43 protein-coding genes and 1 pseudogene are annotated in these 48,409 nt (G+C 65.1%); 20 read left to right on the top strand and 24 right to left on the bottom strand.

The window, feature by feature from the left end; genetic code table 11:
* The 3 genes and pseudogenes from RBB42_RS21175 to hsdR all read left to right on the top strand — a co-directional run.
* Window positions 1-1,047, top strand: a 1,047-nt coding sequence (locus tag RBB42_RS21175) for a restriction endonuclease subunit S (RefSeq protein ID WP_306043568.1), incomplete at its 5' end; no start/stop codon positions are given.
* Window positions 1,048-1,129: 82 nt separating this feature from the next.
* A complete protein-coding gene (locus RBB42_RS21180; protein WP_305970078.1) occupies window positions 1,130-1,453 on the top strand; it encodes a hypothetical protein in 324 nt (107 codons plus the stop codon).
* Between the two features lie 13 nt (window positions 1,454-1,466).
* Window positions 1,467-3,788: pseudogene (hsdR, locus tag RBB42_RS28155) on the top strand (EcoAI/FtnUII family type I restriction enzme subunit R).
* A gap of 132 nt (window positions 3,789-3,920) precedes the next feature.
* On the opposite strand, the gene nadC reads toward hsdR, so the two are convergent.
* The 5 genes from nadC to RBB42_RS21215 form a co-directional block, all read right to left on the bottom strand.
* Window positions 3,921-4,784 carry a carboxylating nicotinate-nucleotide diphosphorylase gene (nadC, locus tag RBB42_RS21195; RefSeq protein WP_305970081.1) on the bottom strand — a complete coding sequence of 288 codons (864 nt, stop codon included), beginning with the start codon at window positions 4,782-4,784 and terminating at the stop codon, window positions 3,921-3,923.
* 1 nt (window position 4,785) lies between these two features.
* Entirely contained in the window at window positions 4,786-6,321 is a 1,536-nt protein-coding gene (locus tag RBB42_RS21200) for an L-aspartate oxidase (protein ID WP_305970082.1), read from the bottom strand.
* Window positions 6,318-7,289 carry a quinolinate synthase NadA gene (nadA, locus tag RBB42_RS21205; protein WP_305970083.1) on the bottom strand — a complete coding sequence of 324 codons (972 nt, stop codon included), beginning with the start codon at window positions 7,287-7,289 and terminating at the stop codon, window positions 6,318-6,320. Before nadA ends, RBB42_RS21200 begins: the two co-directional genes overlap by 4 nt.
* A gap of 65 nt (window positions 7,290-7,354) precedes the next feature.
* On the bottom strand, window positions 7,355-8,266 hold the full coding sequence (locus RBB42_RS21210; RefSeq protein ID WP_305970084.1) for an NUDIX hydrolase: 912 nt from the start codon (window positions 8,264-8,266) through the stop codon (window positions 7,355-7,357).
* 95 nt (window positions 8,267-8,361) lie between these two features.
* Complete coding sequence (locus RBB42_RS21215; protein ID WP_305970085.1) at window positions 8,362-9,006, bottom strand: GntR family transcriptional regulator; 645 nt, start codon at window positions 9,004-9,006, stop codon at window positions 8,362-8,364.
* Between the two features lie 63 nt (window positions 9,007-9,069).
* Between RBB42_RS21215 and RBB42_RS21220 the strand changes: the two genes are divergently transcribed.
* From RBB42_RS21220 to RBB42_RS21230, 3 genes are all read left to right on the top strand, one after another.
* Window positions 9,070-10,128: an AbrB family transcriptional regulator gene (locus RBB42_RS21220; RefSeq protein ID WP_305970086.1), complete on the top strand. Its 1,059-nt coding sequence runs from the start codon at window positions 9,070-9,072 to the stop codon at window positions 10,126-10,128.
* A complete protein-coding gene (locus tag RBB42_RS21225; RefSeq protein WP_305970087.1) occupies window positions 10,125-11,933 on the top strand; it encodes a gamma-glutamyltransferase family protein in 1,809 nt (602 codons plus the stop codon). The genes RBB42_RS21220 and RBB42_RS21225 overlap by 4 nt, the downstream gene beginning before the upstream one ends.
* A gap of 132 nt (window positions 11,934-12,065) precedes the next feature.
* Complete coding sequence (locus tag RBB42_RS21230; protein WP_305970088.1) at window positions 12,066-13,274, top strand: peptidoglycan-binding domain-containing protein; 1,209 nt, start codon at window positions 12,066-12,068, stop codon at window positions 13,272-13,274.
* Window positions 13,275-13,278: 4 nt separating this feature from the next.
* Here RBB42_RS21230 and RBB42_RS21235 read toward each other — a convergent pair whose 3' ends face one another.
* Window positions 13,279-13,851: a hypothetical protein gene (locus RBB42_RS21235; RefSeq protein WP_305970089.1), complete on the bottom strand. Its 573-nt coding sequence runs from the start codon at window positions 13,849-13,851 to the stop codon at window positions 13,279-13,281.
* 114 nt (window positions 13,852-13,965) lie between these two features.
* Window positions 13,966-14,574 (bottom strand): glutathione S-transferase family protein, encoded by a 609-nt coding sequence (locus RBB42_RS21240; protein ID WP_305970090.1) that lies wholly within the window; start codon window positions 14,572-14,574, stop codon window positions 13,966-13,968.
* Window positions 14,575-14,699: 125 nt separating this feature from the next.
* Here RBB42_RS21240 and RBB42_RS21245 point away from each other — a divergent pair, with 125 nt between their 5' ends.
* Window positions 14,700-15,398, top strand: a complete 699-nt coding sequence (locus tag RBB42_RS21245; RefSeq protein ID WP_305970091.1) for a glutathione S-transferase N-terminal domain-containing protein — start codon at window positions 14,700-14,702, stop codon at window positions 15,396-15,398.
* Here RBB42_RS21245 and RBB42_RS21250 read toward each other — a convergent pair.
* Entirely contained in the window at window positions 15,395-15,931 is a 537-nt protein-coding gene (locus tag RBB42_RS21250; protein WP_306043826.1) for a peroxiredoxin, read from the bottom strand. The two genes, RBB42_RS21245 and RBB42_RS21250, sit on opposite strands and share 4 nt — an antisense overlap.
* A gap of 89 nt (window positions 15,932-16,020) precedes the next feature.
* Between RBB42_RS21250 and citF the strand changes: the two genes are divergently transcribed.
* A complete protein-coding gene (gene citF, locus RBB42_RS21255) occupies window positions 16,021-17,511 on the top strand; it encodes a citrate lyase subunit alpha (RefSeq protein ID WP_305970093.1) in 1,491 nt (496 codons plus the stop codon).
* Between the two features lie 140 nt (window positions 17,512-17,651).
* Window positions 17,652-18,869, top strand: a complete 1,218-nt coding sequence (locus RBB42_RS21260; RefSeq protein WP_305970094.1) for an efflux RND transporter periplasmic adaptor subunit — start codon at window positions 17,652-17,654, stop codon at window positions 18,867-18,869.
* A 24-nt stretch (window positions 18,870-18,893) separates the two neighbouring features.
* Here RBB42_RS21260 and RBB42_RS21265 read toward each other — a convergent pair whose 3' ends face one another.
* The 4 genes from RBB42_RS21265 to RBB42_RS21280 form a co-directional block, all read right to left on the bottom strand.
* Window positions 18,894-21,128 (bottom strand): hybrid sensor histidine kinase/response regulator, encoded by a 2,235-nt coding sequence (locus RBB42_RS21265; RefSeq protein ID WP_305970095.1) that lies wholly within the window; start codon window positions 21,126-21,128, stop codon window positions 18,894-18,896.
* Window positions 21,113-22,297: an FIST N-terminal domain-containing protein gene (locus RBB42_RS21270; RefSeq protein WP_305970096.1), complete on the bottom strand. Its 1,185-nt coding sequence runs from the start codon at window positions 22,295-22,297 to the stop codon at window positions 21,113-21,115. The genes RBB42_RS21265 and RBB42_RS21270 overlap by 16 nt, the downstream gene beginning before the upstream one ends.
* Window positions 22,298-22,338: 41 nt before the next feature.
* Window positions 22,339-23,052 carry a response regulator gene (locus RBB42_RS21275; RefSeq protein WP_371931717.1) on the bottom strand — a complete coding sequence of 238 codons (714 nt, stop codon included), beginning with the start codon at window positions 23,050-23,052 and terminating at the stop codon, window positions 22,339-22,341.
* Window positions 23,053-23,184: 132 nt separating this feature from the next.
* A complete protein-coding gene (locus RBB42_RS21280) occupies window positions 23,185-24,618 on the bottom strand; it encodes a YfcC family protein (protein WP_305970098.1) in 1,434 nt (477 codons plus the stop codon).
* 171 nt (window positions 24,619-24,789) lie between these two features.
* On the opposite strand from RBB42_RS21280, the gene RBB42_RS21285 reads away from it, so the two are divergent.
* Window positions 24,790-25,446, top strand: a complete 657-nt coding sequence (locus RBB42_RS21285; protein WP_305970099.1) for a GntR family transcriptional regulator — start codon at window positions 24,790-24,792, stop codon at window positions 25,444-25,446.
* 40 nt (window positions 25,447-25,486) lie between these two features.
* On the opposite strand, the gene RBB42_RS21290 is transcribed toward RBB42_RS21285, so the two are convergent.
* The 3 genes from RBB42_RS21290 to RBB42_RS21300 all read right to left on the bottom strand — a co-directional run bounded on the left by RBB42_RS21290 (window position 25,487) and on the right by RBB42_RS21300 (window position 28,979).
* Window positions 25,487-26,272 carry a TIGR00266 family protein gene (locus tag RBB42_RS21290; RefSeq protein ID WP_305970100.1) on the bottom strand — a complete coding sequence of 262 codons (786 nt, stop codon included), beginning with the start codon at window positions 26,270-26,272 and terminating at the stop codon, window positions 25,487-25,489.
* A 105-nt stretch (window positions 26,273-26,377) separates the two neighbouring features.
* Entirely contained in the window at window positions 26,378-27,076 is a 699-nt protein-coding gene (locus RBB42_RS21295; protein ID WP_305970101.1) for a 5-formyltetrahydrofolate cyclo-ligase, read from the bottom strand.
* A gap of 136 nt (window positions 27,077-27,212) precedes the next feature.
* Window positions 27,213-28,979: a PQQ-dependent methanol/ethanol family dehydrogenase gene (locus RBB42_RS21300; protein WP_305970102.1), complete on the bottom strand. Its 1,767-nt coding sequence runs from the start codon at window positions 28,977-28,979 to the stop codon at window positions 27,213-27,215.
* A 144-nt stretch (window positions 28,980-29,123) separates the two neighbouring features.
* Here RBB42_RS21300 and RBB42_RS21305 point away from each other — a divergent pair, with 144 nt between their 5' ends.
* Complete coding sequence (locus RBB42_RS21305; RefSeq protein ID WP_305970103.1) at window positions 29,124-29,297, top strand: hypothetical protein; 174 nt, start codon at window positions 29,124-29,126, stop codon at window positions 29,295-29,297.
* A 182-nt stretch (window positions 29,298-29,479) separates the two neighbouring features.
* On the opposite strand, the gene RBB42_RS21310 is transcribed toward RBB42_RS21305, so the two are convergent.
* From RBB42_RS21310 to RBB42_RS21320, 3 genes are all read right to left on the bottom strand, one after another.
* Complete coding sequence (locus RBB42_RS21310; protein ID WP_305970104.1) at window positions 29,480-30,016, bottom strand: tetratricopeptide repeat protein; 537 nt, start codon at window positions 30,014-30,016, stop codon at window positions 29,480-29,482.
* Window positions 30,017-30,107: 91 nt separating this feature from the next.
* Window positions 30,108-31,094, bottom strand: a complete 987-nt coding sequence (locus RBB42_RS21315) for a YVTN family beta-propeller repeat protein (protein ID WP_371931718.1) — start codon at window positions 31,092-31,094, stop codon at window positions 30,108-30,110.
* 8 nt (window positions 31,095-31,102) lie between these two features.
* Window positions 31,103-32,263 (bottom strand): ABC transporter substrate-binding protein, encoded by a 1,161-nt coding sequence (locus RBB42_RS21320; protein WP_305970105.1) that lies wholly within the window; start codon window positions 32,261-32,263, stop codon window positions 31,103-31,105.
* A 158-nt stretch (window positions 32,264-32,421) separates the two neighbouring features.
* On the opposite strand from RBB42_RS21320, the gene pedF reads away from it, so the two are divergent.
* From pedF to RBB42_RS21350, 6 genes are all read left to right on the top strand, one after another.
* The gene (gene pedF / locus RBB42_RS21325) at window positions 32,422-33,105 is read left to right on the top strand and encodes a cytochrome c-550 PedF (protein ID WP_305970106.1); all 684 of its coding nucleotides are present in this window, start codon (window positions 32,422-32,424) and stop codon (window positions 33,103-33,105) included.
* A gap of 1 nt (window position 33,106) precedes the next feature.
* The gene (locus tag RBB42_RS21330) at window positions 33,107-34,012 is read left to right on the top strand and encodes a substrate-binding periplasmic protein (RefSeq protein ID WP_305970107.1); all 906 of its coding nucleotides are present in this window, start codon (window positions 33,107-33,109) and stop codon (window positions 34,010-34,012) included.
* Between the two features lie 67 nt (window positions 34,013-34,079).
* Window positions 34,080-34,607, top strand: a complete 528-nt coding sequence (locus tag RBB42_RS21335) for an SRPBCC family protein (protein WP_305970108.1) — start codon at window positions 34,080-34,082, stop codon at window positions 34,605-34,607.
* 52 nt (window positions 34,608-34,659) lie between these two features.
* Window positions 34,660-35,145 carry a (2Fe-2S)-binding protein gene (locus RBB42_RS21340; protein ID WP_305970109.1) on the top strand — a complete coding sequence of 162 codons (486 nt, stop codon included), beginning with the start codon at window positions 34,660-34,662 and terminating at the stop codon, window positions 35,143-35,145.
* 85 nt (window positions 35,146-35,230) lie between these two features.
* Entirely contained in the window at window positions 35,231-37,600 is a 2,370-nt protein-coding gene (locus RBB42_RS21345; protein WP_305970110.1) for a xanthine dehydrogenase family protein molybdopterin-binding subunit, read from the top strand.
* 55 nt (window positions 37,601-37,655) lie between these two features.
* Complete coding sequence (locus RBB42_RS21350) at window positions 37,656-38,447, top strand: FAD binding domain-containing protein (protein WP_305970111.1); 792 nt, start codon at window positions 37,656-37,658, stop codon at window positions 38,445-38,447.
* Between the two features lie 122 nt (window positions 38,448-38,569).
* Here RBB42_RS21350 and RBB42_RS21355 read toward each other — a convergent pair whose 3' ends face one another.
* Complete coding sequence (locus RBB42_RS21355) at window positions 38,570-39,457, bottom strand: FAD:protein FMN transferase (RefSeq protein WP_305970112.1); 888 nt, start codon at window positions 39,455-39,457, stop codon at window positions 38,570-38,572.
* Window positions 39,454-41,523 carry a 4Fe-4S binding protein gene (locus RBB42_RS21360; RefSeq protein ID WP_305970113.1) on the bottom strand — a complete coding sequence of 690 codons (2,070 nt, stop codon included), beginning with the start codon at window positions 41,521-41,523 and terminating at the stop codon, window positions 39,454-39,456. The genes RBB42_RS21355 and RBB42_RS21360 overlap by 4 nt, the downstream gene beginning before the upstream one ends.
* A 160-nt stretch (window positions 41,524-41,683) precedes the next feature.
* Here RBB42_RS21360 and RBB42_RS21365 point away from each other — a divergent pair, with 160 nt between their 5' ends.
* Together RBB42_RS21365 and RBB42_RS21370 are read left to right on the top strand one after the other, a co-directional pair.
* A complete protein-coding gene (locus RBB42_RS21365; RefSeq protein ID WP_305970114.1) occupies window positions 41,684-42,469 on the top strand; it encodes a quinoprotein dehydrogenase-associated SoxYZ-like carrier in 786 nt (261 codons plus the stop codon).
* Complete coding sequence (locus tag RBB42_RS21370) at window positions 42,469-43,410, top strand: quinoprotein relay system zinc metallohydrolase 1 (RefSeq protein ID WP_305970115.1); 942 nt, start codon at window positions 42,469-42,471, stop codon at window positions 43,408-43,410. The genes RBB42_RS21365 and RBB42_RS21370 overlap by 1 nt, the downstream gene beginning before the upstream one ends.
* A gap of 39 nt (window positions 43,411-43,449) precedes the next feature.
* On the opposite strand, the gene RBB42_RS21375 is transcribed toward RBB42_RS21370, so the two are convergent.
* Window positions 43,450-44,028: a rhodanese-like domain-containing protein gene (locus RBB42_RS21375; protein WP_305970116.1), complete on the bottom strand. Its 579-nt coding sequence runs from the start codon at window positions 44,026-44,028 to the stop codon at window positions 43,450-43,452.
* A gap of 122 nt (window positions 44,029-44,150) precedes the next feature.
* On the opposite strand from RBB42_RS21375, the gene RBB42_RS21380 reads away from it, so the two are divergent.
* Window positions 44,151-45,548 carry a phosphomannomutase gene (locus tag RBB42_RS21380; RefSeq protein WP_305970117.1) on the top strand — a complete coding sequence of 466 codons (1,398 nt, stop codon included), beginning with the start codon at window positions 44,151-44,153 and terminating at the stop codon, window positions 45,546-45,548.
* A gap of 69 nt (window positions 45,549-45,617) precedes the next feature.
* On the opposite strand, the gene kdsA is transcribed toward RBB42_RS21380, so the two are convergent.
* From kdsA to RBB42_RS21395, 3 genes are read right to left on the bottom strand one after another with little or no spacing between them, the layout of a single operon-like run.
* Window positions 45,618-46,439 (bottom strand): 3-deoxy-8-phosphooctulonate synthase, encoded by an 822-nt coding sequence (kdsA, locus tag RBB42_RS21385; protein ID WP_305970118.1) that lies wholly within the window; start codon window positions 46,437-46,439, stop codon window positions 45,618-45,620.
* Window positions 46,436-47,224 carry a 3-deoxy-manno-octulosonate cytidylyltransferase gene (locus RBB42_RS21390; protein WP_305970119.1) on the bottom strand — a complete coding sequence of 263 codons (789 nt, stop codon included), beginning with the start codon at window positions 47,222-47,224 and terminating at the stop codon, window positions 46,436-46,438. The genes kdsA and RBB42_RS21390 overlap by 4 nt, the downstream gene beginning before the upstream one ends.
* Entirely contained in the window at window positions 47,221-48,171 is a 951-nt protein-coding gene (locus tag RBB42_RS21395; RefSeq protein ID WP_305970120.1) for a KpsF/GutQ family sugar-phosphate isomerase, read from the bottom strand. Before RBB42_RS21395 ends, RBB42_RS21390 begins: the two co-directional genes overlap by 4 nt.
* Window positions 48,172-48,409 lie beyond the last annotated feature (238 nt).

The following is a 48,409-nucleotide window of genomic DNA, read 5'->3' on the forward strand; positions in this document are numbered from 1 at the left end:
ATCCACATCAGTGTAAGGGGGTCATTTTTGGACGCCGATCACCCCTCTACGGGGTCAAAATTGCACGCCGGTTCACAGACTCTGGAACCTCAGGGCGATAAAAGTACGACCTTTCAGTTCAACGACAAGCACGTTTTGTACGGAAGGCTGCGGCCCTACCTCAACAAGGTAATGCTTCCCGATTTTGAGGGACATTGTTCGTCCGAAATATTTCCTTTGCTTCCGAGCCAATCGCTCGACAGGGGCTTTCTGTTTTACTGGCTGACCAGTGACCGCACAGTCGAAAAAATCAACGAGACCTCCACGGGCGCGCGGATGCCGCGCGCCAATGTCAAAGAGATGCTCGCGTTCGAAATCCCCCTCCCGCCGTTGGAGGAGCAACGGCAGATTGTGGCGGTGCTGGACGAGGCCTTTGCCTCTCTGTCCCGCGCCCGCGCCCACACCGAAGCCAACCTCCAAAACGCGCAGGAGTTGTTTGAGAGCCACCTTTTCGAATTGTTTGAGCACCCTGATCCCGCGTGGGACATGGCACCGCTCGCCAAATATTGTTCGCGCATTACGGTTGGGCATGTCGGGCCGATGGCCAAGCGTTATGTCGATAGCGGAATGCCGTTCTTGCGCTCGCAAAACATCCGTCCTTTTCGTGTGGACCTTACTGACGTGAAGTACATTGATGAGGACTTTGCCTCTGAGTTGACGAAATCTGAACTGCGTCCGGGCGATGTTGCCATCGTGCGCACAGGTTATCCCGGTACATGCGCCGTTATCCCTGAGGATTTGGAGGTCGCAAATTGTGCTGATCTGGTGATCGCGACGCCAGGACCCAAGTTGCTCCCCGATTTCATGGCTTTGTTGCTGAACTCGGACTTTGGAAAAAAGCTTGTGGCGGGTGCCGCTGTCGGTTCCGCTCAAAAGCACTTTAACGTTGGTTCGGCAAAAAAGGCGATATTCCCGATACCGCCTGTTGAAGTTCAAGGTGTCCTCATCGACGAGGCCCAAAACTTTTCGGATGCTTCAGAAAGCTTAGCCACAAACTACCAATCCTAACTCCGCGACCTCGACGACCTCCGCCAATCCCTTTTGCAGAAAGCCTTTTCCGGCGAATTGACATGAAGAAAGAAGATTTCTGGTGACACGAAAGAAAATTACCAAAAAGCGAGCCGCGCTGTTGGCGGATCTAGAGCAGATCGTTGGAAGCAGTTGTTACAATGGGAACATTCAGAACTGGGGACCAAATGGGGTACAGTATCGGGACGGACGGAGTTTCCGATACCCGTTGGCAATGCTCAACGAAGACGGAGAACAGATCAAACTTCGTTCCACTGCCACCAATGTGACACCCGAAGTCCTCTGGTCAGGTCACTACAAATTCGGAGCCAACCGGCTCCACATCATTCAAGCTCTCGATGAGGTGCTGGCCCACCTTGAGGAAGCCTATGGTCTAAAAATCTAGTTATCCGCATCCCATGCCATTCAACGACGAAACCGAAGCCGAAACCCGGACCACCCGTATCCTGCCAATTCTGCAAGCGGCGGGATGGGGAACCGTTCCCGGCTCTCGCCTGCGAGAGGAAATGATTTGTCCCGGGCGCATCCAGTCCGGGGGCACGCGGGGCAAGGGCCTCTCTGCCGATTACGTCCTGACCTACAAGGGTCAGAAGTTCGGCGTGATCGAGGCCAAGCGCGCGGGCAAGTCCCACCGCGACGGGGTTGGTCAGGCCAAGGATTACGCCACCCGGCTGGGCTGTCGCTTTGCCTGGGCCACCAAAGGGATCGGCTGGTATCACATCGACATGAAGGGTCAGGAGGGCGACACCGCCCCGCCGTTCCCCACGCCCGGCCAGCTTTGGGATATGACCTTCGGCGAGGCGAGCCTCTGGCGCGACCGTTTCGGCGCGGTGCCCTTCGAGGATGGCGGCGGCAAGTGGGAGTTGCGCTACTACCAGCACAACGCTATCAACGCGGCGCTGGAGGCCATCGCCAAGGGCGACCGCCGCATCCTGCTGACGCTGGCCACTGGCACGGGCAAGACCGCCATCGCCTTTCAGACCGCCTGGAAGCTATTCCATGCCAAGTGGAACCTGTCCGGCGAACCCACGCGCCGCCCACGCATCCTGCTCCTTGCAGACCGCAACATCCTCGCCGATCAGGCCTTCAACTCGTTTTCCGCCTTCCCCAGCGATGCGGTGACGCGGATCGACCCGGCGACGATCCGCAAGAACAAGGGCGCGGTGCCGAAGAACGCGAGCCTGTTCGTCACCATATTCCAGACCTTCATGACCGGCGAAGGTGAACCGGTCTACAGGCAATACGACCCGGGGTTTTTCGACTTCATCGTGATCGACGAATGCCACCGGGGCGGGGCCAAGGACGAAAGCGAATGGCGGCAGGTGCTGGAGTATTTCGAACCGGCCTATCAGCTTGGCCTGACCGCCACGCCCAAACGCAAGCACAACGCGGATACCTACGCCTATTTCGGCGAGCCGGTTTATACCTACGCCCTGCGCGACGGGATCGAGGATGGATTCCTGACGCCCTTCAAGGTGCGCCAGATGGCCAGCACGATAGATGAATACGTCTGGGATGGCTCCGACGAGTTGATCGAAGGCGAGATCGAAGAAGGTGAAGAATTTTCTGAAAGCGACTTCAACACGCGGGTGATCATCAAAGAACGTGAGTTGAGCCGGGTTCAGGAGTTCATGAGCCAGATCGACCAGCGGGAAAAGACGCTGGTGTTTTGCGCAACGCAGGACCACGCGGCGTTAGTGCGGGATCTGATCAACCAGGTGAAGGTGAGCAACCACCCGGACTATTGTCACCGGGTCACGGCGGAGGATGATGCAGTCGGCGAGGCGTAGTTGCGGACGTTTCAAGACAACGAAAAGACCATCCCCACGATCCTGACGACGTCTCAGAAACTCTCAACGGGCGTGGATGCCCGGAACATTCGCAACATCGTTCTGATGCGGCCCGTGAAGTCGATGATCGAGTTCAAGCAGATCATCGGGCGCGGAACGCGGACCTATGAAGGGAAGGATTTCTTCACCATCTGGGACTTCGTGAAAGCACATCTGAACTTTCAAGATCCTGAGTGGGATGGTGAGCCTGACGATCCAGAACCCCCAAACCCGCGCCCGCCGTCCGGGCCAAGCGACCCCGCAGACCCTTCACCGAAGCCCGACGACACGTCCGAAGACGACGAGAAACCCGCGAAGATCAGGATCAGCCTTTCAGACGGGTCAGTGCGCGACATACGGTATCTGTCGACCACGACGTATTGGAGCGCAGACGGACGGCCTATGACGGCGCAGCAGTTCCTTGAACAGCTCTTCGGAGATCTTTCCGGGCTGATCAAGGACGAGGACGAGTTGCGCCAGAAGTGGAGCAACCCCAAGACGCGTGTTGCCTTGGTCCAGCAGCTTTCGGAACGAGGTTATGACGCCGAGAAGCTGAAAGAGATCAGGCGCATGGTCAGCGACGAGAACAGCGAACTCTTCGATGTATTGGCTTACATCCTGTATCAAGCGGAACAGAAAACGCGCGAAGAGCGTGTAGAAGCTGCAAAGCCGGATGTCGAAGGCCAAGAGAACGGTGATCTGCGAGAGTTGCTGGCAAGTGTTCTTTCGGCCTACGAAGAGCGGGGGTTCGAAGAACTCCGGATGGACAAACTCGGCGAATATCTGACGGCGCGGTTCGGCGGTGTTTCTGAAGCCAAGAGCAAGATCGGTGATTTGGGTATCATCCGAGCGGCATTCCTGAAGGTCCAAGAGGCGTCATACCGCCACTGACGGGGGGATATGGGGGTATTTTTGGGGGTAGGCGGATTTTTTCCTCAATTATTTCCGTTTAATATCAGATTTTAATGCCCCAAATTTCCGTCCCTTCACGACCTTCCCCGGGACCTAGGTGCGGAACTGGTCCTAGCCCTCTGCGACAGAGACGAAGTCGAGCCCGATGTCCAGTGTCGGCGCGCTGTGCGTGATCCAGCCGAGCGAGATCAGGTCGACGCCGCTGGCTGCGACCGCGGCGGCGGTGTCGGGCGTGATGCCCCCCGAGGCTTCGGTGATTGCACGGCCCGCGACCATGTTCACCGCCTTGTGCAGCGTGTCAGGGTCCATGTTATCCAGCAGAACAGCGTCGGCGCCGATCTCCAGCACCTCGCTCAGCTGGTCCAGCGTGTCGACTTCGATCTCGACCTTGACCATGTGGCCGGTCGCGGCGCGCGCGGCTTCCAGCGCCGGGCGGATGCCGCCCGCGATGGCGATGTGGTTGTCCTTGATCAGCACCGCATCGGCCAGCGAATAGCGGTGGTTCATGCCGCCGCCCGCACGGACGGCATATTTTTCCAGCGCGCGCAGGCCCGGCGTGGTCTTGCGGGTGCAGACGATATGCGCGCGCGTCCCCGAGACGGCCTGCACTAGACCGGCGGTGACACTTGCGATCCCCGACAAATGCCCCAGGAAGTTGAGCGCCGTGCGTTCGGCGGTCAGAAGACTGCGGGACGGCCCCTCGAATGTCGCGATGCGGGTACCGGGGGTGACGGGTGCGCCGTCCTGAAGGTGGCGGGTGACCTTGATTGCCGGGTCGACCAGCGCACAGGCCAGTTCGGCGCAGTCCAACCCGGCGATCACGCCGGGTTTGCGGGCGACGGCGGTTACGATGGAACGATGTTCGGCCGGGATCACAACAGCCGAGGTGATGTCACCGGCAAGGCCAAGATCCTCTTCCAGCGCGGTACGCAGGGCGGGTTCGATCACCGGGCGGGGCAGGGGGACAAGTGTCATGTCAGGCACTCCGGGGCAGGGATAGGGCCGCCTGCTGTTCCGCGACGGCCATGATGTCATCAAGCGTCATCCGGCGCGACGTGCTGCCGGGCAGGGGCGTGGGAAAATCGGTGCGCGCATGGGCACCGCGCGATTCCTGGCGCAACAGTGCAAAGACCGCGATGGCCAGGCCGACGATGGCCGGGTCGGCGGTCGGCTGGGGTCCGCGTGCAAGCGGCAAGAGATCGGTCAGTGCATCCCGCAATCCGTTTTCGTCGCGGAGCAGGCCCAGCCTGTTCGAGACGATCCCGCGGACTGCGGTGGTTTCCGCCACGGTGGGCAGTGACATGGATGGCAAGGGCGCCACGCGCGCGCCTCGGGCGTGGCGGCCCGCAATGTCGCGGGCGGCGCGCCGCGCCATGACGACCGCCTCCAGCAGAGAGTTGCTGGCCAGTCGGTTCGCTCCGTGCAGGCCCGTGGCGGCGCATTCGCCGACAGCCCAGAGGCCCTCGACACTGGTCCGGGCATGGTGATCCGTAAGGATGCCGCCCATGTGGTAATGCGCGGCGGGGCGCACCGGGATGGGCTGTTGCGCAGGGTCGATTCCCGCCGCACGGCAAAGCCGGGCGATCCCGGGGAACCGCTTGGCAAATCCCGTGCCCAGTGCCGGCCGCGCATCCAGGAAAACGCGCCCGCCGCGCGCGATCTGTGCCGCGATGGCACGGGCCACCACGTCGCGCGGCGCAAGCTCAGCCCCCGGCGTGTCGGCCATGAAGCGCTTGCCGCCCTCGTTGATCAGCACCGCACCTTCGCCCCGGACGGCCTCGGAGATCAGGCCCAGCGGCGTGCCCCGTGCATCCAGTGCCGTGGGGTGGAACTGTACAAACTCCATGTCCGACAGTTTCGCGCCGGCGCGGGCGGCCAGCATCACGCCCTGGCCGTAATTGCCCACCGGGTTCGTGCTGGCATCGTAGAGTCCGCCCAACCCGCCGGTTGCCATCACCACTTGCGAGGTCGACAGCAGGCGGCCGTCACTCAGCAGGACGCCACATATACACTGGTCGCGCTGGACCAGTCGCACCACCTCGGTGCCGGTCAGGACGGTGATCGAGGGGCAGCGTTGGACAGCGTCGGCCAGGGTGCTGGTGATCCCAGCGCCGGTGCCGTCGCCGTCGACGTGCAGGATCCGCTTGCGTGAATGCGCCGCCTCCAGTCCGCGGGCGAAATCGCCCTCCGGCGTCCGGTCGAAGCGGACTCCATGCGACTCGAGCATGGCGATCGCCTCGGGCGCGCCGCTCAGGATGGTCTCGGCCACTTGCGGATCACAAAGCCCCGCCCCGGCGGCCAGTGTATCGGCCAGGTGCAGCGCCACGCTGTCATCGGCGCCAAGGCAGGCCGCGATGCCGCCCTGCGCCCATTGGCTGGAGCTTTCCTGCCCCAGACCGGCGCGTGTGATCAGCACCACGGGACGCGGTGCGAGTTCGAGCGCGCAGATCATCCCGGCGATGCCGCCGCCGACGACCGTGACCCGGTCGTCGTCCTGGCCAGGCCGGATCATTTTACGGCAAGCATCCGTTCGACCGCGCGGCGTGCATCCGCGGCGATGGCAGCGTTCACCGTGACCTCGTGATGGTTCTGTTCCAGCGCCTCGCGGATGTTGCCCAGGCTGATCCGCTTCATGTGCGGGCACAGGTTGCAGGGGCGCACGAATTCCACATCCGGGTGATCGACCGCCACGTTGTCGCTCATCGAACATTCGGTCAGCAGAACAACGCGGCCCGGCTTCTTCTCACCGACGTAGCTGGACATGACGGCGGTCGAGCCGGAGAAATCGGCTTCTGCCACCACCTCGGGCGGGCATTCCGGGTGCGCCAGGATGGTCACGCCGGGATAGGCCTCGCGCATGCCGCGCACGTCATCGGCGGTGAACAACTCGTGCACCTCGCAATGGCCGTTCCAGGCGATGATCTCGACATCCGTTTCGCGGGCCACGTTCTTGGCCAGGTATTCGTCCGGGATCATCAGGACCTTGGGCACGCCCAGCGATTCGACCACCTGCTTGGCATTGCCGGAGGTGCAGCAGATGTCCGAGGCGGCCTTTACCGCGGCGGAGGTGTTCACATAGGTGATGACCGGCACGCCGGGATGCGCCTGCCGCAGCAGGGCGATGTCCTCTGGCGTGATCGAATCCGCCAGCGAACAGCCGGCGCCCATGTCCGGGATCAGCACGGTCTTTTCCGGGTTCAAGAGCTTGGCCGTCTCGGCCATGAAATGCACGCCCGCGAGGACGATCACGTCGGCCTCGACCTCGATCGCCTTGCGCGCCAGCGCCAGGCTGTCGCCGACGATATCGGCAACGCCGTGAAAGATTTCCGGCGTCTGGTAGTTATGCGCCAGGATCACCGCGTTCTTTTCCCGCTTCAGGTCCAGAATGGCGGCAATATCGTCCTCGTAGCGGATCCAATCCGGTTCCGGAACGATCTTGCTGACCCGGTCATAAAGTTCGGGAAGGCGAAGGTAGGTCATGGCGGCTCCTTATACTCTGGATGAGTACATCTGGAGCCGCTTGATATTCTCAATCCGAGTTTATGTCAATGCCGTGACACGGGCAGTCTTGGACCGGCCAATGCCTGGGCCTGCAGGACCGTCGGCCGATACCGGTACAGCTTGGCCGGACGGCCCCCGGTACCACTGGACATCTCGCCGGTTTCCTCGACCAGTTCCTGCTGGTCGATCTGGCGGCGAAAGTTCGGCTTGTGCAGGCGCAGGCCTGACAGCGCCTCGACCGTGCGTTGCAGGTGCAGCAGGGTGAAACTGTCCGGCATCAGCTCAAAGACCACCGGGTGATACTTGATTTTGGCCCTGAGCCGCGCGATCCCGGTCGCCAGGATGCGCCGGTGATCCCCGGTCATGGGCCGCCCGAACCCCTCGATCGCGGGGCGCGAGGGGCTTTCGGCCAGTCCGGCCTCGTACATCAGTTCATAGCGTTGCAGCGCCAAGTCCTCGTTCCAGGGCAAGCCATTCTGCCCGAACAGGAAATCGACACGCTCGCGGCGCAGGGCATCCGACCCCACCCAGTTGTCCAGGCGGTCCGCGATGTTGTTCAGAACAGCCGGTCGGCGGTCCCGGTGATCTTCCCAGGGGAAATATTCGTACCAGCCGTGCCACTGGGGCTGGCCGGTGCCGGGCGTGACCTGTTCCCGAACAAGGCCTAGGTATCCAATCGAGATCCGCCGCGCCGCGCCGGCCTCGGAAGGGGCCTCCCGGTCGCGATCGGCAAAGGTATAGAGCTGTTCGAGGTAGCCGACCGGGTGGCCCGTCTGGCTTTCGATCCAGTCGCGCAGCCCGCTTTGCAGGCTGCGGTGCTGGGACTCGAAGGGGCCAGAGGGCAGTGCCTCGCCCGCGCGCAGGGTCATCACGCGCGGTTCGTTGTCCGTCACCGCCACGAGGACGGCGATCAGGTCGGCATTTGCCAGCCCCGCGCGCAGTTGGACGCCTGTCATGCTCTTGTCTTCCTGCCAGAATGAATGCCCAAGTACCTGTCAGAAGTCCCGTCGCGAGACAAGCCGCGGGGCCGCCAATCCGGGCGTGGCGCCGTTCAACCCCGGCGCAGCTGGCGCAGCCGGGCGCGGTGCGCGGCGGCGATATGGGCCCGCATCGCCTGTTCCGCGGCATCCTGGTCCCGGGCCTGCAGACCTTCGAGGATTGCCGCGTGTTCACGCAGGGCGTCCTCGGCGCGTTCCTCTTCGCGCAGAGTCGTGGGGCCTAGGATCAGCAGCGTGGTGTGGATCGAGGCGACCGCTTTCTTCAGGAAACGGTTGCGTGCGGCGTCCAGAAGGGCGGCGTGGAATTGCCGGTTGAGCACATAGGGATCGCCCTCTCCGGCGGCCATCGCGGCGTGAATGTCGGCCAGCTCCGCCAGTTCCACCTCTGACGCGGCGCGGGCTGCAAAGCGCGCCGCGGTGCCTTCCAGCACCGTGCGCATGTCGTAAAGCTCCGAGATTTCCGCGTGATCCAGGCTGCGGATCGCGGCGCCGACGCGGGGCACATGGGTCACGACACCGTCGCTTTCCAATTGGCGGATCGCTTCGCGCACGGGGGTCCGGGAAAAGCCGAGCCGCTTGGCAAGCTCGACCTCCATCAGCCGGTCGCCTGGCATCAGGTGGCCGGCGCGCACCTCGTCGAGAATCCGGCGATAGGCCTCTTGTCCCTGGGACAGCTCAAGCGGTTTCTCGTCGGTCATGCGGCGCTCCTTGCGGATATTGAGTACATCTGTATACACAAGGATGCAAGACAGGAGTGCATCATGCCCGACCGTCCCCGTACCGCCACCCTCCGCCGGATCGAGACCGCGCTGACCGCCGCAGCCGGTGTCGCGCTGTTCACGCTGCTGGGTTTGCCGCTCCCGTTTCTCTTTGGCCCGCTGGCGGCCTGCCTGTTTGCGGCACTGGCGCAGCGGCCATTGAAGGGGTTCGGGCAGGTCTCGACAGGATTTCGCACGATCCTTGGCGTTGCGGTCGGCGCCTCGTTGACGCCGGACGTGGTGGCAGCATTGCCCAGCATGGCGGCTTCGCTGGCATTCATCCCGCTCTACATCCTTGTCATCGGACTGATCGGCGTTCCCTATTTCCACCGGGTCCACGGGTTCGACCGTGTCACCGCATGGTACGCGGCCATGCCCGGGGGCCTGCAGGACATGATCATCTTTGGCACCGAGGCCGGCGGCGATCCCCGGGCGCTGTCTCTGATCCATGCCACGCGGGTGATGATCATCGTCACCGTGGCGCCGATGATCCTGACCTTCGGCTTTGGTTCTGCGCTGACCAATGACATCGGTGCGCCCGCCGCCGAGATCCCGCTGCACGAACTGGCCCTGATGGCCGGTGCCGCGCTGATCGGCTGGAAGGGGGGCGAGCGGATCGGTCTGTTCGGGGCCTCGATCCTGGGGCCGATGATCGTCACCGCCGTGCTCAGCCTCACGGGGTTTATCCATGCGCGCCCTCCGGCAGAGGCGATCCTGGCGGCGCAGTTCTTTATCGGGGTGGGGATCGGCGTGGGCTACGTCGGGATCACACTTGGCGAATTGCGGCGTGTGGTCCTGGCGGGCGTGCTGTTCGTGCTGATCCTTGCCGTGTTGGCGGCGATCTTTTCGGAAGTGGTTGTCTTGCTGGGGCTTGCGCCGCCGGTCGAGGGATTCCTCGCCTTCGCACCGGGCGGTCAGGCAGAGATGACGGTGCTGGCCATCGTGGCGGGGGCTGACCTCGGCTTTGTCATCGTGCATCATCTGACCCGCGTCTTCCTCGTGATCACAGGGGCGCCGCTGGCCGCCCGGTTCCTCATGAAACCCCGAAAGGATCGCCCATGAGTTTCACAACCCGCCCCGAATTGCAGGGCACCTTCGGTGTCTGCGCGTCGACCCACTGGATCGCCACGGCGGTCGGGATGCGCATGCTGGAGGCGGGTGGAAACGCCTTTGACGCCGGGGTGGCGATGGGCTTTGCCCTCAACGTGGTCGAGCCGCACCTGAACGGTCCCCTGGGCGACATGCCCGCGCTGGTCTGGCCTGCGGGCGACGAGGCGCCGCAGGTGATCTGCGGGCAGGGCACGGCACCGGCCGGGGCGACGCTGGACCATTACCGCGATCAGGGGCTGGATCTGATCCCCGGTTCGGGCCTGTTGGCGACGGTGATCCCGGGCGCTTTCGACGCCTGGATGGTCATGCTGCGCGACCACGGCACGATGACCCTGCGCGAGGTGCTGGAACCGGCGATCCACTACGCCGAAGAGGGGCACCCGGTGCTGGCCGGCGTGTCGGCCATGATTGCCCAGACCGCCGATCTGTTCCGAAACCACTGGCCAACCTCTGCCGCGACATGGCTGCCGGACGGAGAAGCGCCCGCGCCGGGCGGCCTGTTCCGCAACCCGGAGCTTGCCGCGTTCTGGCGGCGCCTGCTGGACGAAGCCGAGACCGCAGAGGGCCGCGAAGCCCAGATCGAGGCGGCGCGCAAAGCGTTTTACGAGGGGTTCGTCGCCGAGGCCATCGACGACTATCTGCGAGAGGCTTGCGTGATCGACGGCACCGGAACCGCCCGCAAGGGGGTGCTGACCGGGCAGGACATGGCGGGCTGGCGCGCCACGACGGAACCGGCCATTTCCGTCGATTATCACGGCTGGCAGGTCTGGAAGGCCGGGCCCTGGTCGCAAGGGCCGTCGCTGTTGCAATCCCTGCGCCTGCTCGACGCGCTGGGATTCGGCAAGGAAGACCCGTATTCCGACGCCGCCGTGCACCGCATCACCGAGGTGCTGAAACTCTCGATGGCCGACCGCGAGGCCTATTACGGCGATCCAGACCACAGCGCAGTTCCGCTGGAAACGCTGCTCTCTGCCGACTATGCGCGCACCCGCGCCGGGCTCATCGGGAGCATGGCCAGCCACGACCAGCGTCCCGGGATGATCGATGGATTGGAGACACAGGCACAGGCCTTCATGGCCCGCGCGGCCCGGATGCGCGCGACCGATGCCGGGCCAGGGGGTGGAGAGCCCACCTTCTCACATCTCGCCCCGGAGACACCCAAACAGCCGGACGAGGGCGATACCGTGCACATCGACGTCATCGACCGCTGGGGCAACATGGTCTCGGCCACGCCTTCGGGCGGCTGGCTGCAGTCGAACCCGGTCGTGCCGGGGCTGGGCGTGCCACTGAACAGCCGGGCGCAGATGTTCTGGCTGGAAGAGGGACTGCCAACCTCGCTGGCGCCGGGGCGCCGTCCGCGCACCACGCTGACGCCCTCAATGGCGATGCGGCCCGACGGCACGCGGTTGGCCTTTGGCACGCCCGGAGGCGACCAGCAGGACCAGTGGCAGCTGGTCTTTCTGCTGCGCCTTGTGCATCAAGGGATGAACCTGCAGGAAGCGATCGACGGTCCGCTGTTCCACAGCCAGCACCCGCAGGCGAGCTTTTATCCGCGCGGCTGCACGCCCGGGGGCCTGATGATCGAACCGGATTTCCCTCGGGCCACGCTGGACGCGCTGCGCGCGCGGGGGCATCTGGCGACAGAGGCCGCGCCATGGTCCATCGGGCGTCTGACCGTGACCAGCCGCAGCCCCGCAGGGCTGCTGAAGGCGGCGGCCACGCCACGGCTGATGCAGGCCTACGCGGCGGGCCGGTGATCCCGCCCGACCTCAGGCCAGCCGCGGCAGGGCGTGCGCTCGGGCGTCGACGGATGAGATCCGCTTCGCTAGGCTCACGTCAGGTCCGGGGTTTCCGGATCGACTCGCGGGATTGGCAAGAGGACAAGGGCAATGAGAACAGCGGGACTGGCACTGGCGGGATTCCTCGTGGCGGCCCCGGCCTGGGCCGAGTTCACCACCGGCGATGCACTGGTGATCGGGAACGCGCGCTATGGCGAGACCGCGACTGCCTTTGGCCCTGACAGGGTGCTGGCGGTGGCCAGGGCCTTGCGCCTGCGCGGTCAGGAGGTCGAACAGTTGGCCAATGGTGGGTCTGACGCGATGCAACAGGCGCTGGATGGTTTCGTTGCCGCGATCGACGAGGGAGAGACGCCGCTGATCGTGGTGCTGTCAGGGCAGTTTGTCCCGGGCGAAAGCGGCCCGGCCTTGCGTCCGGCGGGCCGCGAAGTGACAGGGGCTCCGGGCCTGTCGCTTGCGGCCGTGTTGGAGGTGCTGGCCCAGAGCCCGCGCCGGGCCTTCCTTGTATTGGGTGAGACCGGTGAGGGAACTGGCCTGGACGCGCTGGAGATCCCCGAGGGTGTGACAGTGATCCGTGGCCCGGCCAACAAGGTGGCAGAGTTCGCCGCGCGCGAGATGGCGCAACCGGCCCTGCCGTTGGAAAAATCCGCCGACGGGTATGGGTTGGCGCTGTCCGGATATGTGAGCGATGATCTGGCGGTCCTCACCCATACCGAGGTGCGGCCCCCGTCCGAGGCGGAACAGGCCGCTGCCCGCGACCGTATCGTCCTGCTGGACGAGGCGGCGTGGCAACGCGCCGTCAAGAGCGGGGCGTTCCAGGCCTACCTGGACAGCTATCCGCACGGCATGCACGCCGAGGAGGCGCTGCAAAGGCGCGACGGCGAACCTGCGGTCAGCCCGGCCGAGGCCGAGGTGGCATTAGCGCTGGACACGGGCACCCGCCGCGAGATTCAGCGAAACCTGAACCGGCTGGGGTATCGTACACGCGGGGTCGACGGGGTTTTCGGCCCCGGCACACGCGGTGCGATCACCGCCTGGCAGAAAAAGGTCGGCGCTGCTCCGACCGGCTACCTTGATGCGGCGCAGGTTGCGCGGTTGGCAAAGGATGCGGCGACACGAGGCCCCGTCGTTTCACGACCGCAGCGCCTGAGCGCTGCCGTCTCGGCGCAGGAAACTGCAACCTGGAACATGGCACGGGGTGAACAGGGGCTGCTTGCCTACCTTGGCCGGTATCCGAACGGTGCCTATTCGGCGCGAGCGCGGGTCAAGCTGAGCAACATGCAGCGCGGGTCGGGCCAGTAAGCGGTCAGCGCGTCCTGGACGCCTCGCGCGCACGCCTCGCGGCCAGCATCTCTTTCAGGACTTCCGGGCGCGGGCGCCAGTCATAGCGATCATCCGCACGGGTCTTTTGCCAATGCAGTGCGCCGCCATTGCGCCAGGGGTCCAGCACGACGCCATCATAGATCGTGCCGCCGCGCGGGCTGACAACCGCCGTGTGGTGAATGATCCGGAAAGGCGAGCGCGGAGAAATCGCACGCAGCACCGACAGCGTCCGGAAATTTTCCTGGCTGAGGCGGCGGTGCATGTCCTCGGCCCAGTGGTTGCACAGGCCGCGTTCGCGTTCGCCGTTGTGGACCTTGGCATTGTGGATCAGCGGCGGGTCGGTGATGCCGTAGTCCTGCCTCAGCTGACGGGAATAGGTATAGGCGATCCGCGCGGCGCGGTCGGCCTCACGCGCATCGACATCGGGACCAAGTGAACGGATTTCCGCTGCCAGCGCGTCGATGTCGTCCTGTCCGAACTCGGGACTGACCGTCGTGCACCCGCCGATGGCGAGCATGGCCAGAGCCATCAACATCATTGCAAAACGCTTTGTCATGGTCGCGCACCCAAAGTTCCCAGCAGTCCTGCCCGAGGCCATAGCCCCGGCGCACCGGATGTGCCAGACCCCGGGCGGCTTTTGCGCCCGGGTGATGCGGCGCGGGCGCCGACACTAGAGGGCAAAGGCCTTTTGCGCCGCGGGCCGCGCCAACAGCCGGTCGACGTAGGCCTTGAGGTTGGGCATCCCCGAGAAATCGACGCCGAATTTCTCGCACATGATGCAGGCATGGCCGGTGATCGTGTCGGCGGCGGTGAAATCCCCGGCCAGGTAATCGCGATCCGCCATGTGCGCATCCACGGTCTGCACCATGCGGGTCATCAGCTTCAGCGCGCGCTTGGCGTGTTCCTCGGACCGTCGCTCGGGCTTGAGGAGGATGGTTTCGACGACGTAGTTGTTCATCGGCCCCATGATCATGCCTTCGCCGTAGTGCAGCCATTGCAGGTACTGCGGAAAGGCCGGGGATTCGACCGCCGGAACCAGTTTGCCCTGTCCATAGCGCGCGACCAGGTACTCTGCGATGGCGGGCGATTCAAAGATCCGCACGTCGCCGTCCTGCAGCACGGGGATGCGGCCATTGGGGCTGATTTCCAGGAACTCGGGCGCGCGCATGGCCGGATCGCCCAGCTTCTCGAACCGGTGCAGTTCGAAATCGAGGCCCAGTTCGTACATCAGCCAGGCGGTGCGCACGGCGCGGGTGTCGGGGGCGAAATAGAGTTTCATCAGGGTCTCCGGTTGGCGGGGCGCGTGCGTCCCCATTGGCGATATCCGGGCCGGACGGTCGTCTTGCCGGGTTGCGCGTTATTGGGTAGCGGTTGGAACAGGACAGTCAACCGGCAGGACAGCCCATGATCGACGCCCATTTCTGGCCCACGCCCAACGGGTGGAAAATCTCCATCGCGCTCGAGGAGATGGGGCTCGATTATCGCGTGGTGCCGGTCAATATCCTGCGCGGCGAACAGTTCGACCCGGAGTTCCTGAAGATCAGCCCGAACAACCGGATGCCCGCCATCGTGGACCATGCGCCCAAAGGCGGTGGTGCTCCGATCTCGGTCTTCGAGGGGGCCGCGATCCTGATCTACCTGGCCGAGAAAACCGGTCAGTTCCTGCCCCGCGATCTGCGTGGGCGGACCGAGGTGCTGGAATGGCTGATGTGGCAGGCCGCCGGGGTCGGGCCGATGTTCGGGCAGGCGGGCCATTTCAAGTTCTACACACCCGAGCCGAACCCCTATGGACTGGAACGCTATACGACCGAGGTGCTGCGCCTTTACGGCGTGCTCGACCGGCGGCTGGAGGGGCGCGAGTATATCTGCGGGGCTTGTTCGATCGCCGACTTCGCCACTTGGCCCTGGGTCGTCACCTACCGCAAGCAGGAGATCGACCTGGACCAGTTTCCCAATGTGCGCCGCTGGTACGAGTTGATGAAAACCCGCCCGGGCCTGCGCCGCGGCTATGACGTGGGCAAGGAACTGGGCAAGCCGCAGGGCAACTGGGACGAGGAGGCGCGCAGGCACCTGATGCCGCGCAGCACGCAGGACCGGGGCTAGCGTGTGGGCCCGGAGCGCAGATGTGCCAGCATGGTCTCGGCATTCGAAACCTTGACCGGGACACCGGGCGGGTTGTCTCTCAGCCCCGGTTCGGAAAACAGCGCGGTGATCTCACCGTCCTCGACAAGCATCGCGTAGCGCCAGCTGCGCAGGCCCATGCCTTGCGCCGACCTGTCGACCAGCATTCCCATCTGGCGGGTGAAATTGCCGTTGCCATCGGGCAGCATCATGACCTTTTCGACCCGCTGCGCCCGTGCCCATTGGTGCATGACAAAGGCATCGTTGACCGACAGGCAGATCACGCGGTCGATCCCTTCGGCTCGGATGTCGTCATGCAGCCGCTCGTAGCCGGGCAGGTGGGTTTCGGAACAGGCAGGCGTAAAGGCCCCGGGCACTGCGAACAGAACGACGCGCTGACGGTCGAACAGTTCAGCGCTGGTCACGTCCTTCCATTCGTAGGGGGTGTCGCCGTCCAGGGAGTCGTTGCGCTGGCGGGTGTGAAAGACGATTTCGGGGACGCGCTGCGGTGTCATGTCCGGGCTCCTGTTGCAGGTCGGTGCGGCCTGTCCCAGAGTATCCGCCCGGGGCGAACGGTAAAGCGCCCAAGTTGACGAGAGAGACGATGCCCGACCAGCCGCCCGATCTTCCCGGCTATGGCGCCTTGCGCCGCTACAAGCCCGCCGGTGTCGCGCGCGGCCCTCGCCTGACCAAGCTGCTGCCTGATCTGGACGCGGCGATATCCGCCTGTGAGCTGCGCGACGGGGCCACGGTGTCCTTCCACCACCACCTGCGCAATGGCGATCACGTTCTGAACATGGTGCTGGCGGCGCTGGCCCGGCGGGGATTGAAGGACCTGCATGTGGCGGCCAGTTCGATCTTTCCCGTCCATGCGCCTCTGGTCGATCACATCCGGAACGGCACCGTCTCGGGCATCTCCGCCGCCTTCATCTCGGGCCCTGTGGCTGAGGCGATCTCGACCGGCGTTCTGCCCCAACCGGCGGTCCTGATGACCCACGGTGGCCGGGCGCGGGCGCTGGATGCCGGGGAAATCGTGATCGACGCTGCCTTTGTCGCCGCACCATCGGCGGACGAGATGGGGAATGTCTCGGGCAGCACGGGGCCGACTGCCTGCGGGACACTGGGCTATCCGATGACGGATGTGGCCGTCGCCCGCCGGACCGTGGCGGTCACCGATACGCTGGTGCCCTACCCGGCGCCTGCCATCGACATTCCGCAGGGACAGGTGGATCACGTCGTGCAGGTGCCGCGCATCGGTGATCCGTCTGGCATCGCCTCTGGCACCACGCGCCCGGCAGAAGACGCGGTCAGCCTGGCGATTGCAGATAGCGCCGCGCGGACCATCGCCGCCAGCGGGTTGCTGAGCGACGGGTTTTCCTTCCAGACCGGGGCGGGCGGCGCGTCTCTGGCGACTGCTGCCGCCGTTGGGCGGCAGATGGCAGAAATGGGCGTCACGGGCAGTTTCTGTTCCGGCGGGATCACCGGTTTCCATGTCGAGATGCTGCGCGCGGGGCTTTTCCGCGGGTTGATGGACGTGCAGTGTTTCGACCTGGAGGCCGTGCGATCCTACAGGGACGATCCCCGGCACCAGTCCATGTCGGCGGCCACCTATGCGGCCCCGCATATCGGCGGCGCGGTGGTCGACCGGGTCGATGCGGTGGTGCTGGGCGCGGCCGAGATCGACCTGGAGTTCAACGTCAACGTGACCACGCGGGCGGGTGGAGTTCTGATCGGCGGGTCGGGCGGGCACGCGGACACGGCGGCAGGCGCGCGCTTGTCCATCGTGACCACGCGGCTGACCGCTGCCGGTTTTGCCAAGATTGTGCCGAAGGTGGGCACGCTGACCACGCCGGGCCAGACCATCGACGTTCTGGTGACGGAGGCGGGGCTGGCGGTGAACCCGGCGCGGCCAGAGTTGGCGGAGAGGCTGCACAAGGCTGGCTTGGCCGTGCGCCCGATTCAGGACCTCGCGCGCGAGGCCGCCGCCAAGGCGCGTCAGCCGGTGTCGCCCCGCGCGCAGGGACGTGTTGTCGCCGTCAGCGAATACCGCGATGGCAGCGTGACTGACCTGGTCCGCCAAATTGGCAGGGACTGACACTTTGCCGTGACAAGGCGCTGGTATTCCGTTCCAAAACCGCGACAATCGCCGCGGATGCGCTATGGTTTTCGCGGATCCGGGTCGCCGTTCTCAGGACAGGACGGACCGCGGCGTTCAACAGGGAAAGAGGTTTCAGGATGACAAAAGACATCCAGTTCAAGCGGTCCTGGCGTGCAATTGCCGGCGCCGGTGTGCTGGCGCTGATGCTGCCGGCCGGTGGGTTTGCCCAGGACGCCGCGCCGGTGCAGGTCGACACGATGCGGCTGGAGTCGGGCCAGCCTGTCACCACGGACACCTTTTTTGGCACCGTGCAGGCCAGCGACATGCTGGGCCTGTCCTACGAGGCAGGCGGTTGTGTGATTGAGGTTTCGGACAAGGCCAAGCGCGCACGCGTCGCCACTGCCGGGCAGGTGCTGGTGCGTCTGGATGACAAGCGGTCGCTGCTGGCACTGCGCACGGCCGAGTCGCGGGTTGCCGAACTGGCCGCCACCATCGAGGAGCGTGAACTGGACATCCAGTCCGCCATTGCCGACGACAAGCGCCGCCAGCAGGAACTGGACCTGACCACCGCCGAATATGAGCGCAACAGCACCATGCTGGGCCGGGGCCTGATCAACGAGACAACGATGGAAGGCGTCGAGCGCCGCTTCATGGAGGCGCAGTTTGCCGCCGACCGCGCGCAAGAGGCCATCGCCACCGCCCGCGCCGCCAAGCGCCGCGCCGAAATCGCGCATGAGATCGGGCAGCTGGACCTGCAGACCGCGCAGCTCAACCACGAACAGCTGGTGCTGACCGCGCCCATCGACGGCGTGCTCGTGGGGTTTGAAACCAACGTGGGCGACTGCGTCTCGGCCGGGGAGCGCGCCGCGCAGATCTATGCGCCCAGCGAGAAATCGGTGGATGTCTTCATCCTGATCAGCCGCCTGTCCGAAAGTGGCCCGACCGGGATTTCCGACGGCTCGGGCGTGCGCATCACCCGCGTGAACGGCCAGGTCTGCGCCGGGACGATCACCCGTTTCGACACCGAGGCGGACCTGGAAAATCAATTCGTGAAGGCCACCATCGAGGTCGACGAGACCTGCGCCCCCGACCTGTTCCTGAACGAGGCGGTGGAGGTCGAAGCGATGCTGGATGCCGGTGACGAAACCTTTGAGATCCCCACCAACGCGCTGACCAGTGGCGACACGGTCTTTCTGGTAGACGAAGAGGGCGCCACGCTGCAGGAGGTCGCGGTCGAGATCCTCAAGACCGGCCCGCGTGAGACCATCGCGCGTATTCCCGGCGCTGCGGGGCGGCTGATCGTCAGCGATGCCCTTGCCGGTCTGGGCGAAGGTCAGGCGGTGGCGCTGCGCTGATCGCCTTGCGGTGATCCTGCCCGGTCAGGGCGGGGTCAGCGTGCCCCGCATGGTTGCGGAGTAAAGGAAATCCTCGAGATCCTCGGTGTCGATCGGCTTGGTCATCAGCACGGTCTGCGCCGCGTCGCACATCTGGCGCAGTTCGGTCGAGCGGTTGGCCGACATGAGGCGCGCGGGCAGGCCCGGATCGCGCGCCCGCAACTGCCGGACCAGCGCCAGCCCGTCCTGCCCCTCGCCAAGGTGGTAGTCCGCCAACAGGGCGTCCGGCAGGATGCCGATGTCATGCAGCAGTGCGCGCGCCTCCTCGACGCTGCCCGCATCCAGCACGCTGCCGCCCCAGCGTTCGATCAACAGGCCCAGCGCGTGGCGCAGTTCCTCGTCATTTTCCACCAGCAGCACGATCAATCCGCTGTCGCGCAGGCGTTGCCGAGCTGCCGGGCTCTTGCGGGGTACGGGCATCTCGTTCGGGCCGTTCACCCTTTGCGCGCTGAAGAAGAACCGCGTGCCGCGCCCAAGTTCAGAGGTCACACCAAGCGGATGGCGCAACTGCGCGCAGGCGCGTTCCACGATCGCCAGGCCAAGGCCCAGCCCCTCGTTCACGCTGCTCTTGCTGTCCAGACGCTCGAACTCGCGAAAGATCCGTTCCTGGTCGTCCTCGGCGATGCCGGGTCCGGTGTCCCAGACCTCGAAGCGGACCGTGTTGCCCTGCCGCCGCGCACCAACAAGCACACGGCCCTTTTCGGTATAGCGCACCGCGTTCGCGATCAGGTTCTGCAGGATGCGGCGCAGAAAGCCGGGATCGCTGGCCACGCTGCCAGAGGCGGGCACCACGCGCAGATCCAGCCCCTTGAGCGCGGCAAGGGGGGCGAACTCATCATGCAGTCGCTGCAAGAGCTGGTTCACCGAGACGGCGGTGATGTCCAGGCTGGCGGCGCCGGAATCCAGCTTGGAGATGTCCAGCAGGGCGTCGATGATCTTTTCGACGCTGTCCATCGCGCTCAGCGCCTTCGTCGCGTGTTCCTGCGCGGTGTCATCGCCACCACGCTCCGCGATCCCCGAGATGTAAAGCTTTGCCGCCGACAGAGGTTGCAGCAGGTCATGGCTGGCCGCCGCGACAAAGCGGGACTTGGACGCATTGGCCCGTTCCGCCGTGACCAGCGCGTCCTCCAGTTCCAGCGTGCGTTCCATCACCCGCCGTTCCAGCAGTTCGTTGGCCTCTTCCAGCGCCCGTGCCGCCTGGCGTTCGACCGAGACGTCGGTGAATGAGATCACGAAACCGCGGTCGGGCATTTCCTGCGCGAAGACGTCCAGCGTGATCCTGCTCTCGGCGCGGATCTCGAACCGCAAGGGTTGGCGGCCGCGGTCCTGGTGCGCCCATGCGCGCAGTTCCTCGGCGGTCATCACGTCGGCGTCAAAGCGGGTTTCTAGCTGTTCGATCAGCCGGTCGAAATCCACGCCAAGCCGCAGCGTGGCGATGGGCAGGGACAGCATTTCGCCGATCTTGTCGTTCCAGCCCACCAGCCGTGCGTCGCGGTCAAAGATGCAGACCCCCTGGTTGAGGTGGTCCAGGGTCGCCCGCAGCATGCGGGCCTGGCTGTCCAGCAGCTTGCCGCGTTCCTGCCGTTCCAGCCGCATGATGTCTGTCACGTCGGTCTGCAGAACCACGGTGCCGCCGTCCGGTGTGCGGTGTTCGCTGACCTGCAGCCAGCGATCCCAGATCAGGCGCACGTTGAAGATCGCGTGCCGGTCCTTGTGACGTTTCAGCCGCTGTTCGGCCCATTGCGCGGGGCTGACGATGTCGGGCAGTTGCAGGAACCGGCTTTCGCTGACCGCCTCGACATAATCGGCAAAGGGCAGACCTTCGGCCAGCCGCGGTTGCACGTCGTGCAGCGGCAGGCTGAACCGGCTGTTCCACATCACCAGCTTGTCGGCGCTGTCGAACAGGGCAAAACCCTCCTGCACCGCCTCGATCGCGTTGGCGAGATTCTTGCGGGCGTGTTCGGCCTCGTGCTTGGCGCGGGCCAGCGCGGCGTTGGACTGGTTCAGCAGGTCCAGCGTGTATTCCAGGTCGCGGGTGCGCTGGCGCACCTGGTCCTCCAGCATGGCGGCGCGTTCGAACTGGGCATAGGCGGCGCCGGATTGATCGGTGTCCTGTTCGACCCGGCGCATCAGCGCCTCGCTGATCTTGAGCAGCTTTTCGTTCTGGCGTTCCAGCGGGTCGTCGGGATTGATCAGGAAATGCGTCACGTCTCCCTGCATGGACCCTCCGGTGCATAGATCGCGACTCCGGTCATGGTCTGGTTGACATGCATCCCGTTGACCTGCTCGCCGTAGGTGGAAAACCCGGTGACCCTGTGCCGCGACAGCACATCGTCAAGGGGCCGTTTCAACTGCCGTTTTTCTGCCTCTATCCGGCGCAGAACGCAATCGCAGGCCAGGATTGCCTCGGGCTTTTGGGTCCGTGACAGTTCGCTCAGCTGCTGGTCCAGGTGATCGACGATATGGGCCGCATCGGCCAGGGTCAGCACAAGGCCCTCGTCGATGGCGGAAAAGAATTCCAGCGCGCCGCTCTCGGTCACGCGCTTGATGGCGCGGACATGGTGACTGCCGCCCAGGCGCACGACCATCGGGCTGTCGGCAAAGGTGAAGGTGTCGATCTGGTGCGGGTCCTTGCCCAGCAGTCGCCCAAGCTCCAGTGCTGCCGGTTCGGCGTTGATTTCGTGCACCAGCCGGCGTGACGGATCCGCGCGTGTCACCACCATGCGCAGGTCGGTGGGGGTGAAATGGTTGACGCTGAACACGCGCAACCGACAGGTGCTGCGCACCAGGGCCATGACAGCCGCCTTTTCGTGGCAGACGCCGTTCAGGGCGACGAAGGTATGTTCGAACCGCACGCCGTCCCCGGCAGATCCGCCGAAAAGCTGCGTCGGCCCCAGCCCGGCGGTCAGGGACGAGGCCAGCCGGTCTTCCTGCATCGACAGCCCGTCGACCATGAGAAAAGCGAATTCCTCGGTCATCTCGGGGGCGCGGGCACCCAGGTCGGCGCGGGCGCGGATGGTGCGCTGGGTCATCTCGTGGCTGGGCAGGTTTTCCAGGTCCTCGTACAGCAGGACCTCGGCCTCGAAACAGCGCTGGGGCAGGGCCATTGCCACCACCTGGTTCTCGACATAGCCAGCGCCCATCGCGATCTCTCCGGCGGTGGTGCAGGCCATGACCGGGGCATCGCCCAGTCTGGACTGCAGGCCTGTTACCAGCGTCTGGAATGGTGTCGCGGGGCTGCAAAAGATCATCACGACGGCAAAGGGGCCGTTGCCCAGCCCGTCGGCAAGCTGGTCGATCAGGTCGGGTGCGTCGCAATCGGCGCGGGCTGTCCGCAGAACGGCGTCTTTGTCGACACCCCCCTCGGACGGAGAGGCTGCTCCGTCCATCGGTTCTCCTCCCCAAATGTTCTGTCTTTATTCCGGACAGATTACGGAGTGTCCGGCTGTCTTGGCAAGAGGTTCGAAAAGCTGGCCTCGCCCGCGATCAGCACGGCCTGGGTGCGGCTCTGGACACCCAGCTTGCGCATGATGGCGGTGACATGCGCCTTGACGGTGGTTTCCGCGATCGACAGGTCATAGGCGATCTGCTTGTTCAGCTTGCCTTCGCAGATCAGTTGCAGGATGCGCGCCTGCTGGTTGGTCAGCGTCGACAGTCGCGACACCGCGTCGTCCCCGGACTCTGCCGGCTGCCCGGCATCGCCCACGTCGACGAACCCCTCGGGGACAAAAACCTCGTCCCGGGCCAGCGCGTCGAAGGCCTGGCGAAAGACTCCGCGCTGGCTGTGCTTGGGCACGAACCCCTTGGCGCCCGCGCGCATCACCGATGTCACCATCCGGTTGTCCGCCATCGACGAGACGACGACCACGGGGATCCCCCCGGCGGCGGTCTTGAGGCGGATCAGCCCGTCCAGCCCGTTCACGTCCGGCAGGTTGAGGTCCAACACGATGACATCCGGTTCCGCGCCTTCGCCCAGGGCGTCCAGCGCATCCTCAAGCAGGCTGGCAGTTTCGATCTCCTCGATCCCGGCCACGGTCTTGAGCGTCATGGCCAGCGCGTCGCAGAACAGCGGATGATCGTCCACGATCAGCGCAGAGGCGAAATGCCGTTGATGATCCGTATCGGGCAACGTTCTCCTCCCCATTGAACGCCGGTCTCTTGGTATACCTTACGATCCTAGCAAAGCGCCAGAGCCTCGGCACCTGTGCTAAGGTCTTAGGAGGATGTGCAGACGGCATGACCAGGGTCACGCCGTCAGATGGTCCTGCGTGCCGGTTCAACCGGTCCAGTTGGTCGCTTGGGCAAAGATCAGGAAGGCGATCGCAATGCCGATCCAGGTCACGAAGAGCGGCAGGAAGAACCGGATCCAGCGATCCCAGCCCACACCGGCCAGCGCGAGTGTCGCCATGAAATAGCCGGAAGTCGGGTAGAAGATGTTCGATAGTCCGTCACCCAACTGGTAGGCCAGCACCGCGTTCTGCCGTGTCACCCCGATCAGGTCCGAAAGCGGCGCCATGATCGGCATGGTCACAAGCGCCTGGCCGCTGCCCGACGGAATGACAAAGTTGAAACCGAGCTGCGACAGGAACATGCCCACCGCCGAAAGCGTGTCGGGAAAGCTGCCGACAAGGCCGCCAAGCCCGTGCACCAGCGTGTCCATCACCTGCCCCTGCTCGAACATCACCGCGACCGCCCGCGCCAGCCCGACGATGATCGCGCCCATCAGCACGTCGCGAAAGCCCTCGTTGAAGGCATCGCAGATGCGCGAGGTGTTCAGCCCGGCGACAAGGCCGACGGCCACGCCCATCAGGACAAACAGGCCCGCCATTTCCAGCATGAACCAGCCACGGGTCAGCACGCCCCAGACGAGGATCGCGAAAAAGCCCAGCGTGACCAGCCCGGCCAAGGACTGGCGCGGGGTAAAGCGCATCGGCTCGGACGAGAAATCGTGCTGGTAGGCGCCGCGCTTCGTCTCTTCGCGGGAATCCCCGGCCATCAGGCTGTCGTCGGGGTTGGCGCGGACACGGCGGGCGTAGCGGATCGTGTGCAGCATGGCCACGACCAGAAGAACGACAAAGAGCGTCGCGCGCAGGCCGGCACCGGAATACAGCGGGAGTTCGGCAATGGTCTGGCCCAGTCCGGTATTGATCGGGTTCAGGACACCGGCGGTGAAACCGGCTGTCGTTGCCAAAAGTGCGGTGGCGGCAGCGGTGATCGAATCGTACCCCAGTGCGATCATCAGCGGCAGGATCACCGGCACATAGACCAGGGCCAGTTCCTGTGTCCCGATCAACGAGGCCACGATTGCAAAGACCGTCATCAGCACGGGAAACATCAGCAGGCTGCGCGAGGAAAATCGCCGTGCGAGCTTGTCCACCGCCACGTCGATCAGGCCGGTCCGGCGCACCACCATGAACGTGCCGCCGATGATGAAGGTAAAGAAGACGACGGTGGCGGCATCCACCAGCCCGTTCGGGACAGCCAGCATGAACTGTTCCAGTCCCACGGGCGTGGCCGGAACCTCGCGATAGCTGGTCGGGTCGATGGCGCTGCGACCATTGGCAAGCGTCACCCGGTCATACAGACCAGCCGGAATGACATGGGTCAGCGCGGCGGCAATGGCCGTGAAGACGAAAAGGATGACGTAGATGTGCGGCATCCGGATACCGGGCGCCTCTGTCTCGTCCACTTCGGTGTTCTCGGCGGTCATTGTCTGGTCCTCCCTCGATCCTGCGGCGCGCCATGGCGCAAGGATCGCCTGATGTTGCAATAACTGACATGTTAGTTAAAATATTTTGTGTAATGCCATAAACGCTTTCAGAAGGGTCTGTTTGCAAATTTTTGAAAGCGGCGCCAAATATAAGGGAAAGCGGAGGAAAACATGACGGAGGCAGGCGGTGAAGCGCAGAGCAGACGTGCCTTTGGCGCCCTCATCGATGCGCTGAGACGTGGAGAGCTGCCGTCGAGCAGCTTTCATTCGATGCAGCAACTGGTGAGCGTTCTGGGGTTTCCGATCTCGTCGATTCGCGAAGCGGTCAAGCGGGCAGAGGCACAGGGTCTGGTCGAGATCCTGCCCAAACGCGGCATCCAGGTGATGTCGGCGGACCTCAACTCCACGCGCAACTGCATGGACATGCGCGCGACGCTGGACAAGGAAGGCGCGCGCCGCCTGCTGGCGCGCGAAAAGGGGCGTGACTGGTCTGGGCTGCGCGCGGCGCATGAGGCGCTTCTGGCGCGGGCACGGGCCGGGATCGGCGCCGCAGAGGCGGTAGACGCCATCGACGTCGACCTCAGCCTGCACGACGCGCTTGCCGAGGAACTCGACAATCCTCTGCTGCGGCAGTGCTACGCAGAGAACCGCACGCGCATCGCCATCATCCAGAACACGCGCCCCTTTCTCGCCGACCGCGTCGCCTCGGCGATGGAAGAGCACCTGGCCATCATTTCAGCGATCGAGGCCGGGGACGAAGCGGCGGCGATGAAGGCCATCGACCTCCATTTCGTGCAGACCCTGCGCTGGTGGGGCATCTACGGCTGAGCTGTCCCGCTTTTTGCGGCGGCGGTGCCGTAGGTGCGGATCACCTGTCGCCGAACATGTCGCCCAGCCCGCCCAGAACAGAGCCTTCGCCCTTGTTGCCGCCGGGACCCGCGGCGCGCAGAACGCGGTCCGCCAGTCGCGAGAAGGGCAGGCTTTGCAGGAACACGGTTCCCGGGCCGCGCAGGGTGGCCAGAAAGATCCCCTCGCCGCCGAAGACCATGCTCTTCAGGTTCCCGGCCCGTTCGATGTCATAGTGGACGCCGCTGGTCATCGCCGCCAGACAGCCGGTATCGACGCGCAGAACCTCGCCGGCCTGCAATTCGCGCCGGATGACGGTTCCGCCCACATGGATAAAGGCCATGCCGTCGCCGTTCAGACGCTGCAGGATGAAACCTTCGCCGCCGAAGAACCCGGCGCCCAGCCGACGCTGAAAGGCGATGTCGGTCGTCGTTCCGAAGGCTGCGCAGAGAAAGGCGTCCTTCTGGCAGATCAGCTCTCCGCCCATTTCGGCCATGTTCACCGGGATGATTTTGCCCGGGTAGGGCGCGGCAAAGGCGACGCGTTTCTTGCCCTGACCGGTGTTGGTGAAATGGGTCATGAAGATGGATTCGCCGGTCAGGACGCGCTTGCCGACGTTCAGAAGCGAATCCATGAACCCGGCGGACGGGCGGGCGCCATCGCCAAGACGGGTTTCAAAACCGATCCCGTCATCCATGTAGTTCATGGCCCCGGCCTCGGCGATCACGACCTCCGCAGGATCCAGCTCGACCTCGACGATCTGCATGTCATCGCCGAAAATCTCGTAGTCAACTTCATGGCACCGCATTTCAAACTGCCTTTCGAATATGGCCAAAGGGAATGGGCCGAAGGCTAGACCGGTCAGGCTGGCGAAGTCCAGAAGCCGCGCGACGGTTGCATCCGTTCGACCCGGTCAGGCGGAACGCTCGGCCGCTATGCCGTCTTCGGTCAGGATCAGGTTCAGCGGAATGTCGTGGGCTTGCGGATAGATCGTCCGCAGCTTGGCTGCCTGGAACCCGATGCCGACGGTAAAGGGGCAGGGTGTCAGCGCGGCCAATGTCCGGTCAAAGTAGCCGCCGCCATAGCCCAGTCGGAAACACCCCGCGTCCCAGCCCATGACGGGGGCCAGCGCGATTTCCGGTGTCAGCCGGTCCGCGTCCGGCGAGGGAACCGGGATGTTCCAATCCCCGCGCACCATGTCACAGCCCGGTGTCCAGCGGCGAAAGGCCAGTGGCGCGGCTTTTTCTTCGACGACCGGCAGTGCGACGATGCAACCGGCGTCATGCAGTTCCGCCATCACTGGGCGCAGGTCGGGTTCCCCCTTGATCGGCCAATAGGCGGAAACGACCCGCCCACGGGCGCCGCCGAAACGGTCTGAAAGCAGTTTTTGCAGGTGCTGGCACAGCGCCTGGCCGACCTGCTGCCGTTCATCGACCGAGAGCGCTTGCCGCGCGGCGCGCAAATGCCCGCGCTCGGCCCAGCGCCACCGGGCGACGTCGCTGCTCTGCACGGGGTCCGTTGCCAGCGGGTCGAAATAATCCGGCGCTATCTCCTGCGCCATACAGGGTGACGATGCGTACGGGCTGGAACTTTCCACGGTATCGTTGCTCATGTAAGACCTCCTTCCCACCCACCCATAGCGGATCGTGCGGCCTGACGCATGGTTCTTTGCGACAAGTCGCGCGCAGGGTTTCGAACAAAAAAGGGGCGCCCCGCAGGACGCCCCCTGTCAAACCCCAAGGGGTCGATTACTGCAGGCTGGCCAGTTCCTTGGGCAGCTTGAAGGTCCAGACGGTGCCGCCCTGGTTGAGGTAGTTCACCTTCTTGGCAACCTCGCCACCCCAGAGCGGAACAGCCCCGCCCCAGCCGGAGACGATCGAGACATATTGCTCGCCGTCCATCTCCCAGGTCACGGGTTGGCCCACGATGCCCGAGCCGGTCTGGAACTCCCAGAGAACTTCGCCGGTCTCGTCATCCAATGCGATGAACAGGCCCTCGGGCGTGCCGGTGAAGACAAGGCCGCCGCCGGTGGTCATCACGCCACCCCAAAGCGGTGCGTCGTTCTTGTATTCCCAGACCAGGTCGCCGGTATCCGGATCGATCGCCTTGAGCGAGCCGATGTGATCCTCGTAGTTCGGCTTGATGGTGAATCCTGCACCCAGGTAGGCCGCGCCCTTCTTGTAGGTGATCGGCTCATTCCAGATATCCATGCCCCATTCGTTGGAGGGCACGTAGAAGTTGCCGGTCTTCTGGCTGAAGGCCATCGGCATCCAGTTCTTGCCGCCAAGGAACGACGGCGAGGCAAAGATTACTTCACCCTTCTTGCCGTCTGCGGCCGCGCTGGGATCGCCGGGACGGTTGGCCTCGTTGAAGATCGGGCGGCCGTTCTCGTCGATGCCGTTGGCCCAGGTGATGTCCTTGACGAAGGGCGTGGCCGAGATGAATCCGCCGTCTTCGGCGTCCAGAACATAGAAATAGCCGTTCCGGTCGGCTGTGGCGAGGCGCATGTTGCCGTCGCGGTCGTTGTAGGCGACCACTTCATTAACGCCGTCATAATCCCAGCCTTCGCGCGGGGTGGTCTGGAAGTGCCACTTGATCTCGCCGGTCTTGGGGTCGATGCCGATGCGGCTTGCGGCATAGAGGTTGTCGCCCGAACCGTCGTTCTTTTGCCCGGCGTCGCGCAGCCAGCTGTTCCACGGTGCCGGGTTGCCCGCGCCAAAGATCAGCGTATCGGTGCGGGCGTCATAAGAGCCGCCCAGCCAGGTGGCGCCGCCGCCGGTTTTCCACATGTCGCCCGGCCAGGTCGCGTTCAGCTCTCCGGTCATGGTCGAGGGTTCGCCGTTCAGCATGCCCATGTGGCCTTCGATCACGGGACGTTCCCAGACCAGGTCGCCGTTCTCGACGTTGCGGGCCTGCACGGTGCCGACGATACCGAATTCACCGCCCGAGTTGCCGGTGATGACCAGCCCGTCGACGATCAGCGGTGCGGCAGTGTAGGAATAGCCGGCCTTGTAATCGGCGATCTTGTCGCGCCAGACGACATCGCCGGTATCCTTGTTCAGCGCCACGATGCGCGCGTCCAGCGTGCCGAAGATGATCATGTCGCCATAGATCGCGGCCCCCCGGTTGACCACGTCACAGCAGGGCAGGATTCCCTCGGGCAGGCGGGCGTCGTACTGCCACAGTTCGCGACCGGTCTTCAGGTCGATGGCATAAAGCCGCGAATAGGAGCCGGTGACATACATCACGCCGTCGTAGATGATCGGCTGGGCTTCCTGACCGCGCTGCTTTTCACCACCAAAGCTGAAGGCCCAGGCCGCCTGCAGGAACTTGACGTTGTCCTTGTTCAGCGTGTCCAGCGGGCTGTACCGCTGCAGGTGGCGGCCCATGCCGTTGGTCACGACCTGCGTCGTGATGGTCTGGTCGTCGGCCAGGTCGGCCTCTGTCACTTCTGCCGTGGCGGCTGTGCCGGTCAGCAGGATGCTGGCAGCGGCTGCCAGAATGAATCGGTTCATGAGATTTCCTCCCTTCATCGCCCAGGCGACGTGGATACACGCGCCCCTCTCCCGGACGCCGCCAACAGTATTCAGGGAAGCCGCGTGGCGAGGTATTGCACAATGGTCGTACGACCGTGGCGCGGTTGACAGGATCCCGGAAACATGACCCGCACAGGGTCGGCCAAGGTCCCGCAGATCCCGCTGACACCAAGACCAAGGGCGGCGCCGCGGGCCGCGCTTTCGTTCCGCGATGGGGCAGGGATCAATCCCGAAGTCGCGCCGCCGTCCCGGGTGGTGATGCTGCCGATCACGGGCAAATACCATCCGCTGCATTGATCGTATTCCTGCGCCTGCGTGGGCTTGTCATGGTCAGGACCACGGCATCAGGCCGTCCTCGAACGTGCCGCGGGGCAGTTGCCACGGAACATCCCGGCTCGCCCGGCCCCCCGAAGGGGCGAGACCCGAGGCCGCAAGGGGTCCTCCTCGATCCGGCGCTTTGCGGGATGACCGGCGCAGGTTCAGAAGAGCGGCGCGTATTTCCAGTTGTCCGCGTCGGGAGTAACCTCGTCCAGGTCATAGTTCGCATCCTGAAGCCGCCGGGCCACGGGCAGTCCCGCCTGTGCGGCGCGATCCACCATCGCCCGGCCCGCGGCCTCGTCCCGGGCGACGCCGTGCCCGCGGATCAGCGCCAGACCGTAGTTGAACTGGCCCACCGGATCGCCCGCCTCGGCGGCCCGTCGGTCCCATTCGGCGGCGGCATCGGGGTCATAGTCGCCGCCGAGGCCGTTATTCTGCAACTGGCCCATCCAGGTCATCGCGGCCGTGTAGCCGCCCTTTTCGGCACAGAGCCGAAAGATCTCGCGTGCGTCGGCGTGATCGCCCTTCTTGGTGAAGTGATAGCCAGAGGCGCAGGTGGTCATGTCGGCCTGTCCGCGACGGATGTTGTCGATCACCCGGTCCATGCCCATCTCGGGCGGGTTGAGGGTGCCCAGGTCTTCCTCGGCCAAGGCGGGTGCGGCAATCGCGGTGCAGATCGCCAGGACGGTCATGCGCATGGCATTCTCCTTTCGCGGCATCGCGACGGGATCCACCGCGATGCGACTAATCTAGCGTGTCGGGCCGGAGCGACCAACTGCAAGCTGCGGGTCAGGGGCGCAGCGCGGCCCCCCAGGGGAAGCGGCCTACCTTGATGGTCTTGATCGCCTCACGCTTGGCCACGTCGATCACTGTCACGTCGCCGGACACACCGTTCGTGGTGAACAGCAGCGACTTGTCGCTGTTGAAGGCCATGTGCCAGACGCGGCGCCCGACCAGGATGTATTTCTCGACCTCGAATGTCTCGGCGTTGACGACGGCGACATGGTTGGACGGCCCAAGGGCGACAAAGGCGGTCTTTTCCTCGCCGTCGAATTCGAACCCGACGGGCTGGACCCGGTCCGGGTGCACGCCCTTGACGGCAAAGTCGATCTTGGCCAGTTCGGCCTTCGACTCAACGTCAAAGATGCTGACCGTGCCGCCGATTTCCGCAGAGACCCAGAGCTGGGTCCCTCCGGCGGCGAATTCCGCGTGGCGGGGCCGCGAATCGACCAGCGTGTTGGCGACCAGCTCGCGGGTTTCCGTGTCGATCCAATGCGCCATGTTGGTGGTTTCCGAGGTGGTGATGGCATAGCGCCCGTCGGGCGAAACGGCCATGCCCTCGGGTTCGATGCCCACGTCGATCTGGGCCACCACGGTGCGGCTCACCACGTCGACGACGGTGGTGATCGCGTCATCCTCGTTGGCAATGTAGAGATGCCGGTTGTCCGGGTGCAGGACGAATTGTTCCGGATCTTCGCCCGAGGGCAGGTCGAACAGGATCTCGCCGGTGGCCGGGTCCATGACCTGCACCGTGTCGCTGTCCGAGGCGCAGATGTAGACCACCTTGTGGTCGTGGCTGAAGGTGATTCCGCGCGGGCGTTCGCCGGTCGGGATGGTGCGCACCACCTCGAGCGTGGCGACGTCGATCACGCTGATGGTGTCGTCCTTTTCGTTGGTGATCCAGATTTCCTCGGCGGCGACGGGGGGGGCCAGCAGACATGCGGCGAGGCCCGCGGTGAGGGTCTTGCGAGTATTTTCAGAGAGAAGAAACATCATGTCGGTCCTCAGTTTCCGAACGCCATACAATCGGACTCGGGGGCGTCGCGGCCCAGTGTGTCGAGTTCGTTGACCTGGTGGAGAAAGCCTTCGAGCGGGGCCTGCGCCACCAAAGCGCGTTGCGTGACCAGAGGGATCGGCTGGCGCAGCTGACCGTTCCAGTCGCGGAAGGACAGCGGGCGGCCCTTGAAGCCGGCCAGTTCGAAGTCGGGGCCCAGCAGGTAGGCGCGCAGGATTGCGGTGTCGGCGGCGCCGGTGCGGGTGACGGCCTCGCCAATGGCACGCACGGCGGCCCAGGCGGCGTAGTCGCGCGATTGCATCGGGCGCGCGGCCAGGTCCGTGAATCGCGATTGCAGCTGTGCCGCGCCCCATTGCTCCACCACCGGCGCCCAGGCAACGGGCACCAGCCCCTCGGAGCCGGCGACAGGGCGGGGCGTCCAGGTATTGTAGGCGATGTAGCGTCCGAAATCCTGGATCTCGTCCGCGATCAGCAGGACGTCATGCGCCTTGAGGTCCTGAGTGAAGAGCGGCACCTCCTGGCTGGCGTTGCGGCGCATGTCGGCGTCGAAGGCCCAGGTCTTTTCCGAGCTCAGGCGCATTCCGAACTTGGCCAGGCTGGCGCGCATCGCGTCGCCGAAGGCGATGTCATCCGGGTGGGTGCCGGTGATCATCGCCAGGTCGTCCCAGCGGCGGCTCAGCAGGAACTGCGCGAGAGCATCGGTGCGCATGGCATTGCTGGGCAGGGTGTGCAGCAGGTTTGCCCGGCAGTCGGCACCGCGCAGGCGGTCGTCGGGTGCGGTGCTGTTGAAGATCAGCGCGCCCGCGGCCTCGGGCAGGTCTGCCAGCGCCAGCGCCGCATCGGCGGGGGCGTCCAGCACGATCAGGTCGGTGGTCGCCAGCGCGGCGCGCGCCGCCTCTGCAAGATCGCCGCCGATGGGCACCTCCGTCACCTCCAGCGCCCAGGTCTGACCCATGAACCGGCCGGTCGTGGCATTGTCGGCGAGGCCCAGCTCGGCGCCCTTCAGGCCAAGGTCTTGGGGAATCGGATCGAGGTTGGACAGGACGGGGGGCTGTTCGACCTCTTGCCGGAGGTAGTGAATCGTAACGGACACATCGGCAACAGCAGCCGACGTGCCAAGGCACAAGGCCAGAGCCAGGCGCAGCAACATCGTGAAATCCTCCCTTTGCCAAGAGAGTAGGCACCGCATCTGGCAGCGGAATAGGACCTTGGTCGCGGTTCCGCGTGGCTTGGGACTTAGGTCCAATAGCTTCGGTGCGAGACGGCCCCCTAAGAAAAGGGCAATCTCACCGAGGAGGAAACACGCACATGACCCGCAAGACCACTGCACTGAGCCTGGCCTTGATGTTCGGCGCCACGATGGCGCTGTCGCATGGGGACGTTGCCCCGCAGCCCGTCAATACCGACGCCCTGCCCGATGTGGGCGAGGAATGGCTGATCGAGAACCCCTACCGCGACCAGGGAGACGAGGTCTACTGGACGGCCGTCGAGATCGGCGCATCCGGTTACAACCAGAACTGCGCACGCTGCCACGGGCTTGAGGTGATCTCGGGCGGGCTGGCACCCGATCTGCGCTTTCTCGAGGCCGAGGAGTACGGCGACGAATGGTACATGGAACGGTTCATCCACGGTTACACCCAGAACGGCACCACCAAGATGCCGGCCTTTGGCGAGCTCCTGGGCCAGAAGGCGGCCTGGGCGATCCGCACCTATATCGAGGCGCGCCCCGACGATGAGCAGATGGCGGAACTGACGCCCGAGCTGAAGGTCCTGCGCGATCAGCTGGCCGCCTGGTCCGAGGATGCCTCGGGCGCCGATCCGGATGCCATGAAGGCCAAGCTGGACGAGATCGCGTCCGGCATCGAGACGCTCAGCGGCGCGCCCGTGGCCGACAGCGCGGCCTACCGGGCGTCGGCGCTGATCGACGGCACCGCCGAGGGTTATCGCAAGGCGGCCGAGGCGTTGACCATCGGCCTGTCGGCGGCGCACTGACATGATTGCAGCGCGCCCCTTGCTGAAACTGTGCCTGGTGGCCGGCCTTTGGGCCGGCATCGCGGGCGCCGTCGAGGCGCGCTGCGAGGACTGGGTGCCGCAACCGAAACCCCAGAACGCCAGTCGCGACATTGTTGGTCAGGACATCGACCAGATCATGGAGCGCGGCTGGATCGAATTTGCCGTCTACGAGGATTACCCGCCCTATTCCTACGAAGAAAACGGCAAGCCGCGTGGTGTCGACATCGAGATCGGGCGCCTGATCGCCGAGGATCTCGGTGTCGCACCGCGCTTCAAGTTCGTGTCGGCGGGTGAGAACCTGGACGCCGACTTGCGCAACTACCTGTGGAAGGGGCCGGTGGTGGGCGGTGCCGTGTCCAACGTGATGCTGCGCGTGCCTTATGACAGTGCCTTTACCTGCCGCGTGGAGCAGGTGGCCTTTACCGGCCAGTACCAGACCGAGGGGATCGCCATAGCCTATGACAAGGCGGCCTACCCCGAGGAAAAACCCGTTCCGGCCTATTTCCGCTTTGATACGGTGGCGGTGGAAAACGACTCGATTGCCGATTTCTACCTGACCTCGCTGGCGGGCGGTCAACTAAATGCCAATATCCGGCGATTCCCGACCACCGCGGAGGCAATGGCGGCGCTGGCGGCGGGCGAGGTGAAGGCGGCGATGGGTCCGATGGCCCAGCTGGAATACGGCCTGACAGAGGACCTGGCCGTGCACCAGCCGCCCTTGCCGGGCTTCTCTGTGGGCAAGTGGACCATCGGATTGGGTGTAAATTTCCGTTATCGCCCGCTAGGTTACGCGGTGGACGATGCGATCTACGCGGCGCTCGACGATGGGCGCATCGCGGCGATTTTCGAAAGCTACGGGTTGAGTTTCACGCCACCTGAGCGTTGAGTGACCCGTAGGGAGCACAGGAACGAGGCAGCCCACGGGCGTCCGTCAGAAGGAAGAGGGTTGAGAGATGCAGATGAGTGACAGCCGCGAGATCGCGGCCCCCCGCGACGTGGTATGGCAAGCGATCCTCGATCCCGAGGTTCTGAAGGCCTGCGTGCCCGGTTGCACCGAGATGACAGGATCGGCGGAGGAAGGCTTTGAGGCGACCGTGGTGCAGAAGGTCGGCCCGGTGAAGGCGACCTTCAAGGGCCAGGTCACGCTGGCCGACATGGACAAGCCGAACTCTGTCACGCTGAACGGCGAAGGCAAGGGCGGCGCCGCCGGGTTCGCCAAGGGCGGCGCCAAGGTCGACCTGGAAGAGACCGCGGACGGCGGCACCCTGCTCAGCTACGAGGTCGAAGCCAAGGTCGGCGGCAAGCTGGCGCAGCTGGGCAGCCGGATCATCGACGGTTTCGCCAAGAAGATGGCCGACCAGTTTTTCCAGAACTTCCAGGACGCGGTCGAGGGCCCGTCCGATCCGGACGACGCGGAACCCGGCGCGGATGGCGACGAGAACCACAAGAAAGGCTGGTTCAAGCGGCTCGTGAAGGGCTGAACCGGCGACATCGAGATACCCAGACACGACATTTTATCCAGGGAGGATAGCGATGGCAGAAGTAACGATGACGGTGAACGGGAAATCCGTCACCAAGTCGGTCAAGGGCAACACGCTGATGACCGAATTCCTGCGCGACGAACTGCGGCTGACCGGCACGCATGTCGGCTGTGACACCTCGCAGTGCGGCGCATGCAACATCCACGTCAACGGCAACCTCGTGAAGGCCTGCACCATGTTCGCGGGCGAAGCGGATGGCGCCGAGATCTCGACCATCGAGGGCCAGGCCAACGCGGACGGTTCGCTGAACGTGATCCAGCAGGCCTTCCAGGACCATCACGGCCTGCAATGCGGGTTCTGCACCCCGGGCATGGTCATGGCGGCGGCTTCGCTGCTCAAAGAGAACCCCAAACCGACCGAGGCCGAGGTGCGTGACTACCTCGAAGGCAACATCTGCCGCTGCACCGGCTACCACAACATCGTCAAGGCGATCCTGGCCGCATCCGGACAGGATGTTTCGGGCATCGCTGCCGAGTGAATTGACCCCGTGGCAGGATGACCTGCCGCGCAACCGATTTCCGCAAGGTGGGTCATCGGCCCATCGACTCTAGGGAGGAATCCACATGCCCAAGGATCATGGCATTGGAGCAAGCCAGAAACGGCGCGAAGACGTCCGCTTTCTGACCGGCGCCGGCAATTACACCGACGATATCAATCTGCACGGACAGGCCTATGTCTATTTCCTGCGTTCCGACATGGCGCATGGCAAGATCAACAAGGTCGACACCGAAGAGGCATCCCAGATGCCGGGCGTCGTGCGCATCTTCACCGGCGCCGATTTCGAGGGGATCGGCGGTCTGCCTTGCGGCTGGCAGGTGACTGACAAGAACGGCGACCCGATGAAGGAACCGGCCCACCCGGTTCTGGCCCAGGGCAAGGTCCGTCACGTCGGTGACCCGGTCGCCGCCGTCGTGGCCGACAGTCTCGAAGAGGCGCGCACCGCCGCCGAGGCCATCGAGCTGGACATCGAGGAACTGCCGGCGGTCGTCGACATGAAGGCCGCGCTGGCCGATGGCGCCACCAAGGTGCATGACGATCTGTCGGACAACCTCTGCTATGACTGGCAGTTCGGCACCGACACGGAAGCCACCGACAAGGCCTTTGCCGAGGCGGCGCACGTGACCACGCTGGAGCTGGTCAACAACCGCCTGGTGGCCAACCCGATGGAGCCGCGCGTGGCCGTGGGCGACTATTCCCGCGCCAATGACGAATCGACGCTCTACACCACCTCGCAGAACCCGCATGTGATCCGCCTGCTGATGGGCGCCTTCGTCCTGGGCATCCCGGAACACAAGCTGCGCGTCGTGGCGCCCGACGTGGGTGGCGGTTTCGGCACCAAGATCTTCCACTACGCCGAAGAGGCTTTCTGCACCTTCGCGGCCCGGCAGATCAATCGCCCGGTGAAATGGACCTCGTCACGATCCGAGGCGTTCATGTCGGACGCGCATGGCCGTGACCACGTCACCAAGATCGAACTGGCGCTGGACGCGGACAACAACTTTACCGCCGTGCGCACCGACACCTATGCCAACATGGGCGCCTACCTGTCGACCTTCTCGTCCTCGGTGCCGACCTGGCTGCACGGGACGCTGATGGCCGGCAACTACAAGACGCCCGCCGTGCAGGTGAACGTCAAGGCGGTCTTTACCAACACGGTCCCGGTGGACGCCTACCGCGGCGCCGGCCGCCCCGAGGCGACCTTTCAGCTGGAGCGCGTGATCGACAAGGCCGCGCGTGAGCTGGGCGTCGATCCGATCGCGTTGCGTCGTCAGAACTTCATCACCCAGTTCCCTTACGAGACCCCCGTTGCGGTGGCCTATGACACCGGGGACTACGAGGCCACGATGGCCAAGATGGAAGAGCTGATGGACATCCCCGGCTTCCCCGAGCGCCGCAAGGCATCGGAGGCCAAGGGCAAGCTGCGCGGCCTGGGTGTCAACTGCTTCATCGAGGCCTGCGGTATCGCGCCCTCGAACCTTGTGGGGCAGCTTGGCGCGCGTGCGGGTCTGTATGACGCGGCGACCGTGCGGGTGAATGCCACCGGCTCGATCAGCGTCATGGTCGGCGCACACAGCCACGGCCAGGGCCACGAAACCGCCTTCCCGCAGGTGGTCGCGGAAATGCTGGGCATCGACGAATCGATGGTCGACATCGTGCATGGCGACACCAGCAAGATCCCCTTCGGCATGGGCACCTACGGCTCGCGCTCGATCGCGGTCTGCGGCTCTGCCATGGTCCGCGCGACGGAAAAGATCATCAACAAGGCCAAGAAGATCGCCGCCCACCTGCTCGAAGCCGCGGAAACGGACATCGAGCTGAAGGACGGCCAGTTCTCGGTCGCGGGCACGGATAAATCCGTGGCCTGGGGTGATGTGACGCTGGCCGCCTATGTGCCGCACAACTACCCGCTCGAGGATATCGAGCCGGGGCTGGAGGAAACCGCCTTCTACGATCCCTCGAACTTCACCTACCCGGCGGGCGCCTATGCCTGCGAGGTCGAGCTTGACCCCGAGACCGGCGAAGTGACCATCGAGAAGTTCGTTTCGGCGGATGATTTCGGCAACGTCATCAACCCGATGATCGTCGAAGGACAGGTGCATGGCGGCATCGCCCAGGGCATCGGCCAGGCGCTGTTGGAAAACTGCGCCTACGACGAGAACGGCCAGCTGCTGAGCGCGTCCTACATGGATTACGCGATGCCGCGCGCCGACGACCTGCCGCACATGGCGAACTATACCGTGGACCACTCCTGCCAGACGCCCTGCACGCACAACCCGTTGGGTGTGAAGGGCTGCGGCGAGGCCGGGGCCATCGGCTCGCCGCCGACGGTCGTCAATGCGGTCATCGACGCGCTGCAGTCCGGCGGTCACAAGGTCGAGCACATCGACATGCCCGTGTCGCCCTCGCGCGTCTGGGCGGCGATGAACGGATAATCCCTGCCCCCGGCCCTGCATCCAGGGCCGGGGGAGATCAACAGGAGGATAAGAGATGTATTCATTCGACATGGTACGGCCCACCAGCGTGGCCGATGCGGTTTCGGCCCTGGGCCAGGACGAGGCGCAGGCCCTTGGCGGCGGCCAGACCCTGATCCCGACCCTGAAACAGCGCCTGGCGATGCCGTCCGTGCTGGTCAGCCTGTCCGGCATCGACGAGTTGAAGGGCGTCTGCCGCGAGGACAACGGCGACCTGTCCATCGGCGGTGGCACCACCCATGCCACCGTCGCGGCCGAAGCGGCGGCGCACTACCCTGGTCTGGCCAGCCTCGCCGGCGGCATCGGGGATCCGGCGGTCCGCAACCGCGGTACCATCGGCGGATCGCTGGCCAACAACGACCCTTCCGCCTGCTACCCGGCGGCGGCGCTGGGTTCGGGGGCGACCATCGTGACCAACACCCGCGAGATCGCGGCGGACGACTATTTCCAGGGCATGTTCACCACCGCCCTCGAAGAGGGTGAGATCATCACCTCGGTCCGTTTCCCGGTGCCGGAGGCGGCCGGTTACGCCAAGTTTGAACAGCCCGCATCGCGCTTTGCGCTGACGGCTGTCTACGTGGCCAAATACGCCGACGGCGTGCGTGTCGCGGTCACGGGCGCGTCGGAAAACGGCGTCTTCCGCTGGACCGAGGCGGAACAGGCGCTGTCGTCCAACTTCTCGCCTGACGCTGTAGCCGGCCTGTCGGTGCCCGCCGATGGCATGATCTCGGACCTGCACGGCACGGCGGCCTATCGTGCCCACCTGGTTGGCGTGATGACCAAGCGTGCGGTTGCCGCGGCCAGCTGAGCCAGCTGCAACACTTTCGAACCCCCGGTCCTTGGCCGGGGGTTTTTTGATGCCAGGTGTTTCTTTGGGCCAAAAATACCTCCGGGGGAGTCGACCGAAGGGAGACGGGGGCAGCGCCCCCGCTACACCGTCCGCAGGTTGCCCTCGGCATCGACCAGCAGCACCCGGATCTCCCCGGGCGCCTCTGCCTTGACCCGCTGCACCTCTGCTTGGTCGGCAAAGACCAGCGCCGTGGACAACCCGTCGGCCAACGCGGCAGAGCCTGCCTCGACGCTCACCGTCGACCAGCGCGGTGCGGCCTCTTCCAGCGGGTCCAGGATATGGCCCATGTCGCCCAGCATCAGGGCCGAGGGGCTGGAGGTCGCTATGGCCCGGTTCGTCAGATCGCGCGTCGTGACAAGGCCCGCGTCGGGATCCAGGATCCCGACCGTCCACGGACCGCCCAGCCCGCGCATCTCACCGATCTGCACCAGCGCGTTTTCAAAGCCGTGTTCCTCCAGCACCCCGGTCACCAGGTCGGTGGCAAAGCCCTGTGCGACGCCGTTCAGGGTCAGGGCCTGACCCGGCGCCAGTGCGATCCGGTCGGTAGAGGCGCGGACGCGCTGCCAGCCGATGGCCTGCCGTGCCGCCGTGGCGTCGCCGCCACGAGCCAGCGCCTGCCAAAGCGGCTGCACTGTCGGGTCAAACCGGCCCCGCGTCATCCGGTGCAGCTCGCCCACCAGTCCCATTAGAAAATGCATGTTCGGCGAGGGCCGGACCAGAACACCGTCTCGATTCAGCCGGGACAGGGCCGACGCGGGATCGTACAGGCTGAACTCCGCCTCGATCTCTTGCAGCAGGGTGGTGCAGGCGGTCAATGCGGCCTCGGTCCACCCGGCCGGGCCGTGCAGCGTGATCGACACCTCGGCGCCCAGCGCCTGCCCGGTCCAGCGCCGTTCTTCGGCGGCCAGCCTCCGGGGGGCAAGCGTCATCGCCGCGCTGATGCTCAGGAAACGCCGCCGGGATATCATGCCGCCCTCTTCCTTTCGCGCGCCTTCAGCACCAATGGCACGCATTGCGCGGTATCGTCATGGATCTTCACGCAATCGAGGCAACCAAAGCACTCGGTATAGTCGATCTGGCCCGATCTTGGTATCGCCTGATACTTGCACCGGACGGAACATAGCTGACAGGGGCTGCCGCATTCCGCCCGTCGCGCGATCCAGTCGCGCCCCCGCAGCAACCCGGCCAATGCAATCAGTGCGCCCAGCGGACAAAGATAGCGGCAGAACCCCTTGAAGATGAGCGCAGACAGCACCAGCAAGCCCACCGCATAGGCCACATAGTACCATTCGCGGATGAAATAGGTGGTCACGGCGGTCTTGAAGGGCTCCACCTCTGCCGCCGTGTCCAGCGCACCGGGGGCCACGAAAACCAGCGCCACCAGACCCGCCAGTACAAGGTATTTCACCCGTTTCAGCCGGCTGTCCCAGCGTGCGGGCACCGTCACCTCGGGCAGGCGCAGCAATCGGCCAAGGTGATGGGCAAATTCCTGCATGGCCCCAAACGGACACAGCCAGCCACAGAACAGCGCCCGCCCCCAGAGGACAAACCCGAGGATCGCCGCCGCCCAGACAAGCAGCGAAAACGGATCGTAGAGGAGAAAGGCGTAACTTCCGCCCTCCCAGGCGGTTCGGATCACCCCGATCACCGTCACGATGGACAGTTGTCCCTGTCCCCACCAGCCGACAAAGCCCGTCATGACCGCAAGGATGCCCAGCCGAACCGGCGTGAACATGGTCAGCCCGGCCAGAGCGGACTGCCGCCAGAACAGCACCGGCAAAAGCACCGCCAGCCCCAGCGCCAGGGCGATCAGGTCCGCCTGCCGCTCGCGCAGCGCCGCCCGCCAGGGAGGCAGCGAGCGGGGCGCCTCGGCGCGGGCAAAGAACCGGGCGTCCGTCGACTGGGTCGAGGAGAGCGTCACGCTACCCACCTGCGGCATGAAGGAGCCGTGTTCGCGTACCGCCTCGACATGCAGGGTCCAGGGTTCTGTCGGGTCAAAGCCCAGCCGCCGGTCGGTGCGCAGGATCATTGCCGTGCCCTCTTGAAGGGCGTCAGGCAAGTCGTCGCGCAGGGAAAACAGCAAGTCGCTGTCGCGCAGGGCCACCGGCAGGCCGAATTGCTCCGCGCTGACAAGGTCGGGCGCGGTGTTGCGCACGAACTCCTCCGTGATCAGCCCATGCCGCCCGGTCTCGACCAACAGGATCGGTTCGGCATGGTCCGAAATCGTCAGGAAAGCCTGCAATTCGGCCAGTGAGTCCGCGTCCAGCACCGCCCGAGCGATCGAGGGCGGGCCGATATCCACGATCCAGAGATCCAGGTAGGCGCCGTCGGGATCGTCCTGTGCCACCGGATCGTCATCTTCCCAGAGCGTTCCGGCAAAGGCGGCGTTCACCTCGGCATTGCTCACACGGTGGCGGGTCGCCAGCCCCTGCGCCACAAGGTCGTCCCAGGTCAGGGCCTCATCCACCGCGAGATCGGGGTAGGCGGGCGGGCCGTTGGACACGCCCTGCATCTTTTCCCGCGCCACCTGCAAGGTCGCGGCAAGGATGGATTCATGCGCGATCCGCACGCTGGCCGTCGCCTTTGTCACCCCGTCCAGGTAGACCAGCGCGCTGCTGCCCTGAGTTTCGCCATAGGGGGTTCCGACGACCATAGGCGCAGAGATCGAATGCCCCCGGTATTGGGTAAAGAACTGTTCAAAGGCGGCCTGCCCCAGACCAGAGACGAAAATCGGCTCGTTATGGTCAAGCAGCTGGACATCGACGAACCGGCCTTCGAGGTCCAGCATCACCAGGACGTTGATCGCGGCACCGGAAAAGCCGGGCAGGGGGGCCAGGGGCTCGGTCTCGAAAACGTAGCCGGCGGTCTGTCCGCCCGCGTTTTCCAGCGTCCAGACACCCTTGTCGTTGACCGGCTCGCCCAGAAGAAAGGGGGGGATGACCCGTTCTGCCAGCGCCTCGCGGCTCAGCATCTCTGCCCGGACGGTGCCGGTCAGCAGGCAGAAACAGGCCAGGATGCAGAGGATCGCGCGCATGGACGAGACCCTAGGCCCGGCCCGGGCGCGTCCCTATGCGACCTTGGTCCCATGAGGCGGGCCTGACGCAATGGTGATGCATCTACGACCATAGGCGAAGTGATCCGCCCGCACCCGCCATGCTAGCCTTGCCGCCATGGTACGACAGGGAGGGTCCGCCATGTTCATCCGCACCGCATTCGCCGCGCTGATCGCCGTTGCAGGCAGCGCCGCCGCCGCTCTCGACGATCCGCAGACCGTGCTGCAGGATCCGATGGGATCGGGCATGTGGAACTACCACCAGAAGGGACTGCTGGGCGATCCCGCCGACATCCGTTTCGACGACCGGGTCGTGGTGCGCGCGCCGGACTCGGCCGAGGACAGCCTGAACGTCCCGCTGCTGGTGGATGCGACCGCGATCCCCGACGTGAAACGTATCGTTGTCAGCGCCGATTATGGCCCGATCCCCCATATCCTGACCTACTATCCCGAACAGGCCGCGCCCAAGCTGGCCCTGCGGTTCAAGATCGACCAGGCGACCGCCATTCGTGCCAGCGTCGAGACGCATTCCGGCAGCTGGCACATCGGGTCGACCTATATCGACGCGGCGGGCGGCGGCTGTACCGCACCTGCCCATGCCTATGCCAGCGACGACTGGGAGGAAAAGCTGGGTGAGGTGCACGGGCGGCTGTGGTCGGCTTCGGGCCGCGCGCGGCTGGTGGTGGATCACCCGATGGACACCGGGCTGGCCGATGGCATCCCCGTCTTCATCATCGAGGACCTGTCCCTGCAGGACGAGGACGGCACGCCGCTGGCGCGTCTGGAACTGCATGAGCCTGTGAACGAGGACCCTGCCTTTACCTTCTATTTCGATGCGGGAGCATTGCCCGCCTCGGTAAAGGTCATGGGCCGCGACAACAACGGCAACCGCATCCGCGGTGTCCTGACCGAGGGCGAGCTGAACTGATGCTGACCCGCCGGACGACCCTTGGCCTGCTGGCTAGCCTGCCGCTGGCCCCCCGCGCCTTTGCCCAGCCACGCCTCGCCTATGACCTGGCAGCCAAGCCGCTGGCCGACGGTATCTGGATGATCGAAGGGGCGACCGATTATTTCTCGATGGAGAACGGCGGGGCTATCGTCAATGTCACCCTGATGAAGGGCGACAGCGGTTTGATCCTTTTCGACACCGGGTCCTCCCGCCGCTACGGCGACGCGCTGAACACGCTGGCGCGCGGCCTCGACATCCGCGGAATCTCGACCGTGGTGAACACGCATCATCACCCGGACCACTTTTTTGGCAACCAGGTCTTTGCCGACAGGCCGATTCATGCGCTGGGCGGTACCCGGCAGGCGGCGCTGGACGAAGGCGAGGCCTTTGCCGACAACATGTATCGCCTGCTGGGCGACTGGATGCGTGGAACGGAGGTCGTGCCGCCAAGTGACGTGATCGCTGGCGGCGACTTGACGCTGGACGGGCGCGATTTCCTGGCCTTGCCGCTGGACGGGCACACGACGGCGGACCTTGCCTTGATGGACCGGCGCACCGGGACGCTGGTGGCCGGGGACCTCGTTTTCTACAACCGCGCGCCCACGACCCCCAGCGCGGACCTGCCGCGCTGGCAGCAGGCGCTGGACGCCCTGCAGGCAGAGAGACCGGCGCTGATCATTCCGGGCCACGGTCCGGCGGACCCGACCGGAGAGTCCATCACCCAGACACGGGACTATCTTGCCTGGCTTGATTCCGCGCTGCGCGGCGGCGCGCGGTCCGGCCAGGACATGGTGGAACTGATGGAGATGCCCCTGCCGGACCGCTTTGCCGGAATGGGTGCCCAGCCGCAGGAATACCAGCGGTCTGTCGCGCATCTGTTTCCGCGGATCGAACGCGAGGAACTGCCGCGCGGCAACTGAGCGTGAGACGTGGAACGGGAAACCCGACCCGCCCAGCCGTCAATCCACGTCCACCGGCACCGGGTCTACCGGGGCCAAGGTCTCTCCGATATCCAGCCAGCCATCGGTTCCCAGCCGGAACCAGTAGACACGGGAATACCCCAGACCCGCGATCCGCTGTGCCGCGTTCCAGCTCATCCAGCAATCCGCCACGCAGTAGATGACCAAGGCCCGATCCCTGTCGCCCGCCGTGATCCGCACCAGGTTGTCCGTCAGGTAGCGCTGCATGATCTCCGACAGTCGCCCGCGGCCCACCTCTGGCAGCCAGACGGCCCCGGGCAGGGATAGCCGCTGCTCTGACACCAGCCAAGTTCCCTCCAACTCGTCAAATCTCGATTGCTGGGCGGCAAAGACATCCAGCGCCACGGCGCCGTTCGCCAGCAACTTGCGCGCCTGATCGGGCGTGATCAGAACGGCGGGCGCGGGAATGTCATCCGGCGTCGGCGCCCGCTGGCGACCGATGCGATAGCCCGTTTCCGGGTCAAACAGCTCGGGCCTTCGGGCCTGATGCTCGGCATAGGGCGCGGCGGCCAGCGAAGATGCGCACATCAGGCCCAGCAGGAAAAACAGGCGTTTCATGAATGCAGGATAGGCTGGCTGCCGCTGCTGGGAAACCCGCCCTTGCCATCCGCGCCGCGAGGCGGGAAAACAGCCGCGCGCCCCGGTGCGCAGCGGCATTTGACAAGGCAAGGATGGTAAAGATGGCCCCCAAATTCGGCACAAGCGGCCTGCGCGGCCTGGTGGTGGAGCTGACAGAGGACCTGGTGCGCGACTACGTCACTGCCTTTCTCTCTGCCTGTCCGCATGGGAACGCCGTGCATGTGGGCCGTGATTTGCGCCCCTCCTCTCCTCAGATCGCGGAATGGGTCATCGCCGCCGTGCGTGACGCGGGTGTCGATGCGGTCGACTGCGGCGTGGTGCCGACGCCGGCGCTGGCCTTGTCGTCGCTTCAGGCGGGGGCCGGGGCCGTCATGGTCACCGGCAGCCATATCCCGGCCGACCGCAACGGGTTGAAATTCTACGTCCCCACCGGTGAAATCTCGAAAGAGGACGAGGCCCGCATCAACGGTGCATTGGGTCAGTCCATTGCGGGCGCGCCCGGCGCCAAGGCCACCGCCGACGCCCGCGCAGCCTATGTCGCCCGCTACACGCGCGCCTTTGGCCAAGAGGCGCTGCAGGGCCTGCGCGTCGGTGTCTACCAGCACAGCTCTGTCGCCCGCGACATCATGGTCGAAGTGGTCGAGGCGTTGGGCGCCACCGCGCTCCCCATCGCGCGCTCGGACGTGTTCATTCCCGTCGACACCGAGGCGCTGGATCCGGACACCAGACAACTCTTCGCTGGCTGGTTCGCGGATCATCAACTGGATGTCCTGATCTCGACCGACGGTGATGCCGACCGGCCGATGCTGGTGGATGATGCGCAAAGGGTGGTGCCGGGAGACGTGCTGGGTGCTGTAACCGCACGGGCGCTGGGCGCGCGGGTGGTCTGCACACCGGTTTCCTCGAACACGATGATCGAGGCCGAGGGCGGCTTTGACTTCGACGCCATCCACCGCACGAAAATCGGCTCGCCCTTCGTCATCGCCGCGATGGAAGAAGTGTTGCAGGCTGACTCTGCCGCCCGTGTCGTCGGCTACGAGGCCAACGGCGGCTTTCTGCTGGGCTTCGAGGCCGACGCCCCTGCGGGCAGGCTGGCGCCGCTGATGACCCGCGATTGCCTGCTGCCGATCCTTGCCCCCCTCAGCGCCGCCCGTGCCGAGGGGAAGCCGCTGTCGCGGTTGCTCGACGCGCTGCCGCCGCGCTTTACCGCTGCCGACCGTATCCAGGGGATCGAGAGCGCGACCTCCAAGGCCTTCATCGCGGAACTTTCCGGCGATGCCGGGGCCCGGACCAGCTTCTTTGCGGACAGTGGTGCCATCGCGGAACTGGACGAAACCGACGGTCTGCGTGTCACCTTTGCCACTGGCGACGTTGTGCACCTGCGCCCCTCCGGCAATGCGCCGGAATTCCGTTGCTATGCCGAGGCGGGCACCCGCGAGACCGCCGCCGCGCTGGTGGAGAGCTACCTTGCGAAATTGGGCGAGACCCTGTCCGCCTGAGCGGATCGTCCGGACGGACCGTCACAGGTATTTGAACCAGTGACGGTCTAGACGCCAAGGCGGGGCCGGTCAGGCTCCCTTGGTCAATGCATCCACCGCCGACAGCCCCTTGAGCAGCCGTTCGAGATCATCGACCGGGACCATGTTCGGGCCGTCGCTGGGGGCGTTGTCGGGGTCTTCATGCGTTTCGATGAAGACCGCGGCACAACCCACGGCGACGGCGGCGCGGGCCAAGGGCTCGACGAACTGGCGCTGCCCGCCCGAGGAGGTGCCCTGTCCGCCCGGCAACTGGACGGAATGGGTGGCGTCGAAGACCACAGGGTAACCGGTTTCCGCCATGATCGGCAGCGACCGCATGTCCGAGACCAGCATGTTGTAGCCGAAGCTGGCGCCGCGTTCGCAGAGCAGGATTTTCTCGTTCCCGGTCGAGGCGATCTTGGCCGCGACATTGGCCATGTCCCAAGGAGCCAGGAACTGGCCTTTCTTGACGTTGATCGCGGCGCCGGTTTCGCCGGCGGCCAAAAGCAGGTCGGTCTGGCGCGACAGGAAGGCGGGAATCTGCAGCACGTCCACCGCCGAGGCCACCACCGAGCATTGGTCCGGCCCGTGCACATCGGTGAGCACCGGCACGCCGAACTCCTTGCGGATCGTCGACAGCACGCGTAGCCCGTCCTCCATACCGATTCCGCGCTTGCCGGACAGGGACGAACGGTTGGCCTTGTCGTAGCTGGCCTTGAAGATCCAGTTCACGCCCGCCGCCTCTGCCGCATGCGCGATCCGTTCTGCCAGCATCCGGGCGTGATCCAGGCTCTCGATCTGGCAGGGGCCCGCGATCAGGGTGAGGGGCGCGGCGTTGGACACCGTGTAGCTGCCGATGGACACATCCGTCATGCGATGCCTTCCTTTGCAAGGACGCCCTCGATCCGGGTCACGTCCACGGGGTTGTTGAGTTCCCAGAACACCCGGCCTCGCGCATCGACCGGGACGCAGGTGACGTCCATGCCGTTTTCGAGAAAGCGCAGCTGTTCCAGGCCCTCGGCGCGTTCGATCGGGCCTTCGGGCCAGCCCATGTAGGCGGTCAATGCCGACGGCCGGTAAGCGTAGACACCCACATGATGCCAGACCTCCGGCGGCGTTTCGAGGTTGCCGACATAGGGCAGCACTTCCTTGGAAAAATAGAGCGCGGTGCCATCTGCTCGCATCACAGTGGTGGTGCCTCCGACACGACCGGCATGACGGTCCGAAACGAAGTTCGACAAGGTCTCGTGGTCGCATTTCAGCACGGGCGTCGCCATGTTCACCTCCGGCGACCGCATCGCACCGATCAGCGCCTCGACGAACCAGGGCGGGGTCAGCGGTGCGTCGCCCTGCAGGTTGACGACGCAATCGGGCACCCGGTCCAACTGTGCCACTCCTTCGGCGCAGCGTTCGGTCCCGTTGCGCGCCTTGTCCGAGGTCATCAGCACATCTGCGCCAAAGCCGCGCGCTGCCTCGGCGATCCGGTCGTCGTCGGTCAGGATATAGACCGCGTCGGCGCCCTTGACCTGGCAAGCCGCTTCCCAGCTGCGCTGGATCAGCGGTTTGGACTCGCCGGTTGCCCCCTTGAGGGCGACCAGCGGCTTGCCGGGGTAGCGGCTGGAGGCATAGCGGGCGGGAATGAAGATCACTGCGCTCATGCCACACCTGCCCGCAGCGCGTCGTGGATGTGCAGCAGACCCACGAGGGTCTCGCCCTCTGTGACCAGCAGGACAGTGCGTTTCGTCGTGTTCATGATGCCCAAAGCCTCCAGCAGCAACGTATCGGGGGCGGTGACCAGCGGGCCGCGGGTGGCGACCTCTCCGGCCGTGCGCTCCATCAGCCCCGCCATGTTGCGGCGCAAATCGCCGTCGGTGATGATGCCGGCCAGGCGCCCGTCTTCGACCAGGGCGGCGACGCCGAACCCCTTCTGGCTCATGACCAGCAGCGTCTCGGACATCGGGGTATCGGCAGCGACGACGGGCAGTTCCTCGCCCCGGTGCATCACGGCGGAGACGCGCAGCAGTTGCGCCCCCAGCGTGCCGCCGGGATGAAAGGCGGCAAAGCTGGCCCGGTCAAAGCCTCGATACTGCATCATCGCCACCGCCAGCGCGTCGCCCAGGGCCATTGCCATCGTGGTCGACGTGGTGGGCGCCATGCCGATGGCGCAGGCCTCGGGCGCGTCGGGCATCAGCAGCACATGATCGGCGGCGCGGCCAAGGGTGCTGTCGGCCCGCTTGGTCATGGCCACCAGCGGCACCGAGAACCGCGCGCAATGGGCGATCATGTCGGCCAGTTCCCTGGTCTCGCCGGAATTGGAAATCAGGATCACCGCGTCGGCCGGCGTGATCATGCCCAGGTCGCCGTGGCTGGCTTCGCCGGGATGGACACCCTGCGCCGGTGTTCCGGTCGAGGCGAAGGTGGCGGCGATCTTGTTGGCGACGTGCCCCGACTTGCCCATGCCGGAGACGATCACCCGTCCCTGTACCTGCAAGAGACTCGTCACGACGGCATCGAAACTTTCTGGCAGTTCTTCGCCCAGGCGCGCCAGGGCCGCGCTTTCGGTGGCAAGGACGGTGCGGGCGACCGCGGAGGGGCTGTCTGTCATGCGGCTCTGCTCGGGTAACATTCTGTCGCCTGCATTAGCCGCTCTGCCAAAGCTTGTCCAATCGCGCAACAGATTGCCGCTCTGCGAGGGGTCCGCGTTGACATTTCCCCGGACTCGCCCGCATGACGATTGTATTGGATACCAGGCTGGGGAATGCCAAAATGAAGATTGCGATGATCGGAACGGGCTACGTCGGTCTTGTTTCCGGGGTTTGTTTTTCGGATTTCGGTCACGAAGT

Origin of the sequence: Mameliella sp. MMSF_3455, assembly GCF_030733205.1 — a bacterium.
Classification (GTDB): domain Bacteria; phylum Pseudomonadota; class Alphaproteobacteria; order Rhodobacterales; family Rhodobacteraceae; genus Antarctobacter.

What these genes read in the sequence shown, in the direction of transcription:
- RBB42_RS21315 (WP_371931718.1), bottom strand. Translation starts at nt 31,094, where the DNA reads ATGATGTTTCTTCTCTCTGAAAATACTCGCAAGACCCTCACCGCGGGC.
- RBB42_RS21300 (WP_305970102.1), bottom strand. Translation starts at nt 28,979, where the DNA reads ATGAACCGATTCATTCTGGCAGCCGCTGCCAGCATCCTGCTGACCGGC.
- RBB42_RS21295 (WP_305970101.1), bottom strand. Translation starts at nt 27,076, where the DNA reads ATGAGCAACGATACCGTGGAAAGTTCCAGCCCGTACGCATCGTCACCC.
- RBB42_RS21330 (WP_305970107.1), top strand. Translation starts at nt 33,107, where the DNA reads ATGATTGCAGCGCGCCCCTTGCTGAAACTGTGCCTGGTGGCCGGCCTT.
- RBB42_RS21355 (WP_305970112.1), bottom strand. Translation starts at nt 39,457, where the DNA reads ATGATATCCCGGCGGCGTTTCCTGAGCATCAGCGCGGCGATGACGCTT.
- RBB42_RS21340 (WP_305970109.1), top strand. Translation starts at nt 34,660, where the DNA reads ATGGCAGAAGTAACGATGACGGTGAACGGGAAATCCGTCACCAAGTCG.
- citF (WP_305970093.1), top strand. Translation starts at nt 16,021, where the DNA reads ATGCCCGACCAGCCGCCCGATCTTCCCGGCTATGGCGCCTTGCGCCGC.
- RBB42_RS21215 (WP_305970085.1), bottom strand. Translation starts at nt 9,006, where the DNA reads ATGACCGACGAGAAACCGCTTGAGCTGTCCCAGGGACAAGAGGCCTAT.
- RBB42_RS21275 (WP_371931717.1), bottom strand. Translation starts at nt 23,052, where the DNA reads ATGGGGAGGAGAACGTTGCCCGATACGGATCATCAACGGCATTTCGCC.
- RBB42_RS21235 (WP_305970089.1), bottom strand. Translation starts at nt 13,851, where the DNA reads ATGACAAAGCGTTTTGCAATGATGTTGATGGCTCTGGCCATGCTCGCC.
- RBB42_RS21210 (WP_305970084.1), bottom strand. Translation starts at nt 8,266, where the DNA reads ATGACAGGCGTCCAACTGCGCGCGGGGCTGGCAAATGCCGACCTGATC.
- RBB42_RS21395 (WP_305970120.1), bottom strand. Translation starts at nt 48,171, where the DNA reads ATGACAGACAGCCCCTCCGCGGTCGCCCGCACCGTCCTTGCCACCGAA.
- RBB42_RS21245 (WP_305970091.1), top strand. Translation starts at nt 14,700, where the DNA reads ATGATCGACGCCCATTTCTGGCCCACGCCCAACGGGTGGAAAATCTCC.
- RBB42_RS21380 (WP_305970117.1), top strand. Translation starts at nt 44,151, where the DNA reads ATGGCCCCCAAATTCGGCACAAGCGGCCTGCGCGGCCTGGTGGTGGAG.
- RBB42_RS21375 (WP_305970116.1), bottom strand. Translation starts at nt 44,028, where the DNA reads ATGAAACGCCTGTTTTTCCTGCTGGGCCTGATGTGCGCATCTTCGCTG.
- RBB42_RS21270 (WP_305970096.1), bottom strand. Translation starts at nt 22,297, where the DNA reads ATGGACGGAGCAGCCTCTCCGTCCGAGGGGGGTGTCGACAAAGACGCC.
- nadA (WP_305970083.1), bottom strand. Translation starts at nt 7,289, where the DNA reads ATGACCTACCTTCGCCTTCCCGAACTTTATGACCGGGTCAGCAAGATC.
- RBB42_RS21390 (WP_305970119.1), bottom strand. Translation starts at nt 47,224, where the DNA reads ATGAGCGCAGTGATCTTCATTCCCGCCCGCTATGCCTCCAGCCGCTAC.
- RBB42_RS21265 (WP_305970095.1), bottom strand. Translation starts at nt 21,128, where the DNA reads ATGCAGGGAGACGTGACGCATTTCCTGATCAATCCCGACGACCCGCTG.
- RBB42_RS21320 (WP_305970105.1), bottom strand. Translation starts at nt 32,263, where the DNA reads ATGTTGCTGCGCCTGGCTCTGGCCTTGTGCCTTGGCACGTCGGCTGCT.
- RBB42_RS21305 (WP_305970103.1), top strand. Translation starts at nt 29,124, where the DNA reads ATGACCCGCACAGGGTCGGCCAAGGTCCCGCAGATCCCGCTGACACCA.
- RBB42_RS21345 (WP_305970110.1), top strand. Translation starts at nt 35,231, where the DNA reads ATGCCCAAGGATCATGGCATTGGAGCAAGCCAGAAACGGCGCGAAGAC.
- RBB42_RS21230 (WP_305970088.1), top strand. Translation starts at nt 12,066, where the DNA reads ATGAGAACAGCGGGACTGGCACTGGCGGGATTCCTCGTGGCGGCCCCG.
- RBB42_RS21285 (WP_305970099.1), top strand. Translation starts at nt 24,790, where the DNA reads ATGACGGAGGCAGGCGGTGAAGCGCAGAGCAGACGTGCCTTTGGCGCC.
- RBB42_RS21225 (WP_305970087.1), top strand. Translation starts at nt 10,125, where the DNA reads ATGAGTTTCACAACCCGCCCCGAATTGCAGGGCACCTTCGGTGTCTGC.
- RBB42_RS21260 (WP_305970094.1), top strand. Translation starts at nt 17,652, where the DNA reads ATGACAAAAGACATCCAGTTCAAGCGGTCCTGGCGTGCAATTGCCGGC.
- RBB42_RS21365 (WP_305970114.1), top strand. Translation starts at nt 41,684, where the DNA reads ATGTTCATCCGCACCGCATTCGCCGCGCTGATCGCCGTTGCAGGCAGC.
- RBB42_RS21240 (WP_305970090.1), bottom strand. Translation starts at nt 14,574, where the DNA reads ATGAAACTCTATTTCGCCCCCGACACCCGCGCCGTGCGCACCGCCTGG.
- RBB42_RS21280 (WP_305970098.1), bottom strand. Translation starts at nt 24,618, where the DNA reads ATGACCGCCGAGAACACCGAAGTGGACGAGACAGAGGCGCCCGGTATC.
- RBB42_RS21370 (WP_305970115.1), top strand. Translation starts at nt 42,469, where the DNA reads ATGCTGACCCGCCGGACGACCCTTGGCCTGCTGGCTAGCCTGCCGCTG.
- RBB42_RS21360 (WP_305970113.1), bottom strand. Translation starts at nt 41,523, where the DNA reads ATGCGCGCGATCCTCTGCATCCTGGCCTGTTTCTGCCTGCTGACCGGC.
- RBB42_RS21250 (WP_306043826.1), bottom strand. Translation starts at nt 15,931, where the DNA reads ATGACACCGCAGCGCGTCCCCGAAATCGTCTTTCACACCCGCCAGCGC.
- pedF (WP_305970106.1), top strand. Translation starts at nt 32,422, where the DNA reads ATGACCCGCAAGACCACTGCACTGAGCCTGGCCTTGATGTTCGGCGCC.
- kdsA (WP_305970118.1), bottom strand. Translation starts at nt 46,439, where the DNA reads ATGACGGATGTGTCCATCGGCAGCTACACGGTGTCCAACGCCGCGCCC.
- RBB42_RS21350 (WP_305970111.1), top strand. Translation starts at nt 37,656, where the DNA reads ATGTATTCATTCGACATGGTACGGCCCACCAGCGTGGCCGATGCGGTT.
- RBB42_RS21335 (WP_305970108.1), top strand. Translation starts at nt 34,080, where the DNA reads ATGCAGATGAGTGACAGCCGCGAGATCGCGGCCCCCCGCGACGTGGTA.
- RBB42_RS21310 (WP_305970104.1), bottom strand. Translation starts at nt 30,016, where the DNA reads ATGCGCATGACCGTCCTGGCGATCTGCACCGCGATTGCCGCACCCGCC.
- nadC (WP_305970081.1), bottom strand. Translation starts at nt 4,784, where the DNA reads ATGACACTTGTCCCCCTGCCCCGCCCGGTGATCGAACCCGCCCTGCGT.
- RBB42_RS21290 (WP_305970100.1), bottom strand. Translation starts at nt 26,272, where the DNA reads ATGCGGTGCCATGAAGTTGACTACGAGATTTTCGGCGATGACATGCAG.
- RBB42_RS21220 (WP_305970086.1), top strand. Translation starts at nt 9,070, where the DNA reads ATGCCCGACCGTCCCCGTACCGCCACCCTCCGCCGGATCGAGACCGCG.
- RBB42_RS21200 (WP_305970082.1), bottom strand. Translation starts at nt 6,321, where the DNA reads ATGATCCGGCCTGGCCAGGACGACGACCGGGTCACGGTCGTCGGCGGC.